This window comes from Marinobacter halotolerans (assembly GCF_008795985.1).
Lineage (GTDB): Bacteria > Pseudomonadota > Gammaproteobacteria > Pseudomonadales > Oleiphilaceae > Marinobacter > Marinobacter halotolerans.
On record NZ_VMHP01000002.1, the window covers coordinates 1,265,430 to 1,323,100 of the forward strand.

Consider the following 57,671-nt stretch of genomic DNA (forward strand, 5'->3'; position numbering starts at 1 on the left):
ACGACAACCCGACCGGCATCAAGATCTTCCCGCATGCGTTGTTCATCGATCTGTTTGATACGGGCCTTGGTGTGGCTGCTATCGGTAAGAATCCGCACTTGCGATCCAGTATAGGAACGAGCCGCACAGCCACGCTTCTGCAGCGCCATGGACAAAAGCGCAATGGTTACCTGCTCGCCGGTGGATACCAGAACGTCCATTTCGCGGGGTGTCGGGTCTTCCATGATTTCGTTGGCCAGCCCGATCAGCCGGTTGGTTTCACCGCTCATGGCGGAAACAACCACAACAACATCATGCCCTTCGTTGCGAAAGCGGGCGACCTTCTTTGCAACCGCTGAGATGCGTTCAGTGGTTCCCACGGAAGTGCCACCGAATTTCTGAACCAAAAGCGCCATTGTCTTTGCGATACCCTAGCTGAAAGCCCCAAGAACACCCTGATGATCGCAGAAAAAGTTCTGCAGATCGTAAGCGGGCGAGTATAAACGCCTGTGCGGCGTTAAAACAGACAGTTACCCAAGATTCTTCTGAACCCACTCGGGTATGCCGGCCAATGCATCCGCCAGCCTTGAAGGATCATTGCCACCACCCTGTGCCATATCCGGACGACCGCCACCCTTGCCATCAACCTGTGACGCCAGGTGCTTCATCACATCGCCGGCCTTGATTTTGCCCGTGGCTGACTTGGTAACACCGGCAACCATGGTAACTTTGCCATCTTCCACGCTTGCCAGAACCACCACGCCCTCACCGAGCTTGTTCTTGAGCTGGTCGGCGGTCTCCATCAGCGCCTTACGATCCGCGCCTTCCATTTGCGCCGCGACCACTTTCAGACCACCTACTTCCACCGCGGATTCAGCAAGATCCGAACCGGCAGAGCTGGCCAGTTTCGCCTTCAGGGCTTCCACGTCTTTCTCAAGCTGACGATTGCGGTCGAGGGTCTGCTGAACTTTTTCAATCAACGACTCCCGGCTGCCCCGTACCAGTTTCGCAGCTTCCCGAAGTGTTCGGTCGGTTTCGTCGACCCATTGCAGCGCTCCGAAACCGGTAACGGCTTCGATACGGCGTACACCGGATGAAATGCCGCTTTCGGAGGTAATCCGGAACAGCCCGATATCCCCGGTACGGCTGACATGAGTACCACCACAAAGCTCTACGGAATACGCGTCCGTACCCATGCTCAGCACTCTTACCACATCACCATATTTTTCACCGAAAAGGGCCATGGCGCCTTTTTGCTGAGCCTGCTCCATATCCGTGATCTCGGTCTGCACCGGCGTATTGTCGAGGATCTGCTCATTCACCTGGCGCTCTATTTCCCGCAGCTCTTCCGGCGTGACCGGCTCAAAGTGAGAGAAGTCGAAACGGAGCTTGTCCGGATCCACCAATGAGCCTTTCTGGCTCACATGCTCGCCCAGCACCTTCCTCAGTGCAGCATGAAGCAGGTGGGTCGCGGAGTGATTTTTCTTGGTTCGCTCACGGCGGTCATGATCAATGCGGGCGTCGACTTCCAGACCAGGAAACAACTCACCCTCGATCAGCGTACCGATGTGAAGGTGGTTATCACCCTCTTTGCGGGTATCATTCACCTGGAAGCGTCCGCCGCTCCAGGTCAGCAGGCCGGTATCGCCGACCTGCCCGCCAGACTCTGCGTAAAAAGGCGTGCGCTCGAGCACAACCACCGCTTCGTCACCCGCTTCGGCTGTCTTTTCGGCGCCATCTACTACCACAGCCTTGATGGTCTCGTGGCCGTCGATGTGCTCGTAACCGGTGAACTCGGTTTTGCCCTCGAATTTCAGCCCCGCTGCGTTGTAATCAATACCGAACTTGCTGGCGGCGCGAGCCATCTCACGCTGGCGCTCCATGGCCTTTTCGTAGCCCACATAATCCAGGGTCAGGCCACGCTCACGGGCAATGTCATTGGTCAGGTCTACCGGAAAGCCATAGGTGTCATAAAGCGTGAAAATGGTCTCGCCGGGAATTTCCGTGCCTTTGAGCTGGGCGATATCCTGCTCCAGCAACCGCAGACCGTTATCCAGGGTTTTGGCGAACTGCTCTTCTTCCTGCAGAAGAATCTTTTCAATCTGCTTCTGACTGCTGACCAGCTGGGGATAGGCCTCGCCCATCAGCTCCACCAGCGCCGCGGTCAGGCGATAGAAGAAAGGCTGGGTCGCACCCAGCTTATTACCGTGACGGGCCGCACGACGAATGATCCGGCGCAACACGAAGCCCCGCCCCTCATTGGAAGGCATCACCCCATCGGCTATCAGGAAGGCGCAGGAACGGATGTGGTCCGCCACGACGCGCAGGGACGCCTCGGTAGTGTCGACGCCGCCCAAGATGCCGGACGCCGCTTTCAATAGGTCCTGCATCAGATCGATTTCATAGTTACTGTGTACGCCCTGCAACACCGCGGTTATGCGCTCAAGACCCATGCCAGTGTCTACGGACGGTTTGGGTAGCGGCAGCATTTCCCCGTCGGACTGACGGTTGTACTGCATGAAAACCACGTTCCAGATCTCTATGTAGCGGTCGCCGTCCTCTTCAGGGCTACCAGGTGGGCCACCGGCGACTTCAGGTCCGTGATCGTAGAAGATTTCGGTACAGGGTCCGCAGGGGCCGGTATCGCCCATCTGCCAGAAGTTGTCGGAGGCATAAGGCGCGCCCTTGTTGTCGCCAATGCGAACGATACGATCGGCCGGAACACCGATTTCCCGGTTCCAGATATCAAAGGCTTCGTCATCCGAGGCGTAAACCGTGACCCAGAGCTTTTCTTGAGGAAGGCCGAGGCAGTCCTTGCCGGTCAGAAACGTCCAGGCGTAATTAATCGCATCGCGTTTGAAGTAATCACCAAAACTGAAGTTGCCCAGCATCTCGAAGAAGGTATGGTGCCTGGCCGTGTAACCGACGTTTTCCAGGTCGTTGTGCTTGCCGCCAGCGCGGACACACTTCTGCGATGTGGTTGCACGGGTATAATCCCGCTCTTCACGGCCCAGGAACACGTCCTTGAACTGGTTCATGCCGGCATTCGTAAACAGCAGGGTGGGATCGTCTGCCGGCACAAGCGAACTGCTTGGAACGATGGTGTGGCCCTGTTTTTTGAAGTAATCCAGAAACGCCTGTCGCAGCTCTGCGGTTTTCATAGCCCTTTGATACCTTTGTGTATTACATGCGCTTGCAAATCCGCTACTCTAGCACACGCCGTGACCAGGAAAAACGCGAAACATCACAGGAGAACCCATGCCCCGACGCTTTCATTCCGATGACGAACTGCTGCCGCCCGCCACCTTTTTAAAGCGTCTGATGGCGGTGGTTTATGACGGGCTGATCAGTGTTGCGGTTCTGCTCGTAACGACCTGGGCCTACACCATCGTCGCCGGTTACCTGATCGGGTGGGAGAAATACGAGCAGATGGCGGAATCCGGCACCATCAAGGCGGATCCGGTTCTGACCTTTGTGCTGTTTTTTGTTCTTTATCTGTTTTTCGGCTACTTCTGGACCAAAAACGGCCAGACGCTGGGAATGCAGGTATGGCGGATCCGCATACAAAACCTGAACGGACTGTCGGTATCCTGGACACAGGCACTGAGGCGTTACATCGCCGCCGCGGCGATTCTGTTTGTTGCCCTGCTTGGTGCCTACTTTTTGAATTCCGCAACGCTCTTCGTGACCATTCCGGCGATCGTTGCCCTGTTCTATCCGATCAATGGCATGTCCCTGACGGACAGGGCATCGGGAAGTATCGTTGCAAGCGTCCCGAAAGAGGAAAAGAAACCCTAACGGCTAGCCGGCCCGCCGCATCAGCAAGGCCCCTGCTAGCGCACTGATGGCTATGGGCAACAGAATGGCAATGGCGGGATTGAAACCGAACACCACGCTCATGGGCCCCAGCAGGTCCTGCATGTACTTGAACAGCAGCCCCACGATCAGGCCGGTAAATACCCGAAAGCCCATGGTGACCGACCGAAGCGGACCAAACACAAAGGATATGGCCACAATCACCATCACCGCGGTTCCCAGGGGCATCAGCACTTTTTTCCAGAATGCCAGCCAGTAATTTGCAGCGTTAAGCCCCTGTTCATCCAGATAGCTGGCATAGGTGTAGAGTCCCTGGATAGAAAGATCCTCGGCGTCCACAATCAGCACACTCAGAACCTCCGGTGACAACCCTGATTCCCAGCGAACCGAGCCTTTTTTCTCCCTGGACGTCTCGGTCTCGCTCAGCTTTGTGGTTGTCATGTTTTGCAGTTGCCAGTGGTCGCCCAGATAGATCCCGCGCTCGGCGAAACTGGCGGACACAAGCCAGCGCTCGCCGCTGAACCTGAACAGGGATACTCCGTGAAGAACACCGTTCGGTTGAACCGCATTCAAGTGAATAAACGTGTCCCCTTCCCGGTGCCAGATACCCGATGCCGAGGCCACGTTACCGCCGGCACCCAGAGCCACCGCTTTCTGACTCTGGGCCAGACGCTCCGACGGCGGCGCCACATACTCGCCGATCACCACACCCAGCAATACAACCAGAAGCGCCGGCTTCATGGCGGACCAGACAATCCGTTTCACGGAGACACCAGCCGCGCGGATAACCGTCAGTTCGGACGAACTGGCCATCGTGCCCAGCCCCACAAGGCATCCCATGAAGGCGCCCAGCGGCAGATATTCGTAGATTCGACGCGGGAGCGTCAGCAGCACGTACAGAAGTGCTTCGAAGGTTTGATAGTCGTTTCTCGTATCTTCCAGTTCGGCAATAAAGGCGAAAATCAGATCCAGCGACAGAACAACCAGCATCACCAGAAAAATTGCCGCACCGACGGTACTCATGACGTATCGATCTATCTTACGCACGCTGGTGCCCCTCCCTTAGCAGGCGGCGGCGATACAACCATGCCGGCCCGAACTGAAGCCACGCACCTAGCGCAAGGAACAGCACATGGACCCACAACAATCCGATCCACTCCGGCACCTTGCCGTCCTTCAGCGCGTCCCGCGCCACAATTAACAACCCGAGGTAGGTGATGTAGACAAGCATGGCCGGTAAAAGGTGAAAGAAACGCCCCTGCCTGGGGTTTACCCGGCTAAGGCGCACCGCCAATAAGGTCACAATGGGAACGATCAGCGGCAGGGTAAAGCGCCAGTGCAACATGGCCCGATGCTCCGGATCATCAGACGCAAACAGGGCCCGCGTGCTCATCCCCTCTTCGAGCTCTCGGCTTCGAGCATCGCCACTTCTTATCTTCAGGCCATACGCGTCGAACCCGGTGACGTCGTAATCCAGCTGTCCCGGCACACCTTCAAAGCGGGCCCCTTTTTCCAGCACCAGGAACCGGCTGCCGGTTTTCTCGTCGACAAACTGCGAGCCCGACTCCGCCGTTATGATGGATAGCCCCTCGCCCTCGGCACCGTACTCCGCGATAAACACGCCCTGGAGTTGCCGTTTGTCGTCACTCAGAGCCTCGGTATAGGTCACCCTCCCGCCCGAGGACAGCTCCTGGAAGCGCCCGGGCGCCAGCAGCTCGAATTCGGTTGCCTGACGCTGCTCATTGAAAATCTGCTCGACTTTTTTCATACCCCAGGGCGAGACGTACAGGCTCATGGCACCCACGGTCAGCATTACCGGCAGGCTGATCAGCAGGGTTTTGCCCAACAGCTGCTTTTCGCTGACGCCGCAGGCATACAGCACCGTCATCTCACTTTCGAGATACATGCGGCCGTAGGCCAGAAGAATGCCGATAAAGAAACCCAGGGGCAGGATCAGTTCGAGAAAACCGGGAAAGCGGTAAGCCATGATCTGAAACAGCACATCGCCAGATAGCTCGCCTGCGGCGGCACTGGCCAGATACTTGATGAAACGGCCGCTCATAAAGACCATCAGCAGGATGCCGGACACAGCCAGCATGCTGATCAGAACCTGTCGGGCAAGGTAGCGGAAGACAATGCTCAAGGCGGTCTCTCAGTGGCAGAAACGACCGGAGTCGCTGGAATTCACGATTCGCCGTATTCTATGTAACCTTGACGGTGAATGACAGGGTCCGTGGTTAACAAGCTGTCAGCGCTTGATAATTGGCGCCTAAAACCCAATGCTATAGCCGTTCGACAACGATTAAGCCGATTAATCTGGAGAAGCCATGAACTTTACGCTCAGCAGCAAACCCATTACCGACATCAAAGCCGACTGCCTGACAGTTGCCCTTCCCGAGAAAGGCACCTGGCCGGCCTCTACGGCCCGGGCGGACGAAGCGCTCGGCGGGTTGATTACCGAGCTGCAGAAAAACGGCGACGCCACCGGCAAAAACGCAACCACCACCCTGGTTCCGCTAAAAGATCAGCCTTGGAGCCGCCTGCTGATCGTCGGCACGGGCACCGACAAGGATCGCAGCCCGGCGAACTACCGCAAGGCACTGATAGCGGTTGCCACGCAAATCAAGGACGGTCCGTCGAAGCACGCTATCCTGGCGCTGTCCGATACGCCGGTTACCGGCCCTGAAGCCTCCGGCTCGGAAGCGGCCAAGCTCAGTCTGATCGGCCGCGCCCTGGAAGACCAGCTCTATCGCTTCAGCGGTTTCAAGAGTGAGAAACTGCCCCCCCGCAAACTGAGCAAGGTAACGGTTTCCGCCTCAGGCACTGGCAAGGCCCTGAAAGACTCGTTCAACCTGGGCCTGGCGACAGGTCGCGGCATGAATCTGACCAAGGACCTGGGCAATACACCGCCCAACGTCTGTCACCCTACCTGGCTTGCCGAGCAGGCGGAGAAACTCTCCAAGGATCACGACGTCATCAAGACGGAAATCCTGGATGAAAAGCAGATGAAAAAACTCGGCATGCACAGCCTGCTGTCGGTTTCCGCCGGCTCTGCCCAGCCCGCGAAGCTGATTGTCATGGAATACCGGGGCGGGAAATCCGATGAAAAGCCTTATGTCCTGGTGGGCAAGGGCATCACCTTCGATACCGGCGGCATCAGCCTGAAGCCCGGCGAAGGCATGGACGAGATGAAATACGACATGGGCGGTGCCGCCGCCGTGTTTGGTGCCATGCAGACCGTCGCCGAGACCAAACCGAAAATGAACGTGGTGGCCGTTATTGCCGCTGCCGAGAACATGCCCAGCGGCACCGCGACGCGGCCGGGAGATATTGTGACCTCAATGTCCGGGCAGACCATCGAGATTCTGAACACAGACGCCGAAGGCCGGCTGGTGCTGTGCGACGCCCTCACCTACGTGAAAAAGTTTGATCCGGAAGTCGTTGTGGATATGGCAACACTGACCGGCGCCTGCATTATTGCCCTGGGCAGCCACGCTACAGGCCTGTTGAGCAATAACGACGCCCTGGCCAACGATCTGCTTGCGGCCGGCGAGCGAGCTGGTGATCGAGCCTGGCGCCTGCCCCTGTGGGACGAGTACCAGAGCCAGCTGGACAGCAACTTTGCCGACATGCAGAACATCGGTGGCCGCCCGGCGGGCACCATCACCGCTGCCTGTTTCCTGTCCAGATTCGCCAAGGACTACCGCTGGGCACACCTGGACATCGCCGGCACAGCCTGGCTCTCCGGCAAGGCCAAGGGATCTACCGGTCGTCCGGTCCCCATGCTGGTCGACTACCTGATGTCCAATGTCGGAAGCTGATTCCGCAACTCAGGAGGAACGGAACCAGTCTTACTGGTTCCATATCCTTGCCCAGAACACCGCTGCCGCCCGTAACCTCCATACCGCCAAGCTTGTCGATAAAGCCTGGCAGCAGGGAGATCGGGTAGGCATCGTGTGCGATACGATGCAACACGCCCAGGAGCTGGACGACCTGTTGTGGAACTTCAGCCCTGATGCTTTTATTCCCCACCGCATTGTTCCCGACTCCGCGACGACCTGCACCGATCCCGTTGGCATTCTGCTTTGTCCGCCGGTTGCTGAGGACTGGGATACGGTGATTATTCTTTCGGACACGCTGCCCGCAGATGCCGACCGGTTTAAGCGGCTGGCTCTGGTTGCACAAAATGATGAGGCGGTGCTGGAGCAGGCGCGATCGCATTTCAAGCAATTAAGGGCGCTGGGAATTACGCCTCGGGTGCATGATCAGAGGAACCCTCGCTAGGCGTTCGCCGGACCACGGACGAGCATGTATAATCGTGCGTCTTAAATTTCCCCTGTGAATCAACCAAACGGTCACCAGCAGAACCCCATGGAAAAAACCTACCAGCCAGAAAACATTGAGCGCCAGTGGTATCAGAACTGGGAATCCAAAGGGTATTTCCGGCCCTCCGGCGAAGGCCAGTCCTACAGCATTGCCATTCCGCCGCCCAACGTCACCGGCAGCCTGCATATGGGCCATGCATTCCAGCACACGATTATGGATACGCTGACCCGTTTCAAACGCATGCAGGGCCGGAACACCCTCTGGCAAGTTGGCACCGACCATGCGGGCATCGCCACCCAGATGGTGGTGGAGCGTAAGCTCGCCGCCGAAGAAGACAAGTCCCGGCACGACCTCGGCCGTGAGGAATTCATCAAGCGCATATGGGACTGGAAGGCCGAATCCGGCGGCACCATCACCCGCCAGATCCGTCGCCTGGGCAATTCCGTCGACTGGGACCATGAACGGTTTACCATGGACGACGGGTTCTACAAAGCCGTCCAGGAAGTGTTTGTTCAGCTCTATGACGAAGGCCTGGTCTATCGCGGAAAGCGACTGGTCAACTGGGACCCCAAACTGCACACCGCTATTTCCGATCTGGAGGTGGAGAACAAGGAAGAAAAGGGCTTCTTCTGGCATCTGCGCTATCCATTGGCCGATGGCGAGACCACAAAAGACGGCAAGGATCACCTGATCGTTGCCACCACCCGCCCGGAAACCATGCTGGGGGACACAGCCGTTGCCGTCCATCCGGACGATGAGCGCTACCAGCACCTGGTGGGCAAATTTATCGAATTACCATTGGTCGGCCGCCGCATTCCCATCGTCGCGGATACCCACGCCGATCCCGAGAAAGGCAGCGGCTGCGTCAAAATCACCCCGGCCCATGATTTCAACGACTACGCCGTGGGCAAGCGAAACAATCTGGTAATGATCAATGTCATGACGCCGGACGCCTGCATCCGCTCCGTAGCGGAAGTGGTCAACCCGGATGGCAGCGAAAACACTGAGGTCGATGCCAGCCTGCCACAGGCTTATTCAGGCCTTTCCCGTGAAGAAGCCCGCAAACAGATTGTTGCGGACATGGAAAATCTGGGCCTGGTTGAGGAAGTCGAGGATCACGTGTTGAGCGTGCCCCGGGGCGACCGCTCCGGCCTGATCATAGAACCCATGCTGACCGATCAATGGTTCGCCGATGCCAAGACCCTCGCCAAGCCGGCCATCGAAGCCGTCGAGGACGGCCGCATCCAGTTTGTCCCCAAGCAATACGAGAACATGTACTTTTCCTGGATGCGGGACATTCAGGACTGGTGTATTTCCCGCCAGCTCTGGTGGGGCCACCGGATCCCGGCCTGGTACGACGCTGACGGCAACATCTATGTCGGCCGCAATGAAGAAGAAGTGCGCCAGAAGCATAACCTGAGCCCGGATCTTGCCCTGGAACAGGACGAAGATGTGCTGGACACCTGGTTCAGCTCCGCGCTCTGGACGTTTGGAACCCTGGGATGGCCGGAAATTACCGAACGCCTGAAGTCCTTCCACCCCACCGACGTGCTGGTGACCGGCTTCGACATCATCTTCTTCTGGGTCGCCCGGATGATCATGATGACCATGCACTTCATGAAAAACGAGGACGGCACGCCCCAGGTACCGTTCCATACGGTTTACGTGACCGGCCTGATCCGCGATGAACACGGCGACAAGATGTCCAAATCCAAGGGCAACGTGATCGACCCGCTGGACATGATTGACGGTATCGGCCTGGATCCCCTGCTGGAAAAACGCACCGGCAACCTGATGCAGCCAAAGCTGGCGGAGAAGATCGCCAAGCGCACCAGGAAAGAATTCCCTGAGGGGATCACCGCCCACGGCACCGACGCTCTTCGCTTTACCCTGGCATCCATGGCCACCACAGGCCGTGATATCAACTGGGACATGAAGCGCCTGGAAGGCTACCGCAACTTCTGTAACAAGCTCTGGAACGCGGCCCGCTACGTGCTGATGAACACCGAGGGAGAGGACTGCGGCGTCAACGATGAGCCGGTCAACCTCTCACTGGCCGATCGCTGGATCATCAGTGAACTGCAGCGCTGCGAACAGGACGTGATCCGTCATCTCGACCAGTATCGCTTTGACCTTGCGTCCTATGCGCTCTATGAGTTCATCTGGAACGAATACTGTGACTGGTATCTGGAGCTTTCCAAGCCGGTTCTTACCGACGACAACGCCAGCACAGAAGCCAAGCGCGGCACGCGCCGCACGCTGGTTCGCGTGCTTGAGGCGGTTCTGCGGCTTGCCCATCCCATCATGCCGTTTATCACCGAAGAGATCTGGCAACGGATCGCGCCCCTGGCAGGCAAACAGGGCGACAGCATCATGCTGCAGCCCTACCCCCAGCCAGACAGCGGCAAACAGGATGATGAAGTCACCGCCGACATTGAATGGCTCAAGGGCGTGATACTGGCGGTACGCAATACCCGGGGCGAGATGAATATCTCCCCGGCGAAACAGATCCCGGTGCTGCTGCGCAGCAAGAACCCGGACGACAAGCGCCGTATGGACGAAAATCGCCAGTTCCTGATGTCGCTGGCCAAGCTGGAAACGCTGGACTGGTTTGACCAGGGCGAGCCGCCCATGTCTACCACGCAGCTGGTTGGCGATATGGAAGTGATGGTGCCCATGGCCGGCCTGATCGACAAGGACGCAGAACTCAAGCGCCTGGACAAGGAACTGGAGCGGCTTCAGAAAGAGGTCGCCCGCCTGGAAGGCAAGCTCGGAAACGAGAAGTTCACCGCCAAAGCGCCTGCAGACGTAGTTGAGAAGGAAAAACAGAAGCTTTCCGAAGCAGCCGGCAATGTTGAACGCCTGACGGAGCAGCGGTCCGCCATCGAGGCGATGTAAGCCATGCCCGCCAGAGCCGACACCGCATTAAAGGATGGCCCCATCGCCATCCTTGGCGCCGGCTCTCTGGGCAGACTCTGGGCCGGCTATCTTCCTGCCGGCCACGCTGTTTTTTTCAGCCATCCGCCCCGGCCAGTGTCCGGCCCGATCCATTACCGTCTGAAACACCCGGACGGCGCCGAATCCATCTGCCAGATACCGGTCATCACCCTGACCGGCGCCCGCCCTTACCTGTTGCTGGTTACCACAAAGGCGGGTGACACCGTCGATGCCCTGGAACGGGCCTTGCCCTCTCTGCCAACCCAGTTGCCTATCATACTTTTCCAGAATGGACTGGGATGCCAGCAGGCAGTGGCAGGTCGTTGGCCAGATCGCCCGGTTCTGGCCGCCAGCACCACTGAAGGCGCCAATCGGCCCGAAGAGGAATTGCTCGTACACGCCGGGCGTGGGCAGACATGGCTTGGCGCGCTGACCGATTCCGGTCGATATTGCGTCGCCGCGGCAGTAGCGCAACTGCAATCAAGCGGGCTAGCCATCGAAGCAGAGCCGGATATCCATCAGCGACTTTGGGACAAGCTGGTGGTCAATTCAGGCATCAACGCCTTTACGACAATTCTCGACTGCCCGAACGGAGATATCCTGGTGGACCCGTTTTTCCTGGAGCATATTGATGATCTAAGCGAGGAGATAGCTCAGGTCATGGCCACGGAAACCCGACGCCCCTTGTCAGCAGAAGAGGTCCGCAAGCGGATCTATACGGTGGCCACCAGCACCGCAGAAAACACCTCTTCCATGCGCAGCGACCGCCAACGCGGACGATCAACGGAAATCGACGTGATCAATGGTTATATCGTAGAACGGGGAAAAGCTGCCGGCATCGCAACGCCAGTGAACCAAATGCTTGTCCGGCGGGTAAAAGATCTGACGGAATAAATCCAACCAATCCAGGAGTTGCATCATGGGCAATCGTCTATCGAAAATTTACACACGTACAGGAGACGATGGGTCCACGGGCCTCGCCGACGGCAATCGCATCGCCAAGAACGCGCAGCGCGTTGAAGCCATGGGTACGGCGGATGAGCTGAACTGCCATATTGGCTTGTTGATAGAAACTTTGGATTCCGGCGATGCACTGATCGAGACCCTTCGCCGTATCCAGCACCACCTGTTTGACCTGGGCGGAGAGTTTGCCATTCCCGGCAGCAAGGTGATCGGTGACGATCATATCCAATGGCTCGAAAACACCCTGGACACCCACAACGAGAATCTGCCACCGCTGAAGAACTTCGTACTGCCCGGCGGGTCACCCGCGGCCGCCCAATGCCATATGGCTCGCGCTGTTTGCCGGCGTGCGGAACGGGTCGTGGTGGCACTCAGCCACGAGGATTCCATCAACACGGAATCCCGCCATTACCTGAACCGGCTGTCGGATCTGCTATTCGTGATCGCAAGAAACCTCGCGCGCCGGGACGGCGGCGAGGAGATCCTGTGGGAACAGAAGAAGTCAGGACTCTGATCGTCCTGGGGTCATCAGACCCTGAAGGCTTCGACCAGGCGTTGCAGAGAAGCGGTCAGATCAGACATCTCCCGCGATGAAGCCAGGGTTTCTTCGGCGTTGTCAGCCGTGGTCTGACCCAGAACACTGATCTGCTCCACGTTGGTGTTGACGTTTTTCGCCACCGCAGACTGCTCTTCTGCTGCCTGGGCGATCTGATGGCTCATGTCCACAATCATGGAGATGCCCTGGGCAATCCGGTCCAGCGCCTCAGTGACTTCCGTTGATTTGGTGACCGTCGCTTCCGTGACTTCGTGGCTGTTGGTCATGGCACTGACTGCGTCCTTCACACCGCTCTGCAGACGGGAAATCATACCCTCGATCTCTTCCGTCGACTTGTGGGTGCGCTGGGACAGTGAACGTACTTCATCGGCGACAACCGCAAAGCCGCGCCCCTGCTCACCAGCACGGGCCGCCTCGATTGCCGCGTTCAGCGCCAGCAGGTTGGTCTGCTCTGCAATCGCCTTGATCTCTACCAGCACCTGGCTGATGTTGTCGCTATCCTTGTTTACCCGGTTGATCACTTCGACCGCGCCGGCTATTTCGGTGGCCAGCTTGTTAATAGTGCCAACCGTATCCGCAACAACCTGTCGGCCTTTTTCCGTATCAGCCTCTGCACTGCCGGCACTGTCGGCGACGCGATGAGCGCTCTCGGTGACCTCATTGACGGCCTCTACCATCTGGTTCATGGCTTCATTGATCTGGCCGGATTCTTCCATCTGTCGGGCAACCGCCTGGCTGTTGGCCGTTGCGGTGTCGTTCACACGCGAGGCCTGCTGATCCACATCCGAGGTTGTGCTACTGACGGCACGGATAAGCTCGGCCATCTTGTCGGTCATATTATTGAATTCCGTTGTAAGCTCGCCCAGCTCATCCCGGTTTTCCAACTCGATATGGGTTGTCATATCGCCTGCTGCCACTGACCTTGCCGCCTCGCTGAAACGGCTAATGGCATTGCGCACCGACATAAAAAAGCCGATGTACAGATAGACGACGATCAACAGGACAATAACCAGTGAGGCTATGATCAATCGGCGCTGGGAAACCTCGGCATCAAGCCTGGAGTCCAGATTCTGGCGAACCACATCGAAAATCGCGGCGTTGGCCTGATTGAAATTTTCCAGCTCGCTCTCGATAAAGCTATTGAAATCCTGGAAGGACATTTCCAGACGCATGGGCGTGATCACATTAATGTCCAGCATGTCCCGCACCCTGATCAGACTGCCGGACACTTCCGCAAATTCATCGCCGGCGGATTGTTCCAGTTTTGGCGAAGCGTCCAACACCACGTCCAGTGACGGAGCCAGAAGGCTGGCCTGATTGGTCAGTTGATCATAAATTCCGTTCAGCGCATCACTCAGGCCATAACCCACCTGCCCTGACAATAATGCAGAGCCGCCGAAAGCCCGGGCGCGGCCTATAACGGTGCGGGCATCCGGCAGTGTCTCGTTTACCAGACCCAGCAGAAGCAGGTTTTCCCGGGATCCGTCCTGGCCAAGACCGGAACTCTCAATGGTGGCAGACAAAAGCGCACGGACCTTCTGAACGAACTGCTGGTAGTACTTGAACTGGGGATCAATGTTGCTCTGGTAGGCGTCCTCGGTGACCAGAGTCTGCCAATCTGACTGCAGCTGTTCTATCTGCGCTGTCCAATTGCCCGAGACATCAAAGCGAACATCTGCCGCAAGCAACTCTTCAAGAAGCGAATTGATGCGATCCCTGGCCTCGTCTGACTTTGCCAGAAGCGCAGGGTCATCCTTTATTTTGCCCGGGGCCCGAAAATCCCGGTAAGCCATTGACTGGCGCAACAGCAGGTCGACCGTCTCCAGCTGCTCAAGACCTTCGACGCCCCGTGTCATGGTGTCGACTGAGCGATTGAGTTCGCTGATAACCAGCCATGCCAACATGATGATCGGCAGCAGGAAAAGAACACTGATGAGGCTGAACTTATAAAACATGGGCAGCCGATTCATCAGTGACACAGCAGGTTTGATCAGCAGCTTCACATATACCCCCGGGACCTTATTGTTCGTTCTACTACGTTAGTCGGCTAAGGTACTACAAAGTTGAGAGTTTTTTTGCTTAAAAATGTAAATTCTCTATTTCAAACCGATCAGACAATACCCGCAATAACCAAGAGCGCGAGAGCGCATATCCAGACAAGCATACTACGGTTCATCAGACCCCGGATTGCCGCCAGGCTTCTGTCGCCAAAATCCGGCCAGGCTTCGTGGTGCAATTCCGAAAAGCGCTCCGGCTCCAGTTCATACCCGCTGAGCGCACTGTTGGCCGCGGACATCAACGTCTGTCTGGGATCCCCGCGCAGGGAGAAAACAGCGGATTTCCCGGTCTTCAGCCAGCCCGGCAGATCACCGGCAATACCAAACGTCAGCGCCAGCAACCTGGCAGGCAGGAAGTTTACTCCGTCGGCAAGACGACCAAACCCGCTCCTCGCCGCAGCGTGGGGCCAATGGTCCCTGAGGGCGACAAGACCTCTGGCAACAAATGCACCACCAATTCCGGCAACGACATACCAGAATGCAATGGCAAAATAGCGTTCAAAAATAACACCCACCAGTGTGCGGGACAGCGCCCGGTGCATCTCTTCCGGAGATGACGCGGCACCTCGTTCCGCAGGCGGCAGAAAATGACTGACCTTGTGCCAGGCTCCCTGCATGTCACCGTTTCTCCAGGCGGTGGCGTACTGTTCAAGCATCTCGACCAGCCCGGGCGCACCCATCATCCAGAGCAGCAGCACAAGGGCCAAAGGATGCACGGCAAACGACCACCCCGAGTGGCGCAAAGCAATTTCAATGGAAACGAGCAAGACCGCAGGCAATGCAACCAACAGAAGTCCGCGTAGCAGGCCGGCCTCCCGGCCCGGCGATACGGTATGGGCCCCGGAAAAGCCTTTGCGCCACAGAGGGTCCGCCGCAAACAGGTTCGCCTGATCCAGCCTGCGACGAAGTACATAGGCTGCCAGAAACACGACAAATTCCATTAGGCGCTGCTCCTTCCATTCAGAACCTGCGCCAGTCGCGTATGGAACCTGGACCAGTCGAAAGCGGGCCCGGGATCGGTTTTCCTGCCCGGGGCTATATCACTGTGGCCGGTTACGCGGTCCCGGGTGATTTCGGGCCAGGCCGCCATAATCCTCGCCGTAAGCTCTGTTAAACGCTTGTACTGCGGGTCGGTATAGGGAATATCGTCCGTCCCTTCCAATTCGATCCCGATGGAAAAGTCGTTGCATTCATCCTCACCCTGAAAACTGGACCTCCCCGCATGCCAGGCACGGTCAAGCAGGTTCACAAACTGTATAGCGGAACCATCCCGCCGGATCAGAAGATGCGATGACACCTTCAGGTCGGCGATGGTCTGAAAATAGGGATGCGCGGAGGGATCAAGCCGGTTACAGAAAAAACGCTCAATCGCGTCGCCGCTGAAGTGTCCGGGTGGCAGACTTATATTATGAATCACAAGTAGCGAAGGCGGGATTCGGTCGGGCCGGTTATTGTAGTTGGGAGAAGCGCACCAGCGGGCATCGGGAACGAGTCCGGTCGTCCGCAATTCGCGGGCATGTTCGTGCAGTTCGGAGTCTGTTATTTCAGGCGCGTTGAGGTCAGGCAAGGTGTTTCCATCAGGCTGGAGATGTTACGGGTTTCTACCTGATTGAAGCACAAACGCGGGCACCATGCGAATGCCCGGGGACCATGAACGCCAGGGGAGCCGGATCAGTCTTTGCGGTTGCTCCGGAGGTTATCAATGATGGACTCCAGAGCCCGGTCAAAGATCAGGCCGTCGTCCAGCATAACGATTTCATCTTGTTCCAGAGACCGGGCCAGTTCTTCCCGGTGATACTCCGCGACCTTGGCGCCGCTGCGATTAACGAAAATGTACTTGCCGGTTGCTTTGATAAATGCCGCGAGTTTGCAGCGGGTTTTACTGCCATCCCGCGTCAGTTCAATCCAGGAACCAACACGCATGCTGTCAGCGCGCTCAAGCCACTGGGTCTGAATCTCTGATTCAACAGCGGCAGCAGGTGCCTGGCTCGCCTGTGGTGACTCGGGAATTTGTGGTGACTGCGGTAGCTCCGCCGCCTCGGGTGTTTTCGGCGCTGAAGGTTGCTCCTGCGTTGCCTCCGGCTCCGGGACAATCTCCGGCTCCGGGGCGACCTCATGCTGCGGTGTGGCCTCAGGCTGCTTTTTCGGGTGTGTCACCAGGCGCTGGAACACGTCCACATGGGCAAGTTCCAGGTCACGAATGGCTGCGTCAGTGGCAAAGGGATCCCAGGAAATCTCCTGAAGGGCAGATCGCAGGCCGTCAACAATGCCGGGAATGGCTTTAAGCAAATCGCTACGCGTGTCGTCCGTCACCGGCTGTGGATCGACGCTCCAGACCAGGCTCTCGGTCAGTCGTCTTGCCTTGTGCCACTGATCACTCTCCTCGCCTTCGCGCAGAACCACCCACTGAAGGTATCTGACCAGCGCTTCATCAAGAAGGCGGATCACCGACTGTGGCAGCTCTCGTCCTTCCTGAACTTCATCCAGAAGCGTGCGGGCGGCATCAGAGGCTCTTTCCTGACGGGCACGACCCTCTTCCGCATCCTTGAGGCGCTGTTCAACCAATTCCCGACGGCGCCGGTCCAGATCCATGAAGTGGCCGAAATCGTTGAGGAGTTCGGTGAACAGTTCCACGTTATCGGTGTATTCGTTAAGCACCCGATCGACAACCGATTCGATTTTATCCCTGAGCGGGTCTCTCTGACCGGGCTTTTTTTCTGCCCAGCCCATCGCTGCGAGGGCCAGCTCATTGAGCAGCTTCCGAACCGGGTGACCACCCCGGTTGAAGAAATTCTTGTCGCTGAGTGCAACCTTCAATACCGGAATCTGCAGCCGGCTGATGATCGCTTTCATGGCGGGGTGGAGCTGACGGTCCTCAAGAATGAAGTCGAACAGCATGGACACCAGATTGATCACGTCGCTGTCGACCTGGCCGGCGGTCACCCGCTGGCCCCGCTCATCGACGAAGATCGGCTGAAGCTGGCCGGACAGAGGGACGATTTCATCGGAGCTGTGCGCCGTCGCTTCGGACTGGATATTGTTCAGGCGAGCCATCAGTGTGTCGGTATCAAGTACGCCAGCGCCTCCGGAACCGACTGGCCCGCCCACACCGGTGTTACCACCCTGTCCACCGTGCAAAAGCGCGCTCAGCTCAGAGAAAGTCGCCTTCACGTCCGAGGAACCGGTGCTACCTTGGGCCGACTGGCCAGCGTGTCCGCCATGAACGCCCTGGTCCTCGCTGGAGCCCTGAGTCCGGGGGGAAGGCGCATTGCCAGAGGGACGGGGGGCTTTTCCCCCGATGGGCGGACGCTTCATGTCGGGCAGAACGCCCTCGGCAATCAGAGTTTTGTTGGCGTTCTTGTAGAAATCGCCAAGTATTCCGCCAAGCAGGCGATCGAAAAGCTTGAGCACCACCAGCTTGGCGCGAATATCAATATCAAGGTCCGAACAGGCGTCCGCCAGTCCACCGCAGATAACTTCCGGGCTTAGTGGCATCTGGCTGTCTTGGAGCTTGATGGAAGGCACCAGATGAGCGACTCGCACGTTCAATAAACGGATAGCCTCGGAATTCTGGCTTCGAAGTTTGTTGATCAGGTTGTCTATTGCCACCTGCTGCTCGAGCTGGGAGTGATCGACAAGGCTGAGAGAATCCTGATCCACCTCATCAAGGGAACCCGAGCCCCCTTTGGGCGCGAACTGACCGATCTCGTTGAAAGCGCTGCTGACGTATTGCAGGACTGATACTGTCATGCTCTTTCGGCGCAGGCGAAGTTCCCGCATTGCGTCAAAATAGGCGGTCTGATCCTGATTCGTGCCCGCCTTGTCAGCAAGTTCGAACAATGCGTCGTCTGCCTGATCAAAAAACTCGGACATCACCGCTTTCAACGACTGACCAGATACGTCACGCAAACGTACCAATGCCGCCGGAAGGCTGAACCTTTGCGGAATACTCTGATTTTTCAGGTTAACGACTTTCCGGTCCTGTGCCATGCGGCTACTCCAGACGTGAGCGGTAGGAGATACATACGCCAATGGTAAGCCCGCAGCACGTCAGCTTGTGTCAGAATTTGTCACCTTTTGTGTTTAAGTGATGGCCTTCACAGTTTAGCACCCTGACGGTGACGGGTTTGGAGAAACCGGCGATGGGCGATAAAATCCCGGAACCGGCCGAAATTCCGTTTTCAACCTTCTTTTCTATTTCAGGAAACTGCATGAAATATGACGACCTGATGCATCAGTCCCGCGTCCAGGCGGTTGCCCAGAGCCTCCAGGAAGATATCGGCTCCGGAGATATCACGGCGCAGCTGATACCCGCCGACCGTATCAGCCAGGGCCATGTCATAACCCGTGAAGGGGCCGTTATAGCCGGCAGCGCCTGGGTCGATGAAGTCTTCCTACAGGTGGACCCGACCGTGACATTAAACTGGCAAACCCGAGACGGCGAGGCCGTACACCCCGGACAGATCCTGTTTACCATGACCGGCAATGCCCGCAGCCTGTTGACGGCAGAGCGCAGCGCCCTGAACTGGCTTCAGGCCCTCTCCGGCACGGCAACCGTGTGTGCAGACTATGCCGCCATGGTTGCCCACACCGGCGTCAAACTCCTGGACACCCGCAAGACCATTCCGGGCCTACGCCTGGCGCAGAAATACGCGGTGACCTGCGGCGGCTGTCATAACCACCGGTTCGGCCTCTGGGACGCGTTCCTGATCAAGGAAAACCACATTGCTGCCTGTGGTTCCATTGCCAATGCTGTTGCCGAAGCAAGGCGGATTGCGCCGGACCGGCCCGTTGAAGTGGAAACCGAAAACCGGGATGAGCTGGAACAGGCACTGGAGGCAGGCGCCGACATCATCATGCTGGATGAGTTTTCACTGGAAGGCATGCGGGAAGCGGTGCACCTGACCGGCTCGGCAGCGAAACTTGAAGCATCGGGCGGCATAAGCGAGCGAACGCTGGTCGCGATTGCAGAAACCGGTGTTGACTATATTTCAATCGGGGCTCTGACCAAGGACATCCGGGCGATCGATCTGTCGATGCGCCTGGATTCGTAACACTGGCGGCGGTTTCAGCCACCGCCGGATAAAAGCCGGTCCATCTCCTCAAGTTGCTTGATCAGGCTTTTTCCGGATTCCGGCCGGGCCCTGAAGTGCTCCTCGGCCATGGGCGCCATGCCGGAGACCTGGGGCAAGGGTCGATCTGCCTCGATCAGAACGGTCATGCGGCGGATGAAAACAAACTGGAGCCACTGGGTAAACTCCAGCCGGTCAACGGCAAACGGCTGAGTACTCTGCATGGCTTCCGCGGGTGGCGGCTGGTTTTCCCACAGCCCCAACTGCCGCAGTTCCATCTCGATCTGGATAAGGCTGTCAGCCACTCTTGCAATATGGTCGGATGAACCCGACATTGAGCTCCCCTTCTGATTTCTGTCTTTTCTGAATTGTTGCGCTTGTCAGTCAGCCAGCGGTTCCAGCTCGACTTTCTCACCATGCAGCACGGCAAACAGGTTCTCGTACTGGACGGTCAGCGGATGTTTCGGCGCCATGTGAATCAGCGGCTTCCTCGCCTGATGGGATTCCTTCATTTTCACCGAACTGGACAACCTGACGGGCAGAACCGGCAGCCCCTCGTCCATCAGTTCACGAACCAGCTGTTTTGGCAGGCTGGCGCGAGGCTGGAACTGGTTTGCCACAATGCCTTCAACGACCAGGTCTTCATTGTGATCTTCCTGAAGTTCCTGAATTTCGTGCAGAATGCTGTACAGCGCCTGACGCGAGAAATCGTCACAGTCGAACGGAATGAGGCAGCGTTCCGCGGCAATAAGCGCAGAGCGTGTATAAAAATTCAACGCCGGCGCAGTGTCGATATAGATGGCGTCGAATGACTCACTGAGTTTCTTCAATGCCTCGCGCAGCTTGTAAATTTTGTGCTTCGCTTCCAGCTTGCGCTCGAGAAAATCCAGCTCTGGACTTGATGGCATCACAAACAGATTGTCAAAAGGTGTTGCGTGAACGAATTCATCCGGCCGACGGTTGAATACGGTGAATGCAACCGTCTGCTCCAGGTAATCAGCTACCGTGTCCTTCAGCTCTGAGGCTGACTTGCCCAGAAGGTACTGTGTGGAGTTGCCCTGGGGATCCAGATCCACAACCAGTGTCCGTTTGCCTCTGGCAGCACTGATTGCTGCAAGATTGCAGGTGATGCTGGATTTACCCACACCGCCTTTCTGATTGAATACCACGCGCCTCATTCTAATCCCTCCCTTCTGTGGTGTTTGTTTCGTCCGATGTTCATTACCAGTCCATCACCGACTTCACAAACGGGATGGTCAGTCGCCTCTGCGCCTTCAGTGAATTGTCATCAAGCCTGTCCAATACCGCCAGCAGATCTGCCAGCCGTCGCGGTGCCCGCTTCAGAATAAAAGCCGCCACGTCCTCATTGACACTCAGCCCCCGCTGCTCGGCCCTGGCCACCAGGATGCGCATGCGATCGTCATCCCGGTTAATTCCCATCTGCACCTGCAGGCCGTGCTGAAGACGGGAGATAAGGTCAGGAAGCAGGAATGGCAAGTCTGCGGGCAGATCCGTCAGACTGATCACCAACTGCCCGCCCTGATCATTGACGCGATTATACAGATGAAAGACGGCTTCCTCCCATTCCGGTCGACCGGCAATGGTATCAAGGTCGTCAAGGCAGACAACGTCATTCATCTCCAGGCCACTCAGTGCCTCCGGCCCGAAGGGCAGGAACTCCTCCATGCTCAGGCACACGGCGGGGCGCTGTGACTGCTCGGCGAGATGGCAGACCGCCTGCAGCAGGTGGCTTTTGCCCGTATCCTGATCACCACACACAATAATTGAGGGGATGGAACTGCCCTGCTCGACTGCCGCCCTTAGGCGGGCCGACGCTGTTGAATTGCGTTCGCCGTGAAAATTGTCGAACCGGGCGTCGTCCCTCAGTTTCACGCCCAGCGCTAGCTGTCCTGCGCTCACGACTGAACGGCCCTCCAGGCTTTCAAACCCCAGACAACCAGGTAATGGGCACCGCTTAGGACCGCTGACGCGGCCACCAGATCGATGCCCACCTCTATTACCCAGGGCTGCATCGGCAGACCCGCCAGCAGCACAATGATGGCGAGCGCCACCAAAATCTGGATCATGGTATTAAACTTGCCCGGCAGGCTCGGCTGCATGTCGAATCGTCCGATGCCGTAGTGATAGGCCAGACCGCCACAGACGATCAACAGATCCCGCCCAAGTATCAGCCAGAAAAGCCACTGCGGAAGCACCCCGGTGAGCGTCAGCATAAGGTACGCCGCAATCAGCAGAGCCTTGTCTGCAAGGGGATCAGCGATGGCCCCCAGCCGCGAGTGCCAGTTAAACGCCCGGGCAAGGAAGCCGTCGAAAGCATCGGTAGCGGCGGCAACAAAAAAGATAATCAATGCAACACTATAATCCCTCGACCCGAGTGCGACGGCAAAGGGCAATACCAGCAGGAGCCGCAGGAACGTCAGCGCGTTCGGAATCCAGCGCCAGTTCTGACTCATAGCGGTCTCCCCCGAAGCCTCAGGCTGCCTGATTAATCGCGGCTCTCGCCTGCACCGCCCGACACGACGGACGTTGCGGACTGCCAGCGATAATGAAGCACCTGGTAAAGTGACTCGAAGGCCTTCTCGGCATCTTCCTCTTCCGCCATCAGCATTTCAGCATCATAGAATGCATTGGAAGACGTCCCCGCTATGGGCGACGTTCCGTTTACAGTGACTGGCGAAGATGTTGAAGCAGAGCCCGGCAACTGACTGGCCGGAGCTGCGTTTATCGACGGGGCTGGCTTCTGGCCGTCAGGGCCGCCGTTGTTCTGCTCCGGATCTGCGGGAAGTCGCGAAACCTCGGCCTCGGAGAGTGGAACCAGGCGAGGGTCCAGCGCGATATAACGTTTAAGCTGCTCTATTTCACCGGAGAAGGTCACTCTAAGGGTAACTTTGCCATTCCTGGTTCCTGTCGCATCAGCGCTCTGGACGGGTGAAAGATTTTTAAGCGCTCGGTTTGCACCGGCGTAATCTGCAAAGCCACTGATGCCATGCAGTACAATCTCCACCTGTGGTGATTCGCCCACGTCGTCACTGTCTACCGCATAGCGTTTTGCGAAGGTGCTGGCCCACTCGCCTACCACCGCAGAGGCCAGTGCCTGCGGATCAGAGGCCGTCACTGACTGCTCCGCTCCGCCAAGCTCCATCCCGTCGAACACCCAGCCCGCGCGCCATTCACTCCCCGCGCGGCTGACGCGGACAAGGGAAATCAAATCGTGGTTGAGCGTTTCCGATGCCGACCGGACATTACCGGTAAACTGGCCCCAGATATCAGACATCAGTTCACGACGATCAGCGTAACTGGCAGGTGGCAGTGCCACCGGGAGGCCGCGATTCTCGGCCGCTTTCATGAAGGCATCCCGCCAGATCGATTTTTCTTCCGGGGTCGCGATCTGGTGGAGCAGCGTCCGGGAACCATTGGCCTCGACCGCAATCCAGGCAAGAATCAGTGGCCGATTAGCTCCCCAGACCGGCGCGTCAATTGAGGCCAGGGCCCTGTTTACACCCACGGCGCCAAAGGCCATCTGTAATCGGTTTCCATCCTCGGAACGAAGGAACTGGTAGGACTGAAGCAGGGATTCCGCGTCGTCCAGCAATGCCTGGGCGCCCTCCTGGGCAAGCACGTCCTGGGAACCGGACACTCTGACGAACACCCGGCTCAGGCCATCGGCATAGCCCTGGGCCAGGTCGTCCGGCTGGGAGCTGGACACGGGCACTTCAACCGAATAGAGCCCGGGCACGGTGACCGCTGAAACCGGTGCCGCAAACAGCAACGTCGTTGCGAGCATGGCGGCTACACGGCCGATTTTCTTCGCTATTCCCATCGGGGACATTCCTGAGCCTTGCATGAATCTTCCTGGAAATCGTGTGAATGCCGCCTAGGATACACCATGGTCCAGGCTGAAAGTAGCAACCGGGGATTGCCAGATTTCAATAAACAATTGCATTTGGAGCCCCATCCCGCACCTGTTAAAATCCGCCGCCTGTCTCTTATCCCAATTCCACAGCCCAACTGGTTAATCACCCCATGAGCGAAGACAAGCCCTCCCTCACCTACCGCGACGCTGGCGTTGACATCGACGCGGGCAACGAACTCGTCAACCGGATCAAGAACACCGCTGCCAGGACCCGCCGACCGGAAGTCCTCGGTGGCCTGGGTGGCTTCGGTGCCATGGTGGCTATACCCCCGGGTTATCGTGAGCCGGTGATGGTTTCCGGTACGGATGGCGTGGGCACCAAGCTGCGCCTGGCCATGCAGCTTCAGAAACACGACACCATCGGCATTGATCTGGTGGCCATGTGCGTGAATGACCTGGTGGTTGGTGGTGCCGAACCGCTCTTTTTCCTCGACTATTACGCCACCGGCAAACTCAATGTCGATGTCGCGGCCCAGGTGGTAGACGGAATCGGTCGGGGCTGCGAGCTGTCCGGCTGTGCCCTTGTGGGTGGTGAAACCGCCGAAATGCCCGGCATGTATGAAGGCGACGATTACGATCTGGCTGGCTTCTGCGTGGGTATCGCCGAGCGCAGCGAGATCATTGATGGCAACCGGGTACAGGCGGGCGATGTTCTGCTGGCCCTGGGTTCCTCTGGGCCCCACTCCAACGGGTACTCGCTGATCCGCAAGATTCTGGAGGTCAGCAACGCCGATCTGGACCAGACCATTGGCGGAACTACCCTGGCGAATGCGCTGATGGCGCCCACCCGCATCTACGTGAAAAATCTGCTTCAGCTGATCAAGGAAGTGGATGTGCGCGCCCTGTCCCACATCACGGGGGGCGGACTTCCCGAAAATATCCCGAGAGTACTACCGGATGGCACGGTTGCCGCCATTGATACGGCCAGCTGGGAACTTCCGGCCGTGTTTGAATGGCTGAAGAATGCTGGCGGCGTCGCCAGCGAGGAAATGTACCGGACCTTTAACTGCGGAATCGGCATGATCGTCTGCGTGCCAGCCAACCAGAAAGAATTGGCGCTGGACACCCTGAACGCGCTGGGCGAGAACGCCTGGCAAGTGGGCGAAATCGAGGCCGCCGAAGATAACTCGGCGTCCGCATCTGTGCGTTATGCACCGGGGCTGTTGGCGGTATGAAGGCAGATCCGGTAGACGCTCCGCGCATCCTCGTACTGGCCTCCGGCGCCGGAACCAACCTGCAGGCGCTGATTGACGCCAGCCAGGAACGGGATTTTCCCGGCAAGATCGTGGCGGTGGGCTGTAACCGGCCCAACGCCTTCGCCCTTGAGCGGGCCGCCCAGGCCAATATCGAGCACTTCACGGTCGATCATACCCGCTATGACACACGGGAAGAGTTCGACGGCATGCTGATGGCAGAAATTCGCCGACGCAATCCGGACCTCATCCTTCTGGCAGGCTTCATGCGGATCCTGACCACGGACTTCGTTCGCGCCCTGCGCGGGACCCTGCTTAATGTCCACCCCTCACTGCTGCCCAAATATACCGGCCTGAACACCCATCAACGGGCGCTGGACGCCGGAGACAGCATTCACGGCACATCCATCCATTTCGTTACGGAACAGCTGGATGGCGGCCCGGTCATCGCCCAGGCCCAGGTTCAGATTGCCTGGGACGATACTGCCGAGACCCTGGCGGAGAAAGTCCAGGCGAAGGAACACCTGCTCTACCCGATTGTGGTCAAATGGTTTTGCGAAGGCCGCATACAGCTGGGCTCAGACCAGGTCATCTTTGACGGCCAGCCCCTGGATCAACCCATGGTGCTTCCGGACGAGCCCGCAACTGCTGGCGGCTGATTAAACATATCGTCATCGTCCGGGCGCCGGACAGGCGTTATGCTGGTATGGCTAACGAATTCGGAACGGACGACGACCATGATGAAACTGCCCCTTACCCTGCTTCTGCTAGTCGCTACCGGCATTGCCTCAGCCTCTGAGAAAGGCTCGGAGGCGTCATTGGTGCCCCTGGAAGTCAGCTACAAGGCATCCATGGAAAAGGGCATCACCCTGGACGGGTCTGCCCGTCGCTCGCTGCAGCAGCGGGACGATAGCACCTGGGTGTATCGAACCGATGTGGATTCCTTCATCGCCGATATCGACGAGTCTCTGATCTTTCGGTGGGAGGATGGGCAGGTGGTGCCACTGCGTTATCGTTACAGTCTTTCAGGGTTTCTGATCAAAGACCGCAAGCAGGCCATCGATTTTGACTGGGAAAACGGACGCGCCACCGGCCATTACCGCGGCGACAAATTCTCGCTACCGCTGGAGAAAGGCGCAATGGACCCGATGGGCTACCAGTTGCAGTTGCGTCAGGACATCAAAGATGGCAAAACGGAAATGACCTACCGGGTAATCGACAAGGGCGACTACGACACCGATCGGTTTGCCGTCATTGATGAAGAAACCATCAATGCCAGCGGAGATTCGATACAGACGGTCAAAACAGAAAAGGTGCGAGCAAGCGACAGTAAACGCAAGACCCTGATGTGGTTCGCTCCGGACCAGAATTTCCTGCTGGTTCGGCTGCTGCAGGTAGAGCCCGATGGCAGCGAGTATGAACTCAGCATCGACGAGGCGACTTTCAAGCCCTGAGTGATTTCACCTCATCGGCAATGATGCGAAGACCCTCTGCGACCCGGTCATCGTCCTGGGAATAGGTCACTCGCAGGCATTCATGACGGTGCTTCCAACCATCATCCGGCAGGCCCGGGAAGAAATAATGCCCGGATACCACCAACACGCCTCTGGCCTTTAACCGTTGGTAAAGCTCCAGGCTTGTAATGGGAAGGTCCGGGAACCACAGCCATAAAAACATGGCGCCTTCGGGTTTGTGGACATACCAGCGGCAGGTGTCCTCACCCATTGCCTCACGGAATACGGTGACCGCTTTTTCCATTTTTGCCCGATAAAACGGACAGACGACATCGCGACTGAGCGCCAGGATCTCGCCGGACTTTACCAGCGGCTCGGCCACCATGGCGCCAAAACTGCCGGTCGCCAGGTTCATGATGGCGTTGATACTCGACAGCGCCTTGATCACCGGCTCTGACGCTATCACGATGCCGGTTCTCGCCGCCGGAAGGCCCAGCTTGGACAGACTCAGGCAAAGTATAATCTGATCGTTCCAGTGGGGTGTGGCGTCTACAAACATCAGGCTGGGAAAGGGGGTGCCGTAGGCGCCGTCGACGATCAGTGGAATATCGTGCTGCCGCGCCATGGCTTCGAGCCGATTCAACTCTTCATCGGTAATCACGTTGCCCGTCGGGTTGGTGGGCCGGGATACACAGATCGCACCGGTTTCACCGGTTACTTCCACGGCATCAAAATCCACCCGGTACTTGAATTCGTGGGCATCAGTAAAAGAGATATCCGGCTGCACCGCCCGGAACAGATCCGGCTCGATGCCCGCATCGGCGTAGCCAATGTATTCCGGCGCCAGAGGCAGCAGAATGTGCTTGTGCTGGTCCTCGCCGTACCGGCCGCCAAACATGTTGAAGAGCATGAAGAAAGCGGCCTGGCTGCCATTGGTCAGGGCGATATTTCCCGGCTTCAGCCCCCAGCCATATTCGCTATTCAGCAGGTCCACCAGAGAGGCAATGAAATGCTTTTCGCCCTGGGGCGGATCGTAGATTCCCACCACCCGGCGCACATCGTCTTCACTGCGGCTCATGTCACCGAGAATCTGCTGAACCCGCTGCTGGATCTCCGGGATATGGCCGGGGTTGCCCCCGCCCATCATGATCATGTCGTCACCGGAGGCGAGCGCGTTACCCAGGTCATCCATCAGTGAGGTAATCCCGGAATCGGCGGTAAACTTCTGTCCGAAATTCGAAAACTTCATATCAGTCGCTCAGGGATATTCCCAGGTTGCTGACACCGTCGTTGGCGGCGTCAGTGCGAATGCGTTCAACAAACTGGGTGGTCGGTGTGCGCTGGCGTTTGAATTCCAGCACCAGCTCCCGCTGGAACACTTTGTCTTCTTTCATCAGCGGGTGCTGCTCCAGCAAGCGGACCAGCTCGTCCTCGTCGAGGTCTTCCCCTTCCGACAGTTCGATAAAATTCATCACGGTGGCGGTGGCCATCTGGGATGCTTCTGTAGCCCGGTGCTTAGAAGGATTCAGGCGGTTCAGCAGTGCCTGCTCCAGAAGCTGGCAGAAATCGAACGCCGGATAGACGCCATAGGCGTCGTAGGCGTTCACATCCGGGGAAAGGGTTTCCAGTTTGGCCAGAAGTTGGGGAATGGCCGCTTCGGAGGCGTCTTTTTGCAGCATTTCCCAGCTAAGATCGAGCAATTGCCGCATTTTGCCGCCGGTCTTCAGGCCTACCGCATCGGCAAAAAGGGCATAGTTGGGGAATGACCGCTCCGCCAGCGCCATAAGAAACGTGAACTCCCGCCATCCCTGAAGCTGGGACACGGCTTTAAGAAACTGGTTGGCGTTCACTTGGGGGCAATTCCGGTCATGTGCGAGGCCTTGGGGTTCGGGGAATCAGGTTCGGGGAAGAGTCACGCCTGTCTGCCCCAGGTATTTACCGCCGCGGTCCTTGTAGCTGGTTGCGCAGACTTCATCGGATTCGAAGAACAGCATCTGCGCCACGCCTTCGTTGGCGTAAATTTTCGCAGGCAGGTTGGTGGTGTTGGAAAATTCCAGGGTTACCTGTCCTTCCCACTCCGGCTCCAGGGGAGTAACGTTCACGATGATGCCGCAACGAGCATAGGTGGACTTGCCCAGGCAGATGGTGAGCGTGCTCCGGGGAATCCGGAAATATTCGACGGTGCGTGCCAGCGCAAAGGAGTTGGGCGGGATTATGCAGACGTCACCGGTGTAGTTAACGAAGCTGTTTTCGTCGAAATTCTTGGGATCGACGGTGGCCGAGTGGACGTTGGTGAAGATTTTGAATTCGTTGCTGCAACGCACATCATAGCCGTAGCTGGACGTTCCATAGGAGATGACCCGGCCTTTTTCGTTCTCGCGGACCTGATCAAATTCGAATGGCTCAATCATTCCCTGTTCCTGGGCCATCCGGCGGATCCAGTGGTCGGACTTTATGCTCATTGGTGGTGTCTCGTTTCCGTCTGAAAAAGTGGCAGTAGTTTACCTGTTCGGCGGGTGACTGTCGAAGCTTTGGCGGCGTCTATCTACCGTTTGACTCGGGGCTGCGGCCACGGAGAGGGTCAGTTCGAAACACGCCGCGAATACGTCCCTGTAGGCTTGAGAAAAACATCCATGTTTTTCACAGTTTCGAACTCACCCTCTCCGCGGCCGCGATCTGACTCTTGTCGGGGACTCCACTTCGCCGTGCCGAATCTCGGTGTTCAGTGCTCGCTAACAGAGACGCTCGAAATAGAACCGGTCAGGTGCCTTTCCCGAGTAGACAGCTCCGCACTGACTCTGCGCGCAATATCCTTATACCGTCTCGCCACTTCAGAATCCGGTTCCGCAACCACCGAGGGCGTACCACCGTCGGTCTGCTCACGGATGGTCATGTGCAGTGGGAGCTGGCCCAGCAAGGTGGTGTCGTATTCCTCGGCAATGCGCTCGCCGCCACCGTGGCCGAACAGGGGTTCTTCGTGGCCGCAGTTGCTGCAGATGTGGATGCTCATGTTTTCAACCACGCCCAGCACGGGGATTTCCACCTTGCGGAACATTTCGATGCCTTTCTTTCCGTCCAGCAGTGCGATGTCCTGGGGGGTGGTCACGATGACCGCGCCGGTGACCGGGACTTTCTGGGCGATGGTCAGCTGGATGTCGCCGGTACCCGGCGGCATGTCGAGGATCAGGTAATCCAGTTCGTTCCACAGGGTCTGTTGCAGCAGTTGCATCACCGCGCCGCTGACCATGGGGCCGCGCCAGACCATGGGGGTTTTGTCGGTGACCACGAAGGCCATGGAGTTGGCCTGCAGGCCATGGGCTTCCATGGGCACGAAATATTTCTGCTCGCGGGTTTCAGGGCGTTTGCCTTCGGGTACGCCCAGCATCATGCCGATGCTGGGGCCGTAGATGTCTGCGTCGAGAATGCCGACCCGGGCGCCTTCGGCGTGCAGTGCCAGGGCCAGGTTAACGGCGGTGGTGGATTTGCCCACGCCGCCCTTGCCGGAGGCCACGGCGATGATGTTCTTTACGCCCGGCACGGATGCGATGTCTTTCTGGCCTTTGTGGGAATGGATGCGCTGGCTGACCTGAACGTCCGCACTCTGAACGCCGTCGACGTCTTCCAGGGCGTTACCCACCAGTTCCTTGATGGCACCCGCAATGCCTTTCGAAGCGTATGGCAGTTCGATTCTGACCGTGACCTTTCCCGTCTCGTCAGCGGCCAGGGATTTCACGGCATCAAGCTCGTACAGGTCTTTGCTCAGGTAGGGATCCCGATACTGTTTAACGGCCATTTCAAGGGCCAGCTGTGAAATCTGGGTCATCGGTGTCTCCGGGAGTGGGCTCCGGCACTTTAAATGTGCCCGGAACCGGGTGTTTCGGGTGAAAAATATCTGCTTGGAAGGTATCATCTGTGCCCGTTTCTGGCCATATGCCCCCACTTATTCACGAATGAAGGTTCGGAAGACACCATGACTCAAGCGAACTCCAGTCAACAGCGGGATATTCTGGTAACCAGCGCCCTTCCCTATGCCAATGGCCCGATTCATCTGGGCCATCTGCTGGAATATATCCAGACGGATATCTGGGTGCGCTATCAGAAGATGCGGGGCGAGAACTGCTATTACGTTTGCGCAGACGATGCCCATGGCACCGCTATTATGTTGCGGGCCGAGCGGGAAGGCATTTCATCGGAGCAGCTGATTGACCGGATCCGCCAGGAACACCAGGAGGATTTTTCCGGTTTTCATATCCACTTCGACAACTACTACACCACCCATTCCGAGGAAAACCGCCAGTTTTCCGAGTACATCTATCGGCAACTGCAGAACAACGGGCACATAGCGACCCGCAAGATCACCCAGTCCTACGATCCGGAAAAGCAGATGTTTCTGGCGGATCGTTTCATCAAGGGTACTTGCCCAAAGTGCAAGACCGAGGATCAGTACGGCGACAACTGTGAGGCCTGTGGCGCGACCTACACGCCGGCGGAACTGATCAATCCCCGCTCGGCGGTGTCTGGTGCTACGCCTGTTGAAAAGGAATCCGAGCACTATTTCTTCCGGCTGCCGGAGTTTGCGGATTTTCTCGCCAAATGGACCCGCAGCGGCACGCTTCAGCCACAGGTTGCCAACAAGTTGGCAGAGTGGCTGGACGCCGGACTGCAGGAGTGGGACATCAGCCGGGACGCGCCCTATTTCGGCTTCGAGATTCCGGATGCTCCGGGCAAGTATTTCTATGTCTGGCTGGACGCGCCTATTGGCTACCTGGCCAGCTTCAAGAACCTGTGCGACCGGGAAGACATCGACTTCGAACACTTCTGGAAGGCCGATTCCACCGCTGAGGTCTATCACTTCATCGGCAAGGACATCATCAACTTCCACGCGCTGTTCTGGCCCTCGATGCTCCACAGTTCCGGGTTCCGCACGCCGTCTGCGGTCTGGTCCCACGGTTTTGTTACGGTTAACGGCAAGAAGATGTCCAAGTCACGGGGCACCTTCATCATGGCACGTACCTACCTGGATCACCTGAATCCGGAGTACCTGCGCTATTATTTCGCATCGAAGCTGACCGGCGGCGTCGATGATATGGACCTGAACCTGGAAGATTTCGCCGCGCGAGTGAATTCGGACCTGGTGGGCAAGGTAGTGAACATTGCCAGCCGCAGCGCCGGGTTTATCACCAAACGCTTCGACGGCAAACTGGGCACAGTGACGGAACACGACAAGCTCAAAGAATTCATCAATGCTGGCGAGGAAATCGCGAACTATTACGAGGCCCGTGAATTCGGTCGCGCCATGAGGCGCATCATGGAGCTGGCCGACATTGCCAACCAGTACGTGAACGACGAGCAGCCCTGGGTCATTGCCAAGCAGGAAGGCCAGGACGACCGGCTGCAGGCGATCTGCACCAACGCCATCAATATGTTCCGCCTGCTGATGACCTATCTGGCGCCGGCCCTTCCGGAAACGGCAAAGGCTTCTGAAGCGTTTCTCAATGCGCCTCTGGACTGGAACAACCGTGGCAATCGTCTCGAGAATCACGACATCAACAAGTTCAAGCCGCTGATGAACCGGGTGGATATGGCGCAAATTGAAAAGATGCTGGATGCCTCGAAGCAGGAAATGCCTGCCGCTGGTTCCGGCTCGCCCGCCGAGGCCCCGGAACAAAGCGAAGCCAAAGCACCGGAGCCACTGGCGGATGAAATCGATTTTGACGCTTTCGCCAAGGTGGATCTCAGGGTGGCGAAGATTGTCAAAGCAGAGCGGGTTGACGGCGCAGACAAGCTTCTGCAGCTGACCCTTGACATCGGCCTCGGCGAGCGCAATGTCTTTGCTGGCATCAAGTCCGCCTACGAACCCGAGGAACTGACCGGGCGCCTGACGGTCATGGTGGCCAACCTGAAGCCCCGCAAGATGAAGTTTGGTCTTTCGGAAGGCATGGTGCTTGCGGCCGGCCCTGGTGGTAAAGAGATCTATATCCTGTCGCCGGACTCCGGCGCCACCCCCGGCATGCGGATCATGTAGGCCAGAGATGACGGAGAGAATGGATGAGTGAATACCTGCTGATTCTTGTCAGCACCATTCTGGTCAATAATTTCGTGCTGGTTCAGTTTCTCGGGTTATGCCCTTTTATGGGTGTCTCCGGGAAGCTGGAGACCGCTATGGGCATGTCTCTGGCCACTACCTTCGTGCTGACGCTGGCATCAGTGTGCAGTTACCTGGCGTATACCTACCTTTTGGAACCGCTGGATCTGGCCTTTCTCAAGACCATCACCTTCATTCTGGTAATCGCCGTGGTGGTGCAGTTCACCGAGATGGTCGTTCGCAAAACCAGCCCGTTACTCTATCGGGTGCTGGGAATATTCCTGCCGCTGATCACCACCAACTGTGCCGTTCTGGGTGTTGCCCTGCTGAACCTCAACAAAAACAATAATTTTGTTGAGTCGGTTCTTTACGGCTTCGGGGCGGCTGCCGGTTTCTCACTGGTGCTGGTGCTTTTTGCCGCCCTGCGGGAGCGGATTGCCGTCGCTGACGTGCCGGTTGCCTTTCAGGGGGCCGCCATTGGCATGGTAACGGCCGGGCTAATGGCATTGGCCTTCATGGGCTTTACCGGCCTGGTCAGTGTCTGACGGAGCGTTTGATTATGTGGACAAGCATACTGATTGCTGTTGTGGTCCTGCTGGCACTGGCCGCCGTTTTTGGTGCCCTTCTGGGCTTCGCCTCCGAGCGTTTTAAAGTTGAGGGGGACCCGGTTGTCGAGCAGATCGACTCGCTGCTGCCCCAGACCCAATGCGGCCAGTGCGGCTTTCCCGGCTGTCGCCCCTATGCCGAATCCATTGCCAACGGCGATGCCATCAATAAATGCCCTCCCGGGGGCGAATCCACCATCAAGGCGCTGGCCGACCTGCTGGATGTGGAACCCCAGCCGCTGGACGCAGAGCACGGTGTTGAACAGGAAAAGCGCGTTGCCGTAATTCGCGAGGATGAATGCATCGGCTGCACCAAGTGCATTCAGGCCTGTCCGGTGGATGCCATTCTGGGCGCTGCCAAGCAGATGCATACCGTGATCGAGAGCGAATGCACCGGCTGTGATCTGTGCGTCGACCCCTGCCCCGTCGACTGCATTGATATGGTCACCCTGGAGCCAGACATCCACAGCTGGACCTGGAGACCGCCGGAGCCGGGCATTATTGCCACCGACCGAATGGTTCCGGATCAGACCAGAGAGAGCGCCTGATGACACAACTCTGGGATTTCAGTGGCGGCATTCATCCGGCGGAAAACAAGTACCTGTCAACCACCCGCCCAATTGAGACACCAACGCTGCCAGAGCGGCTGGTTCTGCCGCTTCAACAGCATATCGGTGCGCCGGCGGAGGCCTGTGTGTCTGTGGGCGAGCGTGTTCTGAAGGGCCAGCCAATTGCAAAAGTCACCGGAGCCTTTGGCGTTCCCGTTCACGCTCCAACCTCCGGCAACATTGAGGCAATCTCTATGCAGCCGGTGCCCCATCCCTCCGGTATGAGCGACTGGTGCATTACGCTGATCCCCGATGGGCAGGAAGAGTGGGCGGAACGGGACCCGATGACCGACTATCGTTCGCTGACCCGGGAAGCCGTTCTCCAGCGCATTCGCGAGTCCGGCATTGCCGGCCTTGGCGGTGCCGGCTTTCCTACCGATGTAAAACTGCGCCCGCCAAAAGACCGCAAGGTCAACACCCTGATTCTCAATGGTGCGGAGTGCGAGCCCTATATCACCGCCGATGATATGGCAATGCGGGAACGTGCCGACGAGATTGTGACCGGGCTAAGGATAATGGCCTGGATTCTGCGGCCCGAGCGCTGCATTGTCGCCATCGAAGACAACAAACCCGAAGCTGTCGCAGCAATCCGGAAAGCGACGGAGGGCACCCAGACGGAGGTGGTGGTTATACCCACCAAGTACCCGTCCGGCGGTGAAAAACAACTGATCCAGATTCTGACCGGCATGGAAGTTCCCAGTGGCGGCATCCCCGCGGACATCGGGGTGATGTGCCAGAATACCGGCACCGCTATTGCGGTGTCCCGGGCGGTTCTGCATGGCGAGCCGCTGATCTCCAGAATCACCACCGTCACCGGCCGGGCCCTGTCGAACCCGGGAACCTTCGACGTTCTGCTGGGGACTCCGGTCGAACACCTGCTGACACAGGCAGGGCTTGAATCAGAAGCGTTGCGTAGGCTGATTCTTGGCGGCCCCATGATGGGCTACACCCTTGAAACGCCCTCTGTGCCGGTGGTCAAAACCACCAACTGCGTTATTGCCGCAACGGGGCAGGAACTGCCCACGCCACCGCCGGAGCAGCCCTGTATTCGCTGCGGGATGTGCGCCGAGGCCTGCCCGATGGAACTGCTTCCGCAGCAGCTTTTCTGGCACTCCAAAGCTGGCGAACACGAGAAGGCCGAACACCTGAACCTGTTTGACTGCATCGAATGCGGGATTTGCTCCTACGTCTGCCCCAGCTCAATCCCCCTGGTCCAGTACTACCGTGCCGCGAAGGGTGAGATTCGCGTCCAGCGGGCCGAGCATCTCAAGGCTGACCGGGCCCGTGAGCGGTTCGAGGCCCGTCAGGCGAGGCTTGAGCGGGAACAGCAGGAGAAAGAAGATCGCCGCAAGGAGCGCGCCAGAGCAGCTGCCGAGGCACAAGCCAGAAACCAGGCAGAGGCGGAGGACGCTGGCCCGGAGAGCCCTGCGGCCGACAACCGCGCGGCGAAATCTGCTCTGGTGGAACAGGCTCTGGCCAGGAAGAAGGCCAAAGCCAGCCAACCGGCTGCGCCTGCAGTGTCCCCGGAGAGCAAGGGGGAAAGCAAGGTGGAAACCACCGAGCAAGCGCCGGATATTGACGCGCTGGAAAAACAGCTGAGCCAGGCCACCGCCAAGCTCAACACCATGCAGAGCATGCTGGAAGACGCCAGGGCCGAAAACGCAGACAACGTCGAGAAACTCGAACGGGCCGTGGCGAAAAATCATGATCGTGTGAAACGTGCCGAAAAGGCGCTTGCCGAGGCCCGGAACTGATGGCTCTAGCTCAACAAACCTCACCCCATGCACGGCGCGCCCGGCCCACATCGAACCTGATGCTCTGGGTGATGCTGGCAACTCTGCCGGGCCTGCTGGCCCAGACCATTTTCTTTGGTTGGGGTAACCTGATCAACGTGATCTGGTGCATCGCGCTCGCCCTGGGGGCGGAAGCAGCCATGTTAAGGCTACGCGGGCGACCAATCGCATTTTTCCTGAAGGACAACACAGCAGCGCTGACCGGGCTTCTTCTGGGGCTGTCCCTGCCGCCTCTAGCGCCCTGGTGGGTGTCGGCGGTGGCGGTTCTGGCCGCCATCATACTGGCGAAACAGCTTTACGGCGGCCTGGGCTCTAACCCCTTCAACCCCGCCATGGTGGGCTACGCGCTGGTACTGATCTCTTTCCCCGTGGCAATGACCACCACCTGGGCGGAGCCGGCTCTGATCTGGCAGTCGGCGCCGAGCCTGCTCGAAACCCTGAATATTATTGTGTCAGGCCAGCAAAGCACCATCGACGCCTTCACCATGGCCACCCCGCTGGACCAGTACAAACATAACATCAGCGCCCAGACCTCGACCGAGGTACTACAACACCCCACCTTTGGCGAGGGCGTCGCCCGTGGCTGGGAGTGGGTCAACGCCGGTTTCCTTTTAGGCGGGATCTGGCTGCTGTTCATGCGCATCATCACCTGGAATATACCGGTCAGCGTACTGGGCGGGCTTGCGGCCATGAGCGTGGTGTTCGGCACCAATGCGGATCTGTATACCCCTCTGTCCATTCACCTGTTGGCGGGCGCCACCATGCTGGGGGCATTTTTCATTGCCACAGACCCTGTGTCCGCCGCGACCAGCCATCAGGGCAAATTGATCTATGGGGCGGGCATTGGCGTTCTTGTCTACCTGATCCGTACCTGGGGTGCGTATCCGGACGCTGTCGCCTTCGCCGTACTGCTGATGAACTTCGCCGTGCCATTCATTGACTATTACACACCACCCCGCACTTATGGCCATCACAAGGCCCGGCGCGGGATTCCGGGCAGGAACCAGGGATAACCATGGCCACACTTGGACAATCCATCTGGCGAAACGCCGTCGGCCTCGGGCTTTTTGCCGTGATTACTGGCGGAACCATCGCCCTTACTCAGGCGCTGACGGAAGACCGGATCGAGCAGCAGGTGGCCCGCGCCGAGGCCAGGGCCCTTTTCGAGATCATTCCAGAGGACCGCATCAGTAACAGGATTCTCTCCGACACCGTCACCCTGCCGGCCAGCGATACCATGAATAACGGCAAGCCAATTACAGCCTGGGTGGCACGCAGGGACGTTCGGCCGACAGGTCTGATCCTGCCGGTTACCGCTCCGGACGGCTATTCCGGCGAAATCCATCTGCTGGTTGGCATCAACATGAAGGGCACGGTGCTGGGCGTTCGGGTCACCAGCCACCGGGAAACACCAGGATTGGGTGACAAGGTCGACACCAAGAAATCGGACTGGATCTTAACCTTCGAGGGCCGCTCGCTGGACAATCCCGAGCCTGAAAACTGGGCCGTCAAGAAGGATGGCGGCGTATTCGACCAGTTCACCGGTGCTACCATAACCCCCCGGGCGGTGGTTAGCGCCGTCGAACGGACACTGGTCTACTTTCGCGAACATCGCCGGCAGATTCGGGACATCGTGAGAGAGCCGCCCTCACCCGCTAGCGAGCCAATCACGCCGGAAGCACTGGCAGGTAACGAATCGGCAGAGGAGCATTCCTGACATGGCGAGCAAATCAAATTCGGAGATCATCCGCGACGGCCTCTGGACCAACAACCCGGCGCTGGTACAAGTTCTCGGACTGTGCCCCCTGCTGGCCGTCACCAGCACAGTGGTGAATGCAATTGGTCTGGGCCTGGCGACCCTGCTTGTTCTGATGGGATCCAACCTGGCGGTCTCCCTGATCCGTAATTTTGTCGGCGATTCGGTCCGGCTACCGGCCTTTGTAATGATCATTGCCTCGTTCGTTACCTGCGCCGAACTTCTTATGCAGGCCTATACCTATGAGCTGTATCAGATTCTGGGAATATTCATCCCGCTGATCGTCACCAACTGCGCCATTCTGGGCCGTGCGGATGCGTTCGCCTCAAAAAATCCGCCCATTCCTGCCCTGCTTGACGGCTTCATGATGGGCCTGGGGTTTCTGGTGGTATTGATTGCGCTGGGCGCAATTCGAGAACTGATTGGACAGGGAACCTTGCTGACTGATATGGACCTGCTCCTTGGCCCGGCTGCCGGCGACTGGGCGATTCGCCCACTGGAAAACTATCCCAACGTCCTGTTTATGGTGCTGCCACCGGGCGCCTTCATCGGGCTGGGGTTGCTGATCGCTCTGAAAAACGGAATTGATAACCAGATCAAGGCTCGCAAAGCCTCTGTAGAGCCGATCGAGGCAGGCAGCAAACGTGTTCGCGTGACGGGGCATGTGTCATGAATAAAGAGAAACGAACGGCCATATTTTCCCGCCTGAGAGACGCCAATCCGTCGCCAACCACGGAGCTGAACTACACAAACCCGTTCGAACTGCTGATTGCGGTGATACTCTCAGCCCAGGCAACGGACGTGGGGGTAAACAAGGCAACCGCCCGGCTGTTTCCCGTGGCAAACACGCCTGAGGGAATCTACGCGCTGGGCGTGGAGGGGCTGAAGGAATACATCAAGACCATCGGCCTGTTTAACAGCAAGGCAGAAAACGTCATCAAAACCTGCAAGGCCCTGATCGAAAAGCACAACAGCCAGGTACCGGACAACCGGGAGGATCTTGAAGCTCTGCCGGGCGTGGGCAGAAAAACCGCCAACGTGGTACTCAATACCGCTTTCGGACAGCCTGCCATGGCCGTGGATACCCATATATTCCGGGTATCCAACCGAACCGGTATTGCCCCGGGTAAAAACGTTCTAGAGGTGGAAAAGCGTCTGATGCGGCTGGTGCCCAGGGAATTCCTGCTGAATGCCCACCACTGGCTGATTCTTCACGGTCGATACACATGTACGGCACGTAAACCCAGGTGTGGTGCTTGCGAGATCGAGGATCTGTGCGAGTTCAGGTATAAGCGGGACTACATGGATTGAGACTGATCCGCCCGCGACGGGGCGGATCAGCTACTGCCGTAACTGAGGTCGCGAATTAACGCTGACCCAGCATTTTCTCTTTCAGGTCTTCCTGTGCAGGCTTGTCAGACAGCCAGATACCGAACAAAGCTTTCTTGAACTCAAGGTCGCCGATTGTCGCTTTTGGCTCACCATTCTTGAGAACGCGCGTACCCTCGCCCGGAAGGTAAACCAGATCGAACACATCGCCTTCCTGGATTTCTGCAGAGAAAACGTCGAGGAATGCATCAACCTCGCTCTGTATGGCAGCGAGATCACCATCGGTCGCGTTCTCAAAGCCTTCCATGGTAGCGCTCTTCATCTTGTCGCTGGTAATCATGCCCGAGATAATGTGGAGAGTAATGGCCTGGGGCTCGTCAGCATTGATGATGGCCTGGCCGTCATCGATGGTGCTTGGCACATAGAGACCACCGACATACAGGTCCATAAACCACTTGGACCGGGTTCCGGCGCCGTTCAGTTTGAGCTCGGTACCCATGGCGGAATACGTCTCTGGAACGTCGACACCCTCGATTTCCACTGCCGCTGCCGGGGCACTGAGTAAGGCAGACAGGAGCAGTGAAGCAAATGCGGTTGATAGAGCCTTCTTCATCGTCTTTTCCTTTTCGATCGCTATTATAAAATCTTGTTTGTGGTGATTCACCGAAGCTCGACACCCTTATCCCACTCCGGCGAGCCAAGTGTAACAGGATGTAAAGTGCATCTTTCGCGGGCTGGTTCTCATTTGTGCAGGCGAAAAAAAACCGGCCCTCGAAAGGGCCGGCTTTTCATCTTGGGTAGAATCTATTTGAACAGCATAGTGCCGGACAGGCCCTCTTTCTCCAGAATTTCACGAAGGCGGCGCAGAGCCTCAACCTGAATCTGGCGAACCCGTTCCCGGGTAAGACCGATCTCCTGACCTACTTCTTCCAGCGTACTGATGGGGTATCCACGCAGGCCAAACCGGCGGGACAGCACTTCCTGCTGCTTGTCGCTGAGCTGGTCAATCCACTTTTCGACGCAGGAACACATGTTGTTGTCCTGCAGCAGATCAGCCGGATCAGACGCGCCCTCATCAGCAACCGTGTCCAGTAATGATTTTTCACCGCCGCTTCCGATTGGCGTATCCATGGAGGCAACGCGCTCATTCAGCCCCAACATACGCTTAACGTCGGCTACGGGCTTGTCTACCATCTGGGCGATTTCTTCCGCCGACGGCTCGTGATCGAGTTTCTGGGTTAGCTCGCGCGCTGCGCGAAGGTAAAGATTCAATTCCTTGACCACGTGAATCGGCAACCGGATAGTGCGGGTCTGATTCATAATGGCCCGCTCAATAGTCTGACGGATCCACCAGGTCGCGTAGGTAGAGAATCGGAAGCCACGCTCGGGGTCGAACTTTTCAACGGCCCGGATGAGGCCCAGATTACCCTCTTCAATCAGATCAAGTAGAGTCAGCCCCCGATTCACGTAACGGCGGGCAATCTTGACCACCAGACGAAGGTTACTCTCGATCATGCGCTTTCGGCCTGACTCCTGTCCTTTGCGGGCAAGGCGCGCGAAATATACTTCTTCTTCGGGAGTCAGTAGTGGGGAAAATCCGATTTCGTTGAGATAAAGCTGAGTGGCATCCAGCTGCTTCTGGCTGGTGAAGTATCGGCCCTGGGCCGGAATATCGTCTTCGTTGGCAGCAACCTCTGCATCGGCTGCTTCTTCCTTGTCGACCTTGTCTTCTGCTAACAGCTGATCGTCTGACTCTTCTACGTCGGCCACGCGATCAATGATGAGTTCTTCCTGCTCTGATGACATAACGCTTGCCCCGCCTTTCAATGATCCTGGATATTTGCTCGCAGTTCTTATTGTATTGAGCACCTGTTCTTATCGGTTTTCTTGTTCAGGACATTTTCTGTTGGCTGTTTGCGGTCTACACCGCTTGTTTTTGTTTGCTCGTTTCTTGTTTTTATCATCTATCTGTCTTTTTTAAAACAGCAGACCGGCTATCTGGGCGGAAGGTACGGCATCGGATCCACGGGTTTGCCGTTTTTCCTGATCTCGAAATGCAGTTTTGGCCGACTTGTCCCGCTACTTCCCAGCTCGGCGATGATCTGCCCGGCTGCTACATCCTCCCCTTCTCTTACCAGTATCTTGCGATTATGGGCATAGGCACTAAGGTATTGCTTGTTGTGGTTGACGATGATCAGATTGCCATAACCGAGCAGACCGTCCCCTGCGTACACCACATTTCCGCTTGCTGCTGCACGAACAGAGTCGCCCGGATTCCCTGCAATATCAATACCTTTGTTGATCATTCCGGACGTAGAATATGCTGCAATTACGGTGCCAACGTGTGGCCAGCGCCAGTTGATAGCGGCGACTGTCTGACTTCCATGATCGGTGGAACTGGGTGGACTGGCAGGCTTCGGGACAGGAGACGCCTTCGTCCTGGTTGGCTTGGACGACTTGGACGAAGGCTGTCTGGCCGGGGCCGCCTGCGTTGAGGATCGGGACGTCGACGACACACTGCCACGCTGATCCAGACGCAATACCTGTCCGGCTTCAAGATTGTAGGGCGGCGGAATATTATTGGCATCGCCCAGTTCCCGATAGTCGCGGCCATAGCGCCAGGCAATGCTGTAGAGGGTTTCGCCACGCTCGACAACATGGCGTCCCCAATAGACGGGGGGATTATAACGATCGTCCTGATGGATAGAATTTGTGTTGCAGCCAACCAGACCAAAGGTGGCGACCAGAGCCCCCATCAACAGAAATTTCCGAAGATGGAACCCGGGAGTGACTTCTGAGCGTGATCGTTTGTCGGCACTCATGGGGCACCAGAGTGATGTCGCAAACACCGCTGCAAAAAACCTGCGCATCAGTCTTAAGAGAATAAAAATAAACCTTTTAATCTATTTTTGTATAAAAAATGCGTTCCCGGATCAGGTTTTCCCGGTAACCCGCTAATTTATTGCACATTTCCGGGGCGAAACCAAGTTACTGTGCACCATGATTCGTTACCTCTCGGAACAGTACGACAGCCCAAAAAAGTAACACTTGTCTCAAAATTCCTGTGAACCGGCTCTCAGATATCCCGTCTTTTTCCCCCCCATTCGATACCGATCACCAACAGAAATCCCATTGCAGCGAATGCGCAGGCCATCAGGATCTGGGGATCCTGTCCACTCAGATCAGCATAGCTGAAAGGGCTAGCACTGGCCTCATTCATCGGAACCTGCTCGCCCGAACTGTTCGTTCGCCAACTCAGCGTCTGTTTCCACGGCCACACTTTGTTGAGGGATCCAACCATGAAACCAATTAGCACCGCCAGCACCGGATCGTGGAAACGGGAAAATGCCCAGGTAATCACACGCGCCACTGAGAGCAGCCCTACCAGACAGCCCGATGCAAAAATGGCCAGGACCGCAATCTCCGGGGCCCGGATCGCTTCGAGGACTGGTGCGTACATGCCCAGGATCACCAGTATGAACGAGCCTGAAATGCCGGGAAGTATCATGGCGCAGATTGCCAGCGCGCCCGCTCCGAAAAACATGATCCAAGAGGGTTGCAGCGGTACACCCGTCAGGGTGGTTACCCACCAGGCGAAGACGGCACCAGCAACGAAAGGAGCGATCAGATTCACTTGCAAAGACTGAATCTGGCGGCTGACATGCCAGACAGAGGCGACAATCAGACCGAAGAAAAAGCTCCAGATCTGGATCGGATACTCGGTCAGGGCAAAGCTGATGGCCGAGGCCAGGGTAACCACACTGGCAAGAATGCCTGCCAGCAGGCAAAGCAGGAAGGTACCGTCACAGGCGCGCCAGAAAGCCCGAAAATGCCCTTTGATAAGGTGACTTGCCACGGCCTCGGGAGCCCCGCTGATGGCCTGCAACAGACGGAAATATATGCCCGTAATGAATGCGATGGTTCCGCCAGATACTCCGGGTACGATATCGGCCGCACCCATGGCGATACCCCGAAGGACTACGGACCACAGCGGTTGATCTCGGTCTGGATGCAGCTTGCTCAACGAATCACACCCGCCTGCAATGGAACAAAGCGTACCGGTTCGACCTCGTTTACCTTGAACTCGTTGCCCTGACGGACGATTTCCGTCAGCATTTGGGTGTGCTCGCCGATCGGTACCACCATCACGCCGCCGTCGGCCAACTGGGACTTGAGCTCTTCCGGCACTTCCCTGGGTGCTGCCGTCACCATGATGCCGTCAAACGGCCCTTTTTCCGGCCAGCCCATGCCACCATCGGCGTGCTTCATAAGCACATTTTGCAGCCCTAGCGTTCTCATCCGGTCCCGGGCGCGATCCTGCAACGGTTTGATGCGTTCAACACTGAACACCTGATCGACAAGACCAGCAAGAATCGCTGTCTGATAGCCCGAACCGGTGCCCAGTTCAAGCACCCGTGTAGGCTTGTGCCTCATCAGCACTTCCGTCATCCGGGCCACAATGTAGGGCTGTGACAGAGTCTGACTGTAACCGATGGGCAGGGCGGTATCCTCATAGGACCGATGAGCCAGCGCCTCATCCAGAAATATATGCCGGGGCACATTGGCCATGGCGGTGAGCACCTGCTCATCGACAATACCGGATTCCCGTAGTCTCTGAATAAGGCGCATGCGTGTGCGGCGGGAGGTCATTCCGATGCCATCCAGTTCTGTGGCCATTAACGACTCCCCTCACCTTCCACCCCGTGATTCAGGCGCTCCACCCAATCCTGGAGGGAGGGAAGCGCCTCGTGGCGGGTCATATCCACATGCACCGGGGTAATGCTCACGAAATGGTCCCGCACCGCCTGAAAGTCCGTGCCTTCACCGGCATCACTGCCCTTACCCGCAGCACCTATCCAGTAGCGTGCCTTGCCTCTTGGGCAGGTCATGGGCACGGCTCCCTCGGCACGGCCACGGTGGCCCAGACGGGTAACACGGAAACCGGCCAGCGCCTCCCAGGGTAGGTCCGGTACATTCACGTTAAGGATGCAGCGCGGCCCCAGAGTCATGGGAGCGGTGCCTTCCAGCAGCACCCGGATGACCCGGGCGGCGGTTTCATAGTGGAAATGGCCCTCATTGACCAGCGACACCGCAATGGCCGGAAGCCCCAGGTGACGGCCTTCGGTCGCGGCCGCCACTGTACCCGAGTAGATAATGTCGTCACCGAGGTTGGCGTGGGTATTGATGCCTGAAACCACCCGATCAAAGGGCTGTTCAAATAAGCCGTTGACCGCCAGGTGAACACAGTCGGTCGGGGTTCCATCCACCGACCGAAACCCGCCTGGGTGATTCTCGACCGTCAGCGGCCGGTTAAGCGTGAGCGCATTGCTGGCGCCACTGTGGTCCCGGTCCGGTGCCACCACACTCAGCTCGCCCAACCCTTCAAGCCCGTCGTATAGGGCTTTCAGGCCGGGCGAATGTACACCGTCATCATTGGACAACAGAATTCGCACAATCGCCTCCACTTACTACCAGATCAAACACATCACCGAGCAGTGTTGTTGCGTACTGCCCGGGAGATAAACCAAATGAGATCAGCAACCGGTCCGTATCCAGCCACTGCCACTGCATCGTTTGCGGCCTGAGAACCAGCAGCCGGCGTTCCGGCTTCATGCGGGTCAAGGCAAACACTGCTTCAACCTCTGGAGCCCCGGACACCACCGCCCGTTCAAGCTCGCCCTGAACCGAATCGGCCTGAGTGCCACCGTCGCCCCACATTGGGCCTGTCACCACCGGTTCCGGCTCGCCAGGCAACCCCGGCTCACCCTCAAGAATACTCTGCCAGTTCCCCGCTTCAACCCGATGGGCGAGCACCTGGTTGAACAGCCAGGAACGGGCCGCCGAAAAATACAATACGTTTTTCGACTCGTCACCGCCAGAGGAAGACCGGCCGCGCTTTCGTTTTCTGCCATTTCGGCCACGACCGCTGATCATTCTGGCCGGATCCATGGCGATTGCCTGGTCGAGATTGCCACCCTGATGACCAAACCGCTGGGGACCGAAGTAGTTGGGACAACCGTCTCTGCGTAACCTTTCCAGCGAATCGTCAATAGCCGGCTTCTGTCCGCTGACGCCGGTCAGGGTGATTTGGAAGGCATTGCCCTGATGATCCGACCGTCGGAGTTTCTTCTGGCCCCGGCACGAGTCGAGCACACGCCAGGTTTCAGCGATTCGCTCAATCAGCTCTTTGTCCTCGACCTCAAGGCCAGGCCGGTAAACACTGAACCATTGACGGGTAACCGCGTGGCGATCCTTCAGACCGCAAAACCCAACATCAAAATGCCGACACCCGGCCATTGCCGCAAGCTGCCTGGCGACGAACTCGGTGTTGTCGCCGACTTTCTCGATTCGCAGGTACAGATGTTCGCCGCCAGTGCAGTTTGATACGTCCAGTTGTTCATCCACCACAAAATCGGCGGGACTTTCCTTCAGCACCGCCTGGGCCGCGCGACTGCCGGCTGAGGTGGGCCAGTCCAACTGCCAGCGTTGCTGACCTACGCTTTCAGAAGCAAAAGACGCTGCGGGAGTGTGCGCACTGTCAGTCACAGGGTTTCCGGCTCAAGCAGACAGACCGCCTGGCAGGCAATGCCTTCGCCCCGGCCGGTAAAACCCAGCCGTTCGCTGGTGGTGGCTTTTACACTGACACGATTAGCCGGGAGATTGAGGTCCTCGGCAATATTCAGACGCATGGTCTGGATGTGCGGGGCCATCTTTGGCGCCTGAGCAATAATGGTGGCATCCACGTTGACCGGACGGAATCCCTCTTCCCGAACCCGCTCCATTACCCGTCTGAGCAGGTCGCGGCTGTCCGCCCCGGCCCATTCATCACTGGTATCGGGGAAAAAGTGGCCGATGTCCCCCAGCGCAACCGCACCAAGCAGAGCATCCGCAAGGGCGTGTAGCAGGACATCCCCATCGGAATGCGCCTTGATGCCTTTCTCAAATGGGATGGTGACGCCGCCGAGAATCACATGATCACCTTCACAGAACGCGTGGACATCAAAGCCCTGCCCGATTCGCATCTTGGATTTCCTTTTTGGGTTGGTTCAGAAACGGCTAAGCACAAAGTCCGCCAGCGCCAGATCTGCGGGGACCGTCACCTTAATGTTATCGGGACGGCCTTCCACAATACAGGGGAAAAAACCGGCCTGTTCAACGGCAGAGGATTCGTCGGTCACGGACCGATTCTCCGCAGCAGCATCCTGCAGAGCGGATTTGAGAATGCCATAACGGAACATCTGCGGCGTCAATGCCCGCCAGAGCTCCCGGCGATCAACGGTTTCCAGTACCTCGTCAGAGCCGGTTACGGACTTTTTGAGGGTATCGGTGACCGGGGCCGCCAGCAAACCGCCAACTTTATGGTCCGTAAGCTCGCGAATCAGGCGCGCCAGGTCCCCCGGATGCAGGCATGGTCGGGCCGCGTCGTGCACCAGTACCCAGTCATCCGGGCCCGCCTGTCCTTCCAGCCACTGAAGGCCGGCAATTACCGAGTCTGCTCGCAGCTGCCCGCCAATACAGTGGTGAACACGGGGATCACGGCTGGCCTCCGTCTCTTGCCAATGGGGGTCGTCCGCGCTGATCGCGACAACACAGCCCGCCAAGTCGGCATTGTCGAGCACAGAGGCTATTGCCCGATCCAGGATCAGACGACCACGCAGCAACAGATATTGTTTGGGCCGGTCCGACCCCATTCTCTGACCTGAGCCAGCGGCGGGAATGACGAGCCAGAGTTTTGGAGTGGTCATTGGCATGTTCGGTATTGGAAGGCGAGAGGTGAATGCCCGGCTTTAGATGACGTATTGCTCAGCTGATCATTTTTCTACGACGAGAAAGAAGGTTTCGTCCTCGCGGATCAACCCGAGATTCATGCGGGCCCTTTCTTCCAGTGCGTCCTGGCGACCGCGGAGATTCTTCACTTCTGCAAACAGCCGCTCATTGCGCAATGCCAGATCGGAGTTCTCCGCACGCTGCTCGGCGATGGCGTCTTCAAGACTCCACACCTGCGCAAAACTGCCCTCACCTACCCACAGGCGAACCTGTAGCAGAATGATCAGCAAAACCATGATGGACCAGAGCAACTTCATTGCAATTCCGTTTACCGCGTCGACAACGAATGTTGAGTATAGACGTTAGTGTAGTTTTTCAACAAGTTTTGCTAAGCGGTTGTATAAAAAGGCCATCACACTTTCCAGATTTTGCTGGCCGCGGGCCAGTAATGGCGAGTGCGATGGACTTTTTTGCCTTCCTTGGGTTTATTGGCCCTTGATTTCACTCAGGCCGCGATAGGGGGCACTGGCACCCAGTACCTCTTCAATGCGAAGCAGCTGATTGTACTTGGCAACACGGTCCGAACGACACAGGGAACCCGTTTTAATCTGCCCGGCGCAGGTAGCCACAGCAAGATCCGCGATGGTGGTGTCCTCGGTTTCGCCAGAGCGATGAGAAATCACCGCGGTGTAACCCGCATCCTGGGCCATTTTAATGGCGTCGAGGGTTTCGCTCAGGCTGCCGATCTGGTTGAACTTGATCAGAATGGAATTACCAACGCCCTTCTCGATACCGTCTTTCAGGATTTTGGTGTTGGTCACGAACAGGTCGTCACCCACCAGCTGAACCTTGCTGCCGACTTTATCCGTCAGCACCTTCCAGCCGTCCCAGTCGCTTTCATCCATGCCGTCTTCAATAGAGACGATGGGATAACGCTCGCACAGGCCCGCCAGATAATCGGCAAAGCCTTCCGAATCAAAACTCTTGCCCTCGCCAGACAGCTGATACTGCCCGTCTTTGTAAAATTCAGACGACGCACAGTCCAGCGCCAGGGTAACATCGGTACCCAGCTTGTAACCGGCCTTCTCGACCGCTTCCTGAATGACCGCCAGAGCGGCTTCGTTGGACGGCAGGTCCGGTGCAAAACCGCCTTCATCGCCCACAGCGGTATTCAGGCCCTGGGCTTTCAGAACTTTCTTCAGGCTATGGAAAATCTCGGCACCTACCCGCAGGCCTTCCGCAAACGTCGTGGTAGCAACCGGCTGAACCATGAATTCCTGGATATCGACGTTGTTGTCCGCATGCTCGCCACCATTGAGAATGTTCATCATCGGAACTGGCATGCTGTACTTGCCCGGCGTACCGTTGAGATCAGCAATGTGTGCATAGAGCGGCTTGCCCAGAGAAATCGCGGCTGCCTTGGCTGCGGCAAGTGAAACCGCCAGAATCGCGTTCGCACCCAGGTTGGCCTTGTTCTCGGTGCCGTCCAGATCCAGCATAATCTGATCAAGTTCCCGCTGATCGGCCGCATCTTTGCCGATAAGAGCATCACGAATACGCGTGTTCACCGCTTCAACGGCTTTTAGAACACCCTTGCCAAGGTAGCGCGAAGTGTCACCATCACGCAGCTCTAACGCTTCACGTGAGCCGGTGGAGGCTCCGGATGGCGCACAAGCGCTCCCGATTGTGCCGTTTTCGAGGATCACGTCGGCTTCAACCGTAGGGTTACCTCGGGAATCCAGCACTTCCCGCGCTTTGATATTGGCAATCTTGGTCATTCTTCTGATTCTCCAGTTCTATCTTTTAATTTGGGAGCAAGAGCGAGTGGTGAAAGGCCAACACCGCCAGTCAGGCGGTGTCGATAGGTTTAAAGCTTTTCACCAGATCGTCTACGGCTTTTACCCGCTGCAGGAATGGTTCCAGCTGGCTCAGCCGCAGGGCACAGGGGCCGTCGCATTTGGCCTTCTCCGGATCTGGATGGGCTTCCAGGAATAATCCTGCAAGACCCTGGGACATACCCGCCAGCGCAAGATCAGTGACTTGGGCGCGCCGACCACCCGCGGAATCCGCACGGCCGCCGGGCATCTGCAGGGAATGGGTAACGTCAAACATCACCGGCACATCCATCTGTTTCATGATGCCAAAGCCGAGCATGTCCACCACAAGATTGTTGTAGCCAAAGCTGGTCCCGCGTTCGCAGAGGATAATCCTGTCGTTACCGACTTCACCGCACTTGGTGATGATGTGCTTCATTTCCTGGGGCGCCAGGAACTGGGCCTTCTTGATGTTGATCACGGCACCCGTCTGAGCCATGGCGACCACCAGGTCGGTCTGACGGCTCAGAAACGCCGGCAGCTGGATGATGTCGCACACTTCCGCCGCAGGCGCGGCCTGCTCGGGTTCATGAACGTCAGAAATAATCGGAACGCCGTACTTGCTCTTGATGTCCGCAAGTATCTGCAATCCCTTTTCCAGGCCCGGCCCGCGGAAGGAATTAACCGACGACCGATTGGCTTTATCGAACGACGCCTTGAACACGTAGGGAATGCCGAGCCTTGAGCAAACGTCAACATAGGCGTCCGCCACCTCGAACGCCAGTTCCCGTGATTCCAGGACGTTCATGCCGCCGAACAGCACAAAGGGCCGATCGTTAGCCACCTGAATACCGGACACCTCCACCATGCTACGCGCCATAATCAGGATTCCTTTTTACGGGCAACCGCGGCTTCGATGAAACCTTTGAACAAGGGATGGCCATCACGGGGTGTGGACGTGAATTCCGGATGGAACTGACAGGCTACAAACCAGGGGTGATCCGGCACTTCCACCACTTCCACCAGTTTGCCATCAGTGGAACGGCCGGAGATTCTCAGACCGGCGCCTTCGAGCTGGGGCAGGAAATGGTTGTTTACTTCATAGCGATGGCGATGGCGTTCGCGGATGGTTTTCTTGCCATAGCAGCCGGCAATGGTAGAACCCTCGGCAACCACACAATCCTGGGCACCCAGTCGCATGGTACCGCCGAGATCGGACTCGCCGGAGCGCTCTTCTTTCTCGCCGCTGGCGTCCAGCCATTCGGTAATCAGACCCACAACCGGCTCAGGTGCATGCTCACGGAATTCGGTGCTGTGGGCGCCCTTAAGGCCTGCCACATTGCGGGCATACTCGATCACCGCAACCTGCATGCCCAGGCAGATGCCGAGATACGGCACCTTGTTTTCCCTGGCGTACTGAACCGTGCGGATCTTGCCTTCCACGCCGCGTTCGCCGAAACCACCGGGCACCAGAATGGCGTCAGCGCTTTCCAGTGCAGCCGTGCCATCCCGCTCAATGTCTTCAGAGTCGATGTAGTTGATGCGGACCTTGGTGCGGGTTTTTATGCCGGCGTGAAGCAGGGATTCCACCAGAGACTTGTATGCATCCAGCAGCTCCATGTACTTGCCAACCATGGCCACGGTCACTTCGCCGTCCGGGTTCAGCAGCGATTCCACCACCGCATCCCATTCGCTCAGGTCTGCCGGATTGGCGTCTATACCGAACCGCTCGATAACCAGCTGGTCCAGGCCGAATTCGTGGAGCATGCGCGGAATGGCGTAAATGGATTTGGCATCCTGAAGCGGAATAACCGCACGCTCTTCCACGTTGGTGAACAGCGCAATCTTGCGTCGGGAACTGGCATCGACTTCATGCTCGGACCGGCACAGCAGAATATCCGGCTGCAGACCGATGGAACGCATTTCCTTAACCGAGTGCTGTGTGGGCTTGGTTTTGATTTCGCCCGCGGTGGCGATGTATGGAACCAGTGTCAGGTGCATGAACAGAGCACGCCGGGAACCTACTTCCACCTTCAACTGACGACAGGCCTCAAGGAACGGCAGGGATTCGATGTCGCCCACGGTACCGCCGATTTCGATCAGGGCCACGTCGGCCCCGGCCGCACCTTCAACAACACGGCGCTTGATCTCGTCAGTAATGTGCGGAATGACCTGCACGGTTCCGCCCAGGTAATCGCCCCGGCGTTCCTTGCGGATCACTTCCTCGTACACCCGGCCGGTGGTGAAGTTATTGCGGCGTGACATGGGGGAGCGGATGAAACGCTCGTAGTGCCCCAGGTCCAGGTCGGTTTCCGCGCCGTCTTCGGTGACAAAAACCTCACCGTGCTGGAACGGGCTCATGGTGCCGGGGTCCACGTTGATGTACGGGTCCAGCTTGAGAATAGTGACCTTCAGGCCGCGTGCCTCAAGGATCGCTGCCAGAGAGGCCGATGCGATACCTTTCCCCAAGGAGGACACGACACCGCCGGTGACGAAAATATAACGCGTCATGCAGATTCCGTGATTTGTCTGGTTCGGTGAAGGAGGGAGATTGTCATCTCAAGATGGGGGATCAGATTACCAGAAGTCCCCCACCTACTCAATTAGAATCCCGCTCCAGAATCAGGCGCCAGCCACTGGCAGGTGCCTCCCCACAGTACCGCTCTGAAACCCAAAGATCACCGACCGCCACCAGCGCTTCCGCACCTCCGGAGGACTCCATAACCAGCGGCAGGCTGCCACGTTCCCAGGCCGGAACGGTTTGTTCCTGAAGCCAGTTTTTTAACGGCTTGGATGGCCCGTCAGCCCGCGGACGGATTCGCTCTCCACCATGCCTGGTAAAGATTCTCAGCTCGGGAGCAGGTTTGTCTGTTCCGTTTACCGCTCGCAGTTCCAGCAGCCAGCCACCCCACTTCATGGGCTGTCCAGCCATCAGTGCAACACTGTCCAGACCCGACGAAGGCTGTCGTGCCACTAGTCGCAGGCTGTTCTGAAAACGCCTGAGCCGATAACCGTCACCGCGATATTCCGGCTGCCGGTCGTTACCGGAGGCCAGAAAATCCGACAACAGCCCCTGCCAGTCAGCGGGATTGGGCGGAGAATACTGGTGATTCGCTACCCACCAGCGTAAAAGGTTTTTCTGCTCGGCAAGCGTAAGCCTGGCGAGCATCCCGAGATCCAGCCCGCCGTCTTTATCCTCGCACTGAGTAAAGTGGATTCTGGCAAGACTGGCGGCCAGCTCGTCGCTTTCGCGACAGGCACTGACCGTGGCCGCCACACGTCGATTGAGTGAAGGCCAGCGCTGCTTTAAAGCCGGAATAATCGCGCGGCGAAGAAAATTCCGGTCGAAGCGCTGATCCTGATTGCTTGGATCCTCGATCCATTTAACGTCGTGGACGCGCGCCCACTGCTCCAGATCCTGTCGACTGAAGTCAAGGAACGGCCGGTAAACCAGACCTTTCCCCAGCGCACGGGACCGGGGCATCCCCCCCAGGCCCGCAACGCCCGTTCCACGAAGCAGGCGGAACAGTACGGTCTCAGTCTGGTCGTCCGCATGATGGGCCATCAGCAACAGGTCGCCTTCACACAAACAGGATTCGAACGCACGGTATCTGGCATCCCTCGCGGCCTCCTCCAACCCCCCGGTACCGGCATCTTCCTGCGGCAAATGGGCGGCCACCTCAACGGCAATGGTTTTCAGAGGCACGTCCAGGGACTGGCAGAGATGCTGACAGAGTGCTTCCGTATCCGAGGCATTGGACTGGAGCTGGTGATTGATATGAATCGCCGTCGGCGGACGGAATCCCCGACAGGCAATGGCAGCGGTGTGAAGAAGGAGGACAGAGTCAAGGCCGCCACTGAGGGCAACATACAGACCGGCATGGGCCGGCAGGTTCCTGACCGAATCCAGAAGGGGATCCGGCCAGTCACCATCAGGGCCGGCTTTACCGGCCTGTGTCATAGCGTGTCAGCCGCTCGTACCGGCGCGAGACCAGTTCGTCGGTCGGCAGTGCGCAGAGCTCGTCCAGACCCTGGGCCAGTCTTTCCTTCAGTACTTCTGCCATTTTATCCGGATTGCGGTGAGCCCCTCCGAGGGGTTCGGGCAATATATTGTCTGCGATACCAAGCTCTTTCAGCCTCTGGGCCGTCACACCCATGGCCTCTGCGGCCTGGGCCGCGTGTTCTGCACTCTTCCACAGAATAGACGCGCAGCCCTCGGGGGAGATAACCGCGTAGGTGGAGTACTGGAGCATGTTGAGCTGATCGCACACACCAATCGCCAGGGCGCCGCCGGAACCACCCTCGCCCACCACCGTGGAAATAATCGGGGTTTTCAGGCGGGACATGACCGCTAGATTAAAGGCAATGGCCTCGCTCTGCCCACGCTCTTCGGCGCCGATACCCGGATAAGCACCGGGGGTATCAATAAAGGTCAGAATCGGCATATTAAAGCGCTCAGCCAGCTCCATCAGACGAAGCGCCTTGCGATAACCCTCGGGCCTTGGCATGCCGAAGTTCCGCCTGACCTTGTCACGCACTTCCCGGCCTTTCTGGTGGCCGATAACCATCACCGGCTTACCATCAAGCCTGGCGGTCCCACCCACAATGGCCTGATCATCTGCATAGCGGCGGTCACCGTGGAGCTCGTCAAAATCATCGAACATCATTTCGATGTAATCGTGGGTGTAGGGCCGCCTGGGGTGACGGGCAAGACGGGCGACATCCCAGGGTTTCAGATCCGAGAAGATACTTTCTGTGAGACTGACGCTCTTTTTCTTCAGGCGGGTAATTTCATCAGTGATATTGATGTCGGTGTCATTACCCACCATGCGAAGCTCTTCAATCTTGGCTTCAAGGTCGGCAATAGGCTGTTCGAAATCAAGATAGTTAGGATTCATGATGTTCCATCATTCTGATTGCAGGGCGAACACTCTGGCCGCCAAAAAGTGAAAGATATCAGTCAAGATAGCAGCGACAGACCGGGGGCTAAAGCGGACCTTTGTATGAGGTACCGGCAAGTCAGCCCTTCTACCGGACACTATCAATCATAGACCAGTTCAACCGCCTGGTCGCCCACCAGGTATTTCAACTCCAGCAGAAGGTCGTCATCCGGCTGCACCCGCCAGGCGTTGCCGAGTTCGATGCGGGTGCTCGCCTGTTCTGTACTGTAGTCGATCCACACCGGGCTACCCTCGCAGCGGAAGGGCCTGAGCGTTGAATCCAGCTTGTCCAGCAGGCCGTTCTGCAACTGGTCCGCATGAATCGACAGCTTGAGGCCGCGACTGAACTGTTGTCGGGCCGTGCCCACATCCATCACCGAACTGACCCGCATTTTCATCTGCCCGGAATAGTCATCGTGGCTGACCTGACCCTCCACCACAATCACCTGATCCGATTGCAGCAGTTCCCGGTGCTCAAAGAATGCCTCGGAAAAAAGCGTCGCTTCAATCCGGGCACTGCGGTCGTCCAGGGTAATGAATGCCATGGTGGAACCGGTGCGGGTTTTCATGGACCGCTGGGCCACCACCAGCCCGGCAACCCGCTGGGGTTGGCGGGAGGGCTTCAGGTCAGAAATGGGCGATCGCACGAACCGGCGCACTTCCTTTTCATACTCGTCAAACGGATGGCCGGTCAGGTAGAGGCCAAGAGTGTCTTTTTCCCCCTTGAGCCGCTGTTTTTCCGGCCACTCCCGAACGCCGGCCACGTCTGCATAAGGATCTTCACCCTCGCCACCGGCAAAGATGTCGCCGAACATGTCCGTCATACCCACGGATTCGTTACGGGACTGCTGGCCCGCCTGCTGGATCGCCTTGTCGATACTGGCCATCAGATGAGCCCGGCCCGCACCGAGTTTGTCCATGGCGCCGCAGCGAATGAGGGCTTCAATGGCCCGTTTGTTCACTTTCTTCAGGTCAACGCGACGGCAGAAGTCGAACAGATCCTGATAGGGCTCGCCATCGGCGCGGCCCTCGACGATGCTCTGGATCGGCCCCTCACCCAGGCCCTTGATGGCGCCCAGCCCATAGACAACCTGGCCGTCGTCATTGACGGTAAAGGTGTATTCCGAGCGGCTGACGTCCGGAACCAGCAGGTCCAGCCCCATGCTCCGGCACTCTTCCACCAGTGTGACAACCTTGTCGGTGTTCTGCATATCGGCGGTCAATACCGCCGCCATGAACTCTGCCGGGTAATGGGCTTTCAGCCAGAGTGTCTGATAGGACACCAGTGCGTACGCGGCCGAATGCGATTTGTTGAAACCGTAGCCGGCGAATTTTTCCACCAGGTCAAAAATATTCTCGGCAAGTGTCTTGTCGATGCCGTTTTTCTCGCAGCCGTCCAGAAAGAACTGCTTCTGCTTGGCCATTTCCTCGGGCTTTTTCTTACCCATGGCCCGGCGCAGCATGTCGGCGTTGCCCAGGGTGTAGCCTGCCATTACCTGGGCAATCTGCATCACCTGTTCCTGATACAGGATAACCCCATAAGTGGGCTCCAACACCGGCTTGAGTCCATCGTACTGGTAATCCGGATGCGGGAAGGAGACCGGCTGGCGCCCGTGTTTGCGGTCGATGAAGTCATCCACCATGCCGGACTGGAGCGGGCCCGGGCGGAACAGGGCCACCAGGGCGATCATGTCCTCCAGAGAGTCCGGCTGGAGCCGGCGGATGAGGTCTTTCATGCCACGGGATTCCAGCTGGAATACAGCGGTGGTTTCTGCCTTCTTCAGCATGGTGAAAGACGGTACGTCATCCAGCGGAATCTCGTTGATGTCCAGCCCGGTCTCGCCCCGCTTTTCCCGGCGCGGGTTAATCATCTTCAGGGCCCAGTCGATGATGGTCAGGGTCCGCAGGCCCAGGAAGTCGAACTTCACCAGCCCGGCGTCCTCCACATCGCCCTTGTCGAACTGGGTCACCAGGCTGCCGCCCTCGTCGTCGCAGTAGAGCGGCGAGAAATCCGTAATCTTGGTGGGTGCGATCACCACGCCACCTGCGTGCTTGCCCGCATTCCGGCAGACGCCTTCTAGCTTCAGGGCCATTTCCCAGATTTCCTGGGCTTCTTCGTCGTTCTCCAGGAACTCGCCCAACTGGGGCTCCTGTTCAATCGCCTTTTCCAGGGTCATGCCCGGCTCGAACGGAATCATCTTGGAGAGCTTGTCCGCGAGGCCGTAGGACTTGCCCTGCACCCGCGCTACGTCACGTACCACCGCTTTCGCGGCCATAGTGCCGAAAGTGATGATCTGGGACACCGCCTCACGACCGTATTTCTCCGCAACGTAGGCGATCACCCGATCGCGGCCTTCCATGCAGAAGTCGACGTCAAAGTCGGGCATGGACACCCGCTCCGGGTTCAGGAAGCGCTCGAACAGCAGGTCGTATTCCAGCGGATCCAGATCGGTAATCAGCTGGGCGTAGGCCACCAGGGAACCGGCACCGGAGCCCCGGCCCGGCCCCACCGGCACGCCGTTGTTCTTGGCCCACTTGATGAAGTCCATAACGATCAGAAAGTAACCGGGGAACCCCATCTGGATGATGATATCCAGCTCGAAATTCAGGCGAGTGTAGTAGGCCTCGCGCTTCTGATCGTATTCGGGATCGTCCTTGCTCAGGGTTTTCGCCAAGCGATCTTCCAGGCCGTCTTCCGAGACCTTGCGGAAGTACTCGTCCATGGTCATGCCCGCCGGTATCGGATACTTCGGCAGGAAATACTCGCCCATTCGCACCTGAACCGAGCACCGGCGGGCAATTTCCACTGTATTCTGGACAGCCTCGGGGATATCCGAAAAGAGCTCGATCATTTCCTCAGCGCTGCGCAGGTACTGCTGGTCACTGAAGCGGCGGTCACGACGGGGGTCATCCAGGGTGCGGCTTTCGCCGATGCAGACCCGGGCTTCGTGGGCCTCGAAATCATCGGCGTGAAGAAAGTGGACATCATTGGTGGCAACCACCGGGCAGGACAACTCCGTGGCCACGTCGACGCTGGCATGCAGGCAGTCTTCGTCCCCGGGACGACCCGTGCGCTGAAGTTCCAGATAGTAGGAGCCGGGGTAAAGAGATGCCCAGTATTCCGCACGTACCCTGGCCAGGTCTGTCTTCCCTGCCAGTAGAGCCTTGCCGACATCGCCCATCTTGCCGCCCGAGAGCGCGATCAGGCCTTCCCGACCGTCTTCCAGCCACTTGCGCTGGATGATGGGAATGCCGAAGCGCTGGCCCTCGGTATAGCCACGGGAGACAATTTCGGTCAGGTTCAGATAGCCGTCCTGGTTGCGGGCGAGCAGCGTCAGACGGAAAGGGTTCTCAGGCTCGTCCGGGTTGTCGACCCATAGATCGGCCCCGATGATCGGCTTCACACCGGCACCCGTCGCCGCTTTGTAAAAGCGCACCAGGGAACACATATTGGACTGCTCGGTAAGCCCGACGGCCGGCATGCCAAGCTCGGCGACACGCTCGATCAGCGGTTTGACCCGCACCAGGCCGTCCACCATGGAATACTCGGAGTGAACGCGTAAATGAACAAAGGTGTCAGACATGAGCTCGGGATCTTCCTGCGTGTGTGACCGGTTCTGGATTATTCATTGATCAGGGCGGTGATGTCTTCTTCGGTCTGTGGACCGAAACGGGCTTCCATTAGATTCCCCTCCGGGTCGACCACAAAAGTGGCGGGAAGCCCGACTGGAATCTGCCAGCCGAAATCCGGGCCGGGATCTTCTGCCAGCATGCCATACTCGATGCCCATTCTGTCGCCCAGATCCATCAGCGCCTGCCCTTTTACACCATCAAAATTAACACCCAGCACCACGACAGAACCAGATCGATCAAGGGCATTCAGCTCTGGAATTTCTTCCAGGCAGGGCTTACACCATTCAGCCCAGTAATTCACCAGCACCCAGTGGCCACGGAGGCTTTCCCACTCCAGAGTGGTGCCGTTTGCGCGCTCGAATTCCTGATTCTGACAACCTGCCAACAACAACAGAACCAGAACACCAGACAGGCCGTAAGCTCTGGTGGTATTAGAGTTTTTTAGGCGTGCCTTTCCGGGGTATTGCAAAGATTGTCCTCCTGTTAGACTACAGCGCCTGCTGGGTTGACCGGCCCGGCCTGCGCGCATGCGGCGGGAACCATGACAGAACCCACCGGGATTTTCCATATCATACGCTTGATCAGGGATACCCATGGCAACCGAGTCCCCCTATATATTGGTGCTGTATTATAGCCGTACCGGGCAGACGGCCGAAATGGCCACACAGATCGCCCGGGGTATTTCAAAGGTCAGCGGCCTCGACGCCCGCATTCGAACCGTGCCGCCGGTTTCGCCGGACACCGAGGCATCACTGCCGCCGGTCCCGGACAGTGGTGCTCCCTATGCCACCAAAGCGGACCTGGAACACTGCGCGGGCCTGGCCCTGGGAAGCCCTACCCGTTTCGGCAACATGGCGTCACCCCTGAAATATTTTCTCGATACCACCGGGGATCTCTGGCTAAGCGGCGCTCTGGCCGGCAAACCGGCCGGGGCGTTTACATCGACAGGCAGTCTCCATGGCGGACAGGAAACCACGTTGCTGACCATGATGGTTCCGCTGCTTCACCACGGCATGGTGCTTTGTGGCGTGCCTTACTCCGAGAAGGCACTCAA

Annotated in this window: 53 protein-coding genes (2 of these 53 cut by a window edge); 19 read left to right on the forward strand and 34 right to left on the reverse strand. The window is 57.8% G+C overall.

The features are described 5' to 3' along the window. Both FPL19_RS16165 and alaS read right to left on the reverse strand, forming a co-directional pair. Nucleotides 1-395, reverse strand: the beginning of a protein-coding gene (locus FPL19_RS16165; RefSeq protein WP_150914018.1) for an aspartate kinase. It extends 841 nt beyond the left edge of the window; 395 of the gene's 1,236 nt are visible here — the first part of the coding sequence; it begins with the start codon at nucleotides 393-395; its stop codon lies off the left edge, out of view. A gap of 114 nt (nucleotides 396-509) precedes the next feature. Beyond that, the gene (gene alaS, locus FPL19_RS16170; protein WP_150914019.1) at nucleotides 510-3,140 is read right to left on the reverse strand and encodes an alanine--tRNA ligase; all 2,631 of its coding nucleotides are present in this window, start codon (nucleotides 3,138-3,140) and stop codon (nucleotides 510-512) included. Between the two features lie 97 nt (nucleotides 3,141-3,237). Between alaS and FPL19_RS16175 the strand changes: the two genes are divergently transcribed. Then, the gene (locus tag FPL19_RS16175) at nucleotides 3,238-3,777 is read left to right on the forward strand and encodes an RDD family protein (RefSeq protein WP_150914021.1); all 540 of its coding nucleotides are present in this window, start codon (nucleotides 3,238-3,240) and stop codon (nucleotides 3,775-3,777) included. Nucleotides 3,778-3,780: 3 nt separating this feature from the next. On the opposite strand, the gene lptG is transcribed toward FPL19_RS16175, so the two are convergent. Together lptG and lptF are read right to left on the reverse strand one after the other, a co-directional pair. Beyond that, complete coding sequence (gene lptG / locus FPL19_RS16180; RefSeq protein ID WP_150914023.1) at nucleotides 3,781-4,842, reverse strand: LPS export ABC transporter permease LptG; 1,062 nt, start codon at nucleotides 4,840-4,842, stop codon at nucleotides 3,781-3,783. Then, nucleotides 4,835-5,938 (reverse strand): LPS export ABC transporter permease LptF, encoded by a 1,104-nt coding sequence (gene lptF / locus FPL19_RS16185; protein ID WP_150914025.1) that lies wholly within the window; start codon nucleotides 5,936-5,938, stop codon nucleotides 4,835-4,837. Before lptF ends, lptG begins: the two co-directional genes overlap by 8 nt. A gap of 184 nt (nucleotides 5,939-6,122) precedes the next feature. Between lptF and FPL19_RS16190 the strand changes: the two genes are divergently transcribed. From FPL19_RS16190 to FPL19_RS16210, 5 genes are all read left to right on the forward strand, one after another. Then, complete coding sequence (locus FPL19_RS16190; RefSeq protein ID WP_150914027.1) at nucleotides 6,123-7,616, forward strand: leucyl aminopeptidase; 1,494 nt, start codon at nucleotides 6,123-6,125, stop codon at nucleotides 7,614-7,616. Continuing rightward, nucleotides 7,603-8,079 (forward strand): DNA polymerase III subunit chi, encoded by a 477-nt coding sequence (locus FPL19_RS16195; RefSeq protein ID WP_150914029.1) that lies wholly within the window; start codon nucleotides 7,603-7,605, stop codon nucleotides 8,077-8,079. The genes FPL19_RS16190 and FPL19_RS16195 overlap by 14 nt, the downstream gene beginning before the upstream one ends. A gap of 87 nt (nucleotides 8,080-8,166) precedes the next feature. After that, nucleotides 8,167-11,019: a valine--tRNA ligase gene (locus FPL19_RS16200; protein ID WP_150914031.1), complete on the forward strand. Its 2,853-nt coding sequence runs from the start codon at nucleotides 8,167-8,169 to the stop codon at nucleotides 11,017-11,019. 3 nt (nucleotides 11,020-11,022) lie between these two features. Further along, nucleotides 11,023-11,952 (forward strand): ketopantoate reductase family protein, encoded by a 930-nt coding sequence (locus FPL19_RS16205; protein WP_150914033.1) that lies wholly within the window; start codon nucleotides 11,023-11,025, stop codon nucleotides 11,950-11,952. Between the two features lie 25 nt (nucleotides 11,953-11,977). Continuing rightward, a complete protein-coding gene (locus FPL19_RS16210; RefSeq protein ID WP_150914035.1) occupies nucleotides 11,978-12,535 on the forward strand; it encodes a cob(I)yrinic acid a,c-diamide adenosyltransferase in 558 nt (185 codons plus the stop codon). A gap of 14 nt (nucleotides 12,536-12,549) precedes the next feature. Here the strand turns inward: FPL19_RS16210 and FPL19_RS16215 are convergent, their stop codons facing one another. The 4 genes from FPL19_RS16215 to FPL19_RS16230 form a co-directional block, all read right to left on the reverse strand. Continuing rightward, complete coding sequence (locus tag FPL19_RS16215) at nucleotides 12,550-14,580, reverse strand: methyl-accepting chemotaxis protein (protein WP_150914037.1); 2,031 nt, start codon at nucleotides 14,578-14,580, stop codon at nucleotides 12,550-12,552. Between the two features lie 107 nt (nucleotides 14,581-14,687). Continuing rightward, nucleotides 14,688-15,575 (reverse strand): regulatory signaling modulator protein AmpE, encoded by an 888-nt coding sequence (ampE, locus tag FPL19_RS16220; RefSeq protein WP_150914039.1) that lies wholly within the window; start codon nucleotides 15,573-15,575, stop codon nucleotides 14,688-14,690. Then, nucleotides 15,575-16,201 carry a 1,6-anhydro-N-acetylmuramyl-L-alanine amidase AmpD gene (ampD, locus tag FPL19_RS16225; protein WP_225314458.1) on the reverse strand — a complete coding sequence of 209 codons (627 nt, stop codon included), beginning with the start codon at nucleotides 16,199-16,201 and terminating at the stop codon, nucleotides 15,575-15,577. Before ampD ends, ampE begins: the two co-directional genes overlap by 1 nt. A 104-nt stretch (nucleotides 16,202-16,305) precedes the next feature. Then, nucleotides 16,306-18,624: a DUF1631 domain-containing protein gene (locus FPL19_RS16230; RefSeq protein ID WP_150914041.1), complete on the reverse strand. Its 2,319-nt coding sequence runs from the start codon at nucleotides 18,622-18,624 to the stop codon at nucleotides 16,306-16,308. A gap of 221 nt (nucleotides 18,625-18,845) precedes the next feature. Between FPL19_RS16230 and nadC the strand changes: the two genes are divergently transcribed. Further along, nucleotides 18,846-19,688 (forward strand): carboxylating nicotinate-nucleotide diphosphorylase, encoded by an 843-nt coding sequence (gene nadC / locus FPL19_RS16235; RefSeq protein ID WP_150914043.1) that lies wholly within the window; start codon nucleotides 18,846-18,848, stop codon nucleotides 19,686-19,688. A 14-nt stretch (nucleotides 19,689-19,702) separates the two neighbouring features. On the opposite strand, the gene FPL19_RS16240 is transcribed toward nadC, so the two are convergent. Genes FPL19_RS16240 through FPL19_RS16260 form a run of 5 tightly spaced genes read right to left on the reverse strand, consistent with a single transcriptional unit; the run spans nucleotide 19,703 to nucleotide 23,571 of the window. Continuing rightward, nucleotides 19,703-20,041, reverse strand: coding sequence for a YqcC family protein (locus tag FPL19_RS16240; protein ID WP_150914045.1), 339 nt, complete (start codon nucleotides 20,039-20,041; stop codon nucleotides 19,703-19,705). A gap of 45 nt (nucleotides 20,042-20,086) precedes the next feature. Then, nucleotides 20,087-20,884: a ParA family protein gene (locus FPL19_RS16245; protein ID WP_150914047.1), complete on the reverse strand. Its 798-nt coding sequence runs from the start codon at nucleotides 20,882-20,884 to the stop codon at nucleotides 20,087-20,089. Nucleotides 20,885-20,927: 43 nt separating this feature from the next. Next, entirely contained in the window at nucleotides 20,928-21,626 is a 699-nt protein-coding gene (gene hda / locus FPL19_RS16250) for a DnaA regulatory inactivator Hda (protein ID WP_150914049.1), read from the reverse strand. After that, nucleotides 21,623-22,180: a CDP-alcohol phosphatidyltransferase family protein gene (locus FPL19_RS16255; protein ID WP_150914051.1), complete on the reverse strand. Its 558-nt coding sequence runs from the start codon at nucleotides 22,178-22,180 to the stop codon at nucleotides 21,623-21,625. Before FPL19_RS16255 ends, hda begins: the two co-directional genes overlap by 4 nt. A gap of 32 nt (nucleotides 22,181-22,212) precedes the next feature. Beyond that, nucleotides 22,213-23,571, reverse strand: coding sequence for a DUF2066 domain-containing protein (locus FPL19_RS16260; protein ID WP_225314459.1), 1,359 nt, complete (start codon nucleotides 23,569-23,571; stop codon nucleotides 22,213-22,215). Nucleotides 23,572-23,750: 179 nt separating this feature from the next. Here FPL19_RS16260 and purM point away from each other — a divergent pair, with 179 nt between their 5' ends. From purM to FPL19_RS16275, 3 genes are all read left to right on the forward strand, one after another. Then, the gene (gene purM, locus FPL19_RS16265) at nucleotides 23,751-24,815 is read left to right on the forward strand and encodes a phosphoribosylformylglycinamidine cyclo-ligase (RefSeq protein ID WP_150914053.1); all 1,065 of its coding nucleotides are present in this window, start codon (nucleotides 23,751-23,753) and stop codon (nucleotides 24,813-24,815) included. Further along, on the forward strand, nucleotides 24,812-25,492 hold the full coding sequence (gene purN / locus FPL19_RS16270) for a phosphoribosylglycinamide formyltransferase (RefSeq protein ID WP_150914055.1): 681 nt from the start codon (nucleotides 24,812-24,814) through the stop codon (nucleotides 25,490-25,492). The genes purM and purN overlap by 4 nt, the downstream gene beginning before the upstream one ends. A 78-nt stretch (nucleotides 25,493-25,570) precedes the next feature. Continuing rightward, on the forward strand, nucleotides 25,571-26,287 hold the full coding sequence (locus FPL19_RS16275) for a DUF3108 domain-containing protein (protein WP_150914057.1): 717 nt from the start codon (nucleotides 25,571-25,573) through the stop codon (nucleotides 26,285-26,287). Here the strand turns inward: FPL19_RS16275 and FPL19_RS16280 are convergent. From FPL19_RS16280 to apbC, 4 genes are all read right to left on the reverse strand, one after another. Next, complete coding sequence (locus tag FPL19_RS16280) at nucleotides 26,277-27,536, reverse strand: valine--pyruvate transaminase (RefSeq protein ID WP_150914059.1); 1,260 nt, start codon at nucleotides 27,534-27,536, stop codon at nucleotides 26,277-26,279. The two genes, FPL19_RS16275 and FPL19_RS16280, sit on opposite strands and share 11 nt — an antisense overlap. 1 nt (nucleotide 27,537) lies before the next feature. Beyond that, the gene (locus FPL19_RS16285) at nucleotides 27,538-28,137 is read right to left on the reverse strand and encodes a YjaG family protein (protein ID WP_150914061.1); all 600 of its coding nucleotides are present in this window, start codon (nucleotides 28,135-28,137) and stop codon (nucleotides 27,538-27,540) included. A 45-nt stretch (nucleotides 28,138-28,182) separates the two neighbouring features. Further along, nucleotides 28,183-28,749, reverse strand: coding sequence for a dCTP deaminase (gene dcd / locus FPL19_RS16290; RefSeq protein ID WP_150914063.1), 567 nt, complete (start codon nucleotides 28,747-28,749; stop codon nucleotides 28,183-28,185). Between the two features lie 260 nt (nucleotides 28,750-29,009). After that, nucleotides 29,010-30,110: an iron-sulfur cluster carrier protein ApbC gene (gene apbC, locus FPL19_RS16295; RefSeq protein ID WP_150914065.1), complete on the reverse strand. Its 1,101-nt coding sequence runs from the start codon at nucleotides 30,108-30,110 to the stop codon at nucleotides 29,010-29,012. A 147-nt stretch (nucleotides 30,111-30,257) separates the two neighbouring features. Between apbC and metG the strand changes: the two genes are divergently transcribed. Genes metG through nth form a run of 8 tightly spaced genes read left to right on the forward strand, consistent with a single transcriptional unit; the run spans nucleotide 30,258 to nucleotide 38,445 of the window. After that, on the forward strand, nucleotides 30,258-32,312 hold the full coding sequence (metG, locus tag FPL19_RS16300) for a methionine--tRNA ligase (RefSeq protein WP_150914067.1): 2,055 nt from the start codon (nucleotides 30,258-30,260) through the stop codon (nucleotides 32,310-32,312). A gap of 23 nt (nucleotides 32,313-32,335) precedes the next feature. Then, nucleotides 32,336-32,917 (forward strand): electron transport complex subunit RsxA, encoded by a 582-nt coding sequence (gene rsxA / locus FPL19_RS16305; RefSeq protein WP_150914068.1) that lies wholly within the window; start codon nucleotides 32,336-32,338, stop codon nucleotides 32,915-32,917. Between the two features lie 14 nt (nucleotides 32,918-32,931). Continuing rightward, the gene (gene rsxB / locus FPL19_RS16310; protein WP_150914070.1) at nucleotides 32,932-33,525 is read left to right on the forward strand and encodes an electron transport complex subunit RsxB; all 594 of its coding nucleotides are present in this window, start codon (nucleotides 32,932-32,934) and stop codon (nucleotides 33,523-33,525) included. Then, entirely contained in the window at nucleotides 33,525-35,339 is a 1,815-nt protein-coding gene (rsxC, locus tag FPL19_RS16315; protein WP_150914072.1) for an electron transport complex subunit RsxC, read from the forward strand. Before rsxB ends, rsxC begins: the two co-directional genes overlap by 1 nt. Continuing rightward, nucleotides 35,339-36,391, forward strand: coding sequence for an electron transport complex subunit RsxD (rsxD, locus tag FPL19_RS16320; RefSeq protein ID WP_150914074.1), 1,053 nt, complete (start codon nucleotides 35,339-35,341; stop codon nucleotides 36,389-36,391). The genes rsxC and rsxD overlap by 1 nt, the downstream gene beginning before the upstream one ends. A gap of 2 nt (nucleotides 36,392-36,393) precedes the next feature. Continuing rightward, entirely contained in the window at nucleotides 36,394-37,095 is a 702-nt protein-coding gene (rsxG, locus tag FPL19_RS16325) for an electron transport complex subunit RsxG (RefSeq protein ID WP_150914076.1), read from the forward strand. Nucleotide 37,096: 1 nt separating this feature from the next. Next, entirely contained in the window at nucleotides 37,097-37,807 is a 711-nt protein-coding gene (locus FPL19_RS16330; protein WP_150914078.1) for an electron transport complex subunit E, read from the forward strand. Further along, nucleotides 37,804-38,445 carry an endonuclease III gene (nth, locus tag FPL19_RS16335; protein WP_150914080.1) on the forward strand — a complete coding sequence of 214 codons (642 nt, stop codon included), beginning with the start codon at nucleotides 37,804-37,806 and terminating at the stop codon, nucleotides 38,443-38,445. The genes FPL19_RS16330 and nth overlap by 4 nt, the downstream gene beginning before the upstream one ends. Before the next feature lie 55 nt (nucleotides 38,446-38,500). Here nth and FPL19_RS16340 read toward each other — a convergent pair whose 3' ends face one another. From FPL19_RS16340 to FPL19_RS16420, 17 genes are all read right to left on the reverse strand, one after another. Further along, a complete protein-coding gene (locus FPL19_RS16340) occupies nucleotides 38,501-39,076 on the reverse strand; it encodes a chalcone isomerase family protein (protein ID WP_150914082.1) in 576 nt (191 codons plus the stop codon). A 191-nt stretch (nucleotides 39,077-39,267) separates the two neighbouring features. After that, nucleotides 39,268-40,269: an RNA polymerase sigma factor RpoS gene (rpoS, locus tag FPL19_RS16345; protein ID WP_150914084.1), complete on the reverse strand. Its 1,002-nt coding sequence runs from the start codon at nucleotides 40,267-40,269 to the stop codon at nucleotides 39,268-39,270. A gap of 188 nt (nucleotides 40,270-40,457) precedes the next feature. Continuing rightward, nucleotides 40,458-41,219 (reverse strand): peptidoglycan DD-metalloendopeptidase family protein, encoded by a 762-nt coding sequence (locus tag FPL19_RS16350; RefSeq protein ID WP_191965309.1) that lies wholly within the window; start codon nucleotides 41,217-41,219, stop codon nucleotides 40,458-40,460. A gap of 320 nt (nucleotides 41,220-41,539) precedes the next feature. Continuing rightward, nucleotides 41,540-42,424: a DUF368 domain-containing protein gene (locus tag FPL19_RS16355; protein ID WP_150914088.1), complete on the reverse strand. Its 885-nt coding sequence runs from the start codon at nucleotides 42,422-42,424 to the stop codon at nucleotides 41,540-41,542. A 59-nt stretch (nucleotides 42,425-42,483) separates the two neighbouring features. Continuing rightward, a complete protein-coding gene (locus tag FPL19_RS16360; RefSeq protein ID WP_150914091.1) occupies nucleotides 42,484-43,140 on the reverse strand; it encodes a protein-L-isoaspartate(D-aspartate) O-methyltransferase in 657 nt (218 codons plus the stop codon). Then, nucleotides 43,140-43,916 carry a 5'/3'-nucleotidase SurE gene (gene surE, locus FPL19_RS16365; protein WP_150914093.1) on the reverse strand — a complete coding sequence of 259 codons (777 nt, stop codon included), beginning with the start codon at nucleotides 43,914-43,916 and terminating at the stop codon, nucleotides 43,140-43,142. The genes FPL19_RS16360 and surE overlap by 1 nt, the downstream gene beginning before the upstream one ends. After that, entirely contained in the window at nucleotides 43,894-45,009 is a 1,116-nt protein-coding gene (gene truD / locus FPL19_RS16370; protein ID WP_150914095.1) for a tRNA pseudouridine(13) synthase TruD, read from the reverse strand. Before truD ends, surE begins: the two co-directional genes overlap by 23 nt. Next, a complete protein-coding gene (gene ispF, locus FPL19_RS16375; RefSeq protein WP_150914097.1) occupies nucleotides 45,006-45,485 on the reverse strand; it encodes a 2-C-methyl-D-erythritol 2,4-cyclodiphosphate synthase in 480 nt (159 codons plus the stop codon). The genes truD and ispF overlap by 4 nt, the downstream gene beginning before the upstream one ends. A 24-nt stretch (nucleotides 45,486-45,509) precedes the next feature. Then, nucleotides 45,510-46,208, reverse strand: coding sequence for a 2-C-methyl-D-erythritol 4-phosphate cytidylyltransferase (ispD, locus tag FPL19_RS16380; protein ID WP_150914099.1), 699 nt, complete (start codon nucleotides 46,206-46,208; stop codon nucleotides 45,510-45,512). A gap of 66 nt (nucleotides 46,209-46,274) precedes the next feature. Further along, complete coding sequence (locus tag FPL19_RS16385; protein WP_150914101.1) at nucleotides 46,275-46,547, reverse strand: septum formation initiator family protein; 273 nt, start codon at nucleotides 46,545-46,547, stop codon at nucleotides 46,275-46,277. Between the two features lie 168 nt (nucleotides 46,548-46,715). Continuing rightward, a complete protein-coding gene (gene eno / locus FPL19_RS16390) occupies nucleotides 46,716-48,008 on the reverse strand; it encodes a phosphopyruvate hydratase (RefSeq protein WP_150914103.1) in 1,293 nt (430 codons plus the stop codon). Nucleotides 48,009-48,078: 70 nt separating this feature from the next. Further along, the gene (gene kdsA / locus FPL19_RS16395; protein WP_150914105.1) at nucleotides 48,079-48,924 is read right to left on the reverse strand and encodes a 3-deoxy-8-phosphooctulonate synthase; all 846 of its coding nucleotides are present in this window, start codon (nucleotides 48,922-48,924) and stop codon (nucleotides 48,079-48,081) included. 2 nt (nucleotides 48,925-48,926) lie between these two features. Beyond that, a complete protein-coding gene (locus FPL19_RS16400; RefSeq protein ID WP_150914107.1) occupies nucleotides 48,927-50,555 on the reverse strand; it encodes a CTP synthase in 1,629 nt (542 codons plus the stop codon). Between the two features lie 88 nt (nucleotides 50,556-50,643). Further along, nucleotides 50,644-52,005, reverse strand: a complete 1,362-nt coding sequence (gene tilS, locus FPL19_RS16405; RefSeq protein WP_150914109.1) for a tRNA lysidine(34) synthetase TilS — start codon at nucleotides 52,003-52,005, stop codon at nucleotides 50,644-50,646. Continuing rightward, nucleotides 51,989-52,942, reverse strand: a complete 954-nt coding sequence (gene accA, locus FPL19_RS16410; protein ID WP_150914111.1) for an acetyl-CoA carboxylase carboxyl transferase subunit alpha — start codon at nucleotides 52,940-52,942, stop codon at nucleotides 51,989-51,991. The genes tilS and accA overlap by 17 nt, the downstream gene beginning before the upstream one ends. A 143-nt stretch (nucleotides 52,943-53,085) precedes the next feature. After that, nucleotides 53,086-56,568 (reverse strand): DNA polymerase III subunit alpha, encoded by a 3,483-nt coding sequence (gene dnaE, locus FPL19_RS16415; RefSeq protein ID WP_150914113.1) that lies wholly within the window; start codon nucleotides 56,566-56,568, stop codon nucleotides 53,086-53,088. A gap of 38 nt (nucleotides 56,569-56,606) precedes the next feature. Continuing rightward, on the reverse strand, nucleotides 56,607-57,086 hold the full coding sequence (locus FPL19_RS16420) for a TlpA family protein disulfide reductase (protein ID WP_225314460.1): 480 nt from the start codon (nucleotides 57,084-57,086) through the stop codon (nucleotides 56,607-56,609). Nucleotides 57,087-57,210: 124 nt separating this feature from the next. Between FPL19_RS16420 and wrbA the strand changes: the two genes are divergently transcribed. After that, nucleotides 57,211-57,671: the 5' portion of an NAD(P)H:quinone oxidoreductase gene (wrbA, locus tag FPL19_RS16425; protein ID WP_150914115.1), read on the forward strand. The gene runs 142 nt beyond the window's last position; 461 of the gene's 603 nt are visible here — the first part of the coding sequence; its start codon is at nucleotides 57,211-57,213; its stop codon lies off the right edge, out of view.

Bases quoted from the DNA above. Each gene is read 5' to 3' on its own strand.
- alaS (WP_150914019.1), bottom strand. From the start codon at position 3,140: ATGAAAACCGCAGAGCTGCGACAGGCGTTTCTGGATTACTTCAAAAAA.
- FPL19_RS16175 (WP_150914021.1), top strand. From the start codon at position 3,238: ATGCCCCGACGCTTTCATTCCGATGACGAACTGCTGCCGCCCGCCACC.
- FPL19_RS16190 (WP_150914027.1), top strand. From the start codon at position 6,123: ATGAACTTTACGCTCAGCAGCAAACCCATTACCGACATCAAAGCCGAC.
- FPL19_RS16195 (WP_150914029.1), top strand. From the start codon at position 7,603: ATGTCGGAAGCTGATTCCGCAACTCAGGAGGAACGGAACCAGTCTTAC.
- FPL19_RS16200 (WP_150914031.1), top strand. From the start codon at position 8,167: ATGGAAAAAACCTACCAGCCAGAAAACATTGAGCGCCAGTGGTATCAG.
- FPL19_RS16205 (WP_150914033.1), top strand. From the start codon at position 11,023: ATGCCCGCCAGAGCCGACACCGCATTAAAGGATGGCCCCATCGCCATC.
- FPL19_RS16210 (WP_150914035.1), top strand. From the start codon at position 11,978: ATGGGCAATCGTCTATCGAAAATTTACACACGTACAGGAGACGATGGG.
- ampE (WP_150914039.1), bottom strand. From the start codon at position 15,575: ATGGAATTTGTCGTGTTTCTGGCAGCCTATGTACTTCGTCGCAGGCTG.
- FPL19_RS16230 (WP_150914041.1), bottom strand. From the start codon at position 18,624: ATGGCACAGGACCGGAAAGTCGTTAACCTGAAAAATCAGAGTATTCCG.
- nadC (WP_150914043.1), top strand. From the start codon at position 18,846: ATGAAATATGACGACCTGATGCATCAGTCCCGCGTCCAGGCGGTTGCC.
- FPL19_RS16240 (WP_150914045.1), bottom strand. From the start codon at position 20,041: ATGTCGGGTTCATCCGACCATATTGCAAGAGTGGCTGACAGCCTTATC.
- FPL19_RS16245 (WP_150914047.1), bottom strand. From the start codon at position 20,884: ATGAGGCGCGTGGTATTCAATCAGAAAGGCGGTGTGGGTAAATCCAGC.
- FPL19_RS16255 (WP_150914051.1), bottom strand. From the start codon at position 22,180: ATGAGTCAGAACTGGCGCTGGATTCCGAACGCGCTGACGTTCCTGCGG.
- FPL19_RS16260 (WP_225314459.1), bottom strand. From the start codon at position 23,571: ATGCAAGGCTCAGGAATGTCCCCGATGGGAATAGCGAAGAAAATCGGC.
- purM (WP_150914053.1), top strand. From the start codon at position 23,751: ATGAGCGAAGACAAGCCCTCCCTCACCTACCGCGACGCTGGCGTTGAC.
- purN (WP_150914055.1), top strand. From the start codon at position 24,812: ATGAAGGCAGATCCGGTAGACGCTCCGCGCATCCTCGTACTGGCCTCC.
- FPL19_RS16275 (WP_150914057.1), top strand. From the start codon at position 25,571: ATGATGAAACTGCCCCTTACCCTGCTTCTGCTAGTCGCTACCGGCATT.
- FPL19_RS16280 (WP_150914059.1), bottom strand. From the start codon at position 27,536: ATGAAGTTTTCGAATTTCGGACAGAAGTTTACCGCCGATTCCGGGATT.
- dcd (WP_150914063.1), bottom strand. From the start codon at position 28,749: ATGAGCATAAAGTCCGACCACTGGATCCGCCGGATGGCCCAGGAACAG.
- apbC (WP_150914065.1), bottom strand. From the start codon at position 30,110: ATGACCCAGATTTCACAGCTGGCCCTTGAAATGGCCGTTAAACAGTAT.
- metG (WP_150914067.1), top strand. From the start codon at position 30,258: ATGACTCAAGCGAACTCCAGTCAACAGCGGGATATTCTGGTAACCAGC.
- rsxA (WP_150914068.1), top strand. From the start codon at position 32,336: ATGAGTGAATACCTGCTGATTCTTGTCAGCACCATTCTGGTCAATAAT.
- rsxB (WP_150914070.1), top strand. From the start codon at position 32,932: ATGTGGACAAGCATACTGATTGCTGTTGTGGTCCTGCTGGCACTGGCC.
- rsxC (WP_150914072.1), top strand. From the start codon at position 33,525: ATGACACAACTCTGGGATTTCAGTGGCGGCATTCATCCGGCGGAAAAC.
- rsxD (WP_150914074.1), top strand. From the start codon at position 35,339: ATGGCTCTAGCTCAACAAACCTCACCCCATGCACGGCGCGCCCGGCCC.
- rsxG (WP_150914076.1), top strand. From the start codon at position 36,394: ATGGCCACACTTGGACAATCCATCTGGCGAAACGCCGTCGGCCTCGGG.
- FPL19_RS16330 (WP_150914078.1), top strand. From the start codon at position 37,097: ATGGCGAGCAAATCAAATTCGGAGATCATCCGCGACGGCCTCTGGACC.
- nth (WP_150914080.1), top strand. From the start codon at position 37,804: ATGAATAAAGAGAAACGAACGGCCATATTTTCCCGCCTGAGAGACGCC.
- FPL19_RS16340 (WP_150914082.1), bottom strand. From the start codon at position 39,076: ATGAAGAAGGCTCTATCAACCGCATTTGCTTCACTGCTCCTGTCTGCC.
- rpoS (WP_150914084.1), bottom strand. From the start codon at position 40,269: ATGTCATCAGAGCAGGAAGAACTCATCATTGATCGCGTGGCCGACGTA.
- FPL19_RS16350 (WP_191965309.1), bottom strand. From the start codon at position 41,219: ATGGGGGCTCTGGTCGCCACCTTTGGTCTGGTTGGCTGCAACACAAAT.
- FPL19_RS16355 (WP_150914088.1), bottom strand. From the start codon at position 42,424: ATGGGTGCGGCCGATATCGTACCCGGAGTATCTGGCGGAACCATCGCA.
- FPL19_RS16360 (WP_150914091.1), bottom strand. From the start codon at position 43,140: ATGGCCACAGAACTGGATGGCATCGGAATGACCTCCCGCCGCACACGC.
- ispF (WP_150914097.1), bottom strand. From the start codon at position 45,485: ATGCGAATCGGGCAGGGCTTTGATGTCCACGCGTTCTGTGAAGGTGAT.
- ispD (WP_150914099.1), bottom strand. From the start codon at position 46,208: ATGACCACTCCAAAACTCTGGCTCGTCATTCCCGCCGCTGGCTCAGGT.
- FPL19_RS16385 (WP_150914101.1), bottom strand. From the start codon at position 46,547: ATGAAGTTGCTCTGGTCCATCATGGTTTTGCTGATCATTCTGCTACAG.
- eno (WP_150914103.1), bottom strand. From the start codon at position 48,008: ATGACCAAGATTGCCAATATCAAAGCGCGGGAAGTGCTGGATTCCCGA.
- kdsA (WP_150914105.1), bottom strand. From the start codon at position 48,924: ATGGCGCGTAGCATGGTGGAGGTGTCCGGTATTCAGGTGGCTAACGAT.
- FPL19_RS16400 (WP_150914107.1), bottom strand. From the start codon at position 50,555: ATGACGCGTTATATTTTCGTCACCGGCGGTGTCGTGTCCTCCTTGGGG.
- tilS (WP_150914109.1), bottom strand. From the start codon at position 52,005: ATGACACAGGCCGGTAAAGCCGGCCCTGATGGTGACTGGCCGGATCCC.
- accA (WP_150914111.1), bottom strand. From the start codon at position 52,942: ATGAATCCTAACTATCTTGATTTCGAACAGCCTATTGCCGACCTTGAA.
- dnaE (WP_150914113.1), bottom strand. From the start codon at position 56,568: ATGTCTGACACCTTTGTTCATTTACGCGTTCACTCCGAGTATTCCATG.